We start from the raw sequence: 57,671 nt of genomic DNA on the forward strand, positions 1-57,671 counted from the left end.
AGCACAAAGTGCTGAACGTTGCCTGGGAAAGTAGGACGTCGCCGGTTTTAAAAAACAGAGAGTGAAAACACTCTCTGTTTTTTAGTATGTAAGAAATATTGATTACAATATTGTGGAATAGTAAAAAAGAAAATTAAATACTGGTGAATGACCAAATACCATACTGTTAATATGTGCAAATTAAAATTTCATTTTTATTATTTGCACATTTTTAATATAATTTTTTATAATCGTTATTTATTAATAATAAGAGGGTAGTGGGAAATAAAATAATAAACTAAAAAAGCTAAGAAAGTGTATTTTAATCTTGTTAAAAAATTAGTAAAAATTGGAATAGTAAATAATTAGTAAAAAACTTTTTTATTATTTCTTCAAGTGATATAGTAGAGGCTTAGAGCAGTTGTAGAAATTTATGTACTAATTCGGAGGAAATATGAGATGAAAGATATGTTTAAGAATATGAAAGTAGGTTCTAAATTAAGATTTATTATTGGCTTGATGTTAGTAATGATGGTGGTAGCTTTAACGATAAGTATCGGTTATTTAGTACAATTACAAAATTCTATTAAGTATGTTGATGAGGAGATGGTTCCTTTAATAACGGAATCGGATAATATTCGAAGAAATGTAGTTATTATTGAAAAAAATTTGTATCAGATGACATTGGTAGATGATAAAACTTTAATAGAAAATTTAAAGCAAGATAATGATAAAAGACAATCAGCAATTTTAACTTCACTTGATGTTTTAGAGAAAAATATAGCTAAAGAGAATTTACAGGGCTTTACTGATGGAATGAAAAGATTAGAGATATTTCAGGGAAAAATAGAAGGGGGTGATATAGGGGATAACTGGGAAACTGCACAGAATACATTGGTAACTCAATATACTCCCTTATGTAAAGAAACTCGAGACAATTTAGAGGACCAAGTGAATCTGGTTATAGAAGATGCGCATAAGCGTGTAGCTGATGACCGTAAAAATTCAAAATTAGCCATATATGCAGTGCTAGGCTTAATCTTTCTAGTAATAGTGTTTAGTTTTGCTGCAACTAAAAAATTAATTAAAAGCATTCTAAATCCATTATTTGAAATTGAAAAAGCAGCAAAAGATATGTCTAATGGAAAATTAGGAACGGTAATTGAATATCAGTCACAAGATGAATTGGGACAACTAGCGGATAGTTTGCGTATTTCCATGCAGACGTTGTCTTCTTATGTGGATGATATAGACAAGATAATGGATAAACTATCTGGTGGAGATTTCGATGTTCATATATCTCAAGCTTTTATCGGGGATTTTGAACACATCGAGAAATCTATCATGAGTTTTGTTGGTCGGATGTCTGATACTATTATGCAAATTAATGAATCAGCAGTTCAAGTTTCATGTGGCTCTGAACAGGTATCTAATGGAGCGCAGGCTTTATCTCAAGGGACTACAGAGCAAGCAAGTGCAGTAGAAGAATTGTCAGCAACAATTATGGAAATTTCAGAACAGATAAAAGAGAATACACACCATGCGGTATCTGCAAATGATAAGGCAGATGTAATGGGATCACAAACTAAACAGAGTAATGAAAAAATGAGCGACATGCTAGATGCTATGAATCAAATAAATAAAAAATCTTCTGAAATCAGCAAAATTATTAAAACTATTGATGACATAGCGTTTCAGACAAATATTTTAGCACTTAATGCAGCTGTTGAGGCAGCTCGTGCGGGAGCAGCGGGAAAAGGCTTTGCAGTCGTGGCTGATGAGGTACGCAACCTGGCAAGCAAAAGTGCCGAAGCTGCCCAAAATACTACAACTTTAATTGAGGATTCCATTCATTCGGTAGAATTAGGCAGTGCACTTGCTGGTGAAACAGCTAATTCACTAGCATCCGTTGTGGAGGGAACTGTAGAAATTACATCAGCTATCAATGAAATAGCGAAAGCATCTGAAGATCAGTCCTTAAAAATACAACAGATTTTAATAGGAATTGAGCAAATCTCAGGAGTTGTTCAAGCAAATGCAGCAACTACTGAAGAAAGTGCTGCAACATCTGAGGAGTTATCTGGGCAGGCACAAATCCTAAAGGATTTAATTTCTAGTTTCCATATAGGCCATAGAACAAACGAAAATTAAAGCAAACAAAAAATAGTAAGTTAAACCGATTAGAATTTAAAAATAGCATCCTTCAAAAGCAGGGTGCTATTTTTATTATGACTAATAGAGTTATTTCGCAGGGATAAAATCCATACCAGAGGTTATTGAGATATTACCGTTTTTATCAATAAAGGCAGCTTCAATTCCATCTATACTTTCAATGAGAGCAGTACCTTTTTTTACACCTAACATAAGGCAGGTAGTACTTAATGCATCGCAATCCACTGACTTGCCAAAATCTGCAACAAGAGTAACTGCCTCTACGTCTGTTTCTGCAGGATACCCTGTTTTTACATCAAGTATATGATGATACAAAACACCATTTTCTTTAAACATTCTTTCGTAAATACCGGAGGTTACAACAGTTTTATTCTTTACCTGAACAGAACCTACAATTTGCCTTCTGCCGGAGAAAGGCTTTTCAACACCTATATTCCATGCTGAACCATCTTTCTTCGTTCCTATAGCAACAATATTGCCTCCTAGATTGACAATAGCACTTTTGACACCTTTATCTACTAAATAATCACTTACACGGTCTGCAATATAACCTTTAGCAATGCCGCCTAAATCAAGTTCTGCATTTGGATCTTCAATCCATACCTTTCCACCAATCTCCTGATTTTGATTTGCACCGCTTACGGATTCTTGCTCTAAATGTATTTTGGTATAGTCAATTGTCTTAGTGGCTTCTAGTATTTCTTGTTCAGACGGAACCTTTGGATTGTCGCTATTAAAATTCCAAAGATTGGAGAGCCTGCCAACCGTTATATCAAATCGGCCTTCTGATAATTGTCCGTAATAGATTCCTTTTTGCACTAAGTCCGCAGTAGATCCAGAGACTAGAACAGGCTTGCCATTACTATGATTGACTTTATATACATCGCTTCCCTCTATTGTTTTGCTTAATTTGCTTTCGTAGGCTTTACATAGAGAGAATGTTTCATCAATCAGTTTCTGCGCATCAGTTTGTTTTATGTCGTCGTAAATGGTTATTGTACAGGTTGTGTTCAGCAGATTATACACGGTATCAGATACAGGCTCCTTTTCCTTTGCGGCACAGGAGGTTTGTGTTATAATAATTGCAGTACAAAGCAGTAAAGCTGTTAGTATTTTTGATATTTTCATAGTTAGTTCGCTCCAATTCTTGCAGGTATATGCGTTAGCGCAGTAAGCATCTGCAAATATTATAAAGATAAGGAATACCTAATGATAAAAAAAGCTGACATTATTTTAGCCATAATATTAATAATTTTTGGTGGAGTTGTCTCCCATATGGCCGCATTTGGAAATACCCAGGGAGATATTGCTCTGATAACTGTAGATGGTAAAGAATTTGGAAGATATTCTTTAGATGAAAACAGAACTATTATAGTAAAACAAAATGACCATATTAATAAGATTACCATAAAAGACGGTACTGTTTCAATGAATTTTTCAGATTGCTCTAATCAAATCTGTGTGCATACTGGCGCAATATCAAGAACTTCGCAAAGTATAGTATGCCTTCCCAACAAAATTATGGTGCAAATCATAGGAAAGGGGGAAGTTGAATATGACGCAATTTCAAACTAGCAGAGATAAAACAAAACGTCTTGCCATTAGTGCCGTATTGGCATCACTGGGACTAATTTTCTCTTATATAGAAGCCATTATACCTTTTTCTGTGGGAATACCTGGTGTGAAGCTGGGAATAGCTAACTTAGTAGTAATTATAGCACTTTATTTTTTTGGAGTTTCCTATGCCTTTTCTATAAACGTAATACGGATACTTGTAGCAGGGTTACTTTTTAATGGGGCTTTTGGTGCGTTGTACTCGCTGGCAGGGGCATGTGTGAGCTTAATGGTTATGATTGTTTTGAAGAAAACAAAATGGTTTAGTGTAGTAGGGGTAAGTATGGCAGGAGGTGTCGCTCATAATATAGGACAGCTTTTAATGGCCGCTGCAATTATATCCAATATCAAGATTTTGTTATATTTTCCGGTGTTGTTATTTTCCGGAATGATTACTGGGATAATCATTGGGATACTAGCTCATATCATCTTAAAAAAGTTAACGATACACTTGTAATAATTTAAGTAACAAGTAAACTATAAAAGGCTCCATCCGCCAAAGATGGAGCCTTTTAGGTTTAAATAATAGGTTTAAAATTCCTTTTTTCTATATATGGACATTGATAAACCCATGGAAAGTAAAAATATAAAAGCACTAACTGCTAAGATTACTAAAAATGATAAGTTACTGCTGAAGAAAGCATCAATTTTATCACCTAGTGAAAACCCATTATCATCAATGGTCATAGAAGCATTTCCATTTCCAACACTCATAACAGTAAATCCACCAAGAAAACCTATAATCATAACAATACCAATCATTATGAAACGGCCTTTCTCCACTCCAAATTTGAATATAGGCGGCAGAGAAATAGAAATCATCAGGGAACCAATTAGCATAGTCACAGCGACAGAAAATAAGCTTTCTACAAAAGGCATATTACCTATTAGTGCATTTACCAGTAATGAAAATATACCGCCAACAACCATTAAAATAAGTGCCATAACGTATTTACCTATAACTAATGTGTTTCTGGAGATAGGCATGGTCAGTGCATATTTTGCAAAACCTGCTCGATCATCAAAGGACAATGCAGTTATTGGAAGCATTGCACAGAAAATCATAATAACGCCTGTTAGAAAACTACTATTTTCAGTCATGATTGAGATGACAAAATATACACTAAAAAACAAAAGCATTGGAAGTATTTGTTTTTTTAAACTCAAAAAATCTTTTAATATTAAACCCCTCATTTTATTTCCCCCTAACACTATAAAGTAAAATTTCTTCAAGGTTTGCAGGATCGATTATAAAATTACCTTGAATTTTTTGTCTTTTCACAAGGGCACTTACACCAAAACTATTACGCTTATATCCATAAATAGCCTCAGGGTTTATTTGAGAAAGCTCTTCCTGAGTGCACTTTAATATTCCAAAGTCAGATAAGATGTCATCTTTAACATCACTTAAAAGAATGCTGCCATTGTTAATAAAGGTAATATAATCGCACACTTTTTCCAAATCACTGGTGATGTGTGAAGAAATAAGTATCGAGTTTTCTTCGTCTTGAATGAAGTCCATAAAAACATCTAAGATTTCATCACGGACTACAGGGTCAAGACCAGACGTAGGCTCATCAAGAATTAGGAGTTTTGCATGATGAGACAAAGCCACCGCGATAGAAAGCTTCATCTTCATTCCTTTAGAATACTCTTTTACCGACTTTTTTTCAGGAAGATTAAAGTACTCTACATAATGATTAAAGGTAGATGTATCCCAGCTGCTGTATATATCTTTCATTATTTTACCAATTTGTAGTAAGTTTAGATTCTCTGGGAAACAGCAATCATCTAGAACTACACCAATCTCTTCTTTTACTGAATTAGGGAGTTTTTGGCTATTGTAGCCTAAAACTGCTATTTCACTAGGCTTCACATTTCTGCCAGGATCAGTACACTTGTCGGAATTTTGAAGACCTAAAATTAATTTGATTAAAGTAGTTTTTCCTGCGCCATTTTCTCCAATTAGGCCCATAATGCTTCCCTTTGGAAGTTTGAGGCTAATGTTATCTAATGTAAAATCTTTATATCTTTTAGTAATATTTGTAACATTTATTGCATATTCCATATATTTTATTCCCCCTTTTGAAGACTTTCCAGCATGGTTATAATGTCAGACAGTTGGATTCCTGACACATATGCAAGATCAAGAATTTCTTGAAGTTTTATCTTTATTTCATGTAGGTGCTGCTCTTTAAGCTGCTGTTCATTTTGTGCTTTTACAAAGCTGCCTTTTCCCGTATAGGATTCAATGAGACCTTCCTTTTCTAGTTCTTCATAGGCGCGCTTTGTTGTTATGACGCTTATTTTTAGCTCTTTAGCCAGAAGCCGCATAGATGGTAATGCATCACCAGCAGCAAGCTCTTTTGTTAAAATTTGATTTTTTATCTGGGTGACAATTTGTTCATAGATTGCCTGGCCACTCGAATTACTTATCACTATGTTCATAAGATACCCCGTAGTTTAATCATATATGATTGATTTACAATATTGTATATACACATTATATACAATATCGCACGAGTGTCAATAGAAAATTATATAAAAAGTAAATAATAAATCCCTGTGAGGCTATCTGCAATTTAACTAATGATTGATTGAACTAATCTTTTCATTTAGGATGTTGTACAAAACGACAAAAAACTTAATAAAAGTTATTGACAAGAAACAAAAATGATGATAATATCACATTATAAATTAAAAAAGTAAACCGTAGACGAGGGAGTAAAGCTGTTAAACGATTTCAAAGCGATTCTGGGGTGGTGAAAGCCAGATAAATGACAGTCACAGCAAATGGGCCTCTGAGGGCAACGTGAAAAGTATTCTGTTATAAATTTTTGACGAAACTTAGTAGCGAAGACGTGAAGCCGGCGTTATGGGCTGAGAGTGTGATGGCACTCGTAGAGAGGATGTGTTTACAAAACGCATCAAACAAGGTGGTACCGCAAGTTAACGCTTGTCCTTGTATATTTGATATACAAGGATGGGTGTTTTTTTTTTACCCACTGAACTTCATCACACAAATTAATACTAATTGTAAAGTCTAAAGACAGAAAGGTGAAGAAAATGAAAAAGAGAGCATTAACAGTATTATTAGTTATAGTATTGACAGTAGCAGCCGTGTTTACGGGCTGCGGTGATAAGAGTACCTCAGGAGAAGGAGATCAGGCCAAAAAGGATTTGCCGACTATAGGAATTGTTCAGATTGTAGAGCATCCGTCACTAGATACGATTCGTGAGAACATTACTGCACAGCTTGAAGAAGAAGGGTTTGTAGACGGAAAAACGGTTACAATAGACTATAAGAATGCACAGGGAGACACAAATAATTTAAAAACTATTTGTCAGTCGTTTACAGCTAACAACGTGGATTTAATTATTGCTATAGCCACACCATCTGCACAGGCAGCATTAGGAGAAACAACAGATATTCCAATTGTTTTTTCAGCTGTAACAGATCCTATAGCAGCTGAACTTGTTGACAGTCTGGAAAAGCCAGGTGGAAATATCACAGGTACTTCTGATGCGGTTTCAGCAACAAAAATTTTAGATTTAGCACTTCAGATAACACCAGATATTAAAAAGATTGGTGCAATTTATAGTACTGGTGAAATAAACTCTGTTTCTGTTATCAAAGAACTTAAGGAATATGCAAAAACAAAAGGAATTGAGGTTGTTGAAGCAACTATTATGAACAGTAGCGAAATTCAGCAGGCAGCCCAGTCCTTAGTTGGTAAAGTTGATGCAGTATTCTCTCCGATAGACAATACCGTGGCTTCATCAATGCCGACTATTGTAGATGTATTAAATAAAGCGAAACTGCCTTACTATGTAGCAGCTGATTCAATGGTAGCAGATGGAGGGTTAGCAACAGATGGTGTAAACTATGAGGCATTGGGAAAGGCAACAGGTACTATGGCCGCAGATGTACTAAAGGGTGCAGACACAGCGACTATGCCAGTACAGATTATGTCAGATACGCAAGTTTATATAAATAAGAAAACAGCAAAAGAAATTGGTATTAAAATCCCTACTAATATAGTAAAAAAAGCTACAGACCTGTCAGAAAAGCAAAAGTAGACATTTATAGGGCGGGACTTTTAATCAGGTATATTTGGAGGACATTATGTTATTGACATTTCCAGCATTTATGGGTTCTTTAGAACAAGGAATGATATATGCAGTATTATCTCTGGGGGTTTTTCTCTCCTTTAGAACACTAAACACCCCCGATTTGACAGTAGATGGCAGCGTTGTAACTGGTGCCGCTGCCTCTGCTGTAGTTTGTAGTATTGGAGGCAATCCTTTTTTAGGATTGCTTTTAGCCTTTATATGTGGATGCGGAGCAGGTGCTGTGACAGCATTATTAAACACTAAGCTAAAAATACAGCCTTTATTAGCCGGTATTCTTGTTATGCTAGGGCTTTATTCTATTAATCTTAGAATTATGGGTAGTAAGCCCAATATATCGCTGATTAGAAGTAATACAATATATAAAATGGCAGAAGATATATTTCAAGAAGAATACGCTGGGTTATTTGTTGGTTTAATTATTTTAGTTATAGTAATTGCAATATTTTATTTTTTCTTAAAGACACGCCTTGGATTTGCCCTTCGTGCTACTGGTGATAATGAAGAGATGGTAAGGGCGTATGCAATTAATAGTGACGGAATGAAAGTTATGGGGTTAGCTTTTTCCAACGGTTTTGTTGCATTGGCAGGTGGAATGCTGGCACAATATCTGTCCTTTGCTGATGTTACAATGGGAACTGGTATGGTGGTTATTGGTCTTGCCTCAGTAATAATAGGCGAAGCAATTTTTGGTACAAAATCACTGTTAAGAAGGTTGGCAGCTGTTTCTTTAGGCGCTATGGTATACCGTTTAATAATTGCACAGGCACTGGCATTTGGCCTTCCAACCAGTGATTTAAAGATAGTATCTGCCATGATAGTTGTAGGTGCATTAGCTATCGGTACTTTTAGCGGAAATTTTCCGTTTAAGCTGGTAGTGGGAAAGAAGGAGGCTGAGTAGTATGTTAAAAGTTCAAAATATGCAAAAGACCTTCGGAAAAGGCACTATTAACGAAAAAGTTGCAATAAATAATTTAAGCCTGCATTTGGAGCCGGGAGATTTTGTTACGGTAATAGGAAGTAATGGCGCGGGTAAATCAACCCTTATGAATTGTATATCTGGTGTGTTCCCTATTGATTCTGGGAAAGTAATTCTGGATGGTAAGGATATAACGGGGCAGCCAGAATTTAAGCGATCAAGAATGATAGGAAGAGTATTTCAAGATCCGCTAAAGGGTACTGCTTTTGATATGACTATTGAAGAAAACCTTTCTATAGCATATAACAAAAACCATTTTCATGGTCTTCAGGCAGGCATAAATAAAAAGCAAAGAGAAATATTTAGAGAAAAATTAGCCTTACTTGATATGGGGCTGGAAGACAGGATGAAGCAGAAGGCAAGACTTTTGTCAGGAGGTCAAAGGCAGGCCTTGACTTTGTTTATGGCGGTCATGTCAAATCCGAAGTTATTGCTTTTAGATGAACACACTGCTGCATTGGATCCTAGTGCAGCGGCTAAGGTATTGGAGCTGACTAATTATTTTTCCAAGGAAGAGAAACTTTGTACTATGATGATTACACACAACATGAAAGCTGCGTTAGAGCATGGGAATAGAACCATTCTTATGAAAGACGGCCGGATTGTTATGGATGTAAGCGGGGAAGAACGCAGGGAAATGACCGTGGAAAAATTGATTGCTCAGTTTGAAATCGATAATGACAGAATGCTGCTGTAAATACCTTAACTGTAGAACATTATTTATAATCCTTCATAGTATATTATGTACCGAATGAATAAGAAGGGGAGATTTTAATGTCAGTTATTCAGCATAAATGTATTAATTCAGATTACCTTGGCTGCCCTAAAGAGCAGACCCACGTTCATGAAACTCTTGGCAGTGTAGAAATTGCAGAACCTAATTCCGACCCTCATAATCACCGTTTTGCAACAGTTACAGGCCAATCGATTCCCGTTTGTGGAAATAATCACATTCATGATCTAAAATTCCGTACTGATTTTTATGAGGAACACTTTCATGAATTTTGTGGAACAACGGGCCCTGCCATTTTTGTAGGCTGTGGCAGACACGTTCATTTTATAGAGTCAGTGACTACTATAGATGAGGGGCATAAACATGCATTTAGAGTAGCAACACTTATAAATAATCCGATTGGAAACTAACCTGATATAGGAACTAATAGGGAAATTTTTTCTCTATCCATTTATAGCGCTTTTAGTAAAAACTAAAAGCGCTAATTTTTTTCATTATTATTTTATTAATGTAAATACTTCCTCCAACGACTTTTTCGCAGGGCTCTTCTGATTTTCCTGAGGAATACCTATAGCAAACATATTTACAAAGTAGTAGCCCTCTTTTTCAAACCCAGCGTATTCTTTAAGCAGCTTCTCTATTTGTGAAGCTGCATAGTTCGCACTTGTAAGCCAGCAGGTACCATATCCTAATTCAATTGCCTTTAGAGTAAGGTTTTCACAGGCTGCACCAACACTTTGCATACCAGGGTTTCTGTATCCCATTAGATCAAGTAAAATCTCCTGCTCTGCACCAATAAGCTTGTATTCATTGTATCCAGATGGCACATATACTGTAGCCATAGTAATAATTATGGCAGGTGCTGTATCTCTCCAAAAAACTGTGAAGTTTTTGCAGAACTTTCTAAAACGATCTGCCTTCTCTTTATCAACTTTGTCCATTTCCAAACAAATAGATTCATTCTTTTCAGAAATAGCATCAGCAATTTTTTGAATAAGGTTCCTATCTTTAATTGCAACAAAGTGCCAGTTCTGAGTGTTCTTCCCAGAAGGAGCAGTTGCTGCAGCTTTGATAATATCTTGTAAATCTGCGTCGGGAATTCCACCTTCTTGATAACGCCTAATACTTTGTCTTTTCTCAATAATAGTTTGTAATTCCATAACTTCCTCCCATAAACAGATGTCTCAACTTGTATACATGCAGTTTAACACTAGTTGGTAAACAATTCAATAGTATTGGAGTATGGCCATTAACCGTGTCATTTTCTTAGATTTCTGTAAGGTGCTTCCAATAACGTACAGGCATAAAGTTTTTCTGACACTTAGGATTCGTACGTTCTTTGATGGCAATGGTCTCAAAATATTTTTTCCAGAGCGCACGATATTCCTTTTCATTTTTAGATAAGCGGGGCAGATTTGATTCCGTGAAATCGGTAATGAACCATTCCCCGCCTTGGGATACGAGAGCTTTGTCACGTTTCTTATCATGAATAATAAAAGGTTCATTTTTATACCTGTCCGTAAAATGTTCTGCAAGAAACTCCAGAACATCATGATCTGGCTCTAAAACGGCATAAAGAACTTCGCCTTCCAAAACAGAAAAACGAAGTAAACCAAATAGCCTGTGAACCTCAAAAGTAACCTTTTTTTCGGCTTTTTCTACAGGAGAAACATAAGGGTTGCCGTGAAGAAGACTTATTTTGGAACCTATTTTAAAGCCTAGTCGTATATAATTTAATAGCAGCATTTCACGGTTATCCACGGTAGAAAGAAATACTCTATATATTCGTTGCAAATCGTAGGGGGATATTTTTTTCCCAATCGCGTCATATACTTTGGTAGCTTTTTCAGCCTCCGATTGAACCTCAATAAATGAATTCAATATACTGGGCTGGTAGTTGTCAGACGTAAAAATACCCGCAGCCTTTTCTTCATAATAATGAAAATAAATACAAGTTAAAAAACCTTCAAAACTTCCATCATATAAGTAATCCACCATTTGACTCTAGTCTCCTTTTAGACGGCACAATATTTTGTGGGGAATCCAGACGGAATGAACCCGGAGAAAACATTGAAATCTGAGTTTCATCGTTAATCGGCAATAAACTACTTTTTATCCCATCAGCCTCTAAGACTTTCCCTTTTATATATTCTGGAATTAAATCTTTTGCGCCATAATATTTGCCGGAGCAGGTTAAAAAGAATCTGGCCCGTTTTAAAACTACGCCCATTTTTTTCAAATCATCATACTTTACAGCTGACACTTTTCTTTGCCGAATTATACGCAGAGCAGAAGTAGTGCCTACGCCTGGTATTCGCAGGAGTTCCTCCATAGAAGCTTTATTTACTTCGATAGGGAAAAGATTTATATTTCTTAAAGCCCAAGTTATCTTAGGATCTAAATCCAAATCAAGATTTGGCTCTGCATCTGTAAACATTTCATCAGCAGTAAAACCATAAAACCGTAAAAGCCAGTCTGCCTGATAAAGACGGTGTTCCCGTGCCAGGGGCGGAGCTGTAAAAACTGAGGGAAGGAGCGGTGAATCACTTATGGGAACATACGCACTAAAATATACCCGTTTCATTTTAAAAGAGCGATACAAACCTTCAGAAGTTTTAACAATCTGCTTGTCCGTTTCCGTTCCTGCACCAATAATCATTTGTGTGGTTTGTCCCGCAGGGGCAAACTTTTCTTTGTATTTGTAACGTGGTTCTTTAATTAGTGCACCACCACTGGCATTTGTCATCTGCCATAAGCTTCCATCTGCAATACCTGTATTAGTCCCTTCAGTCTGCAAAAAATCTTTGCCTTCAGGCTGTAGATAGTTTACAGGATTGTTCAAATTCTGTCCCTTAAACATTGTTCCAGGACCCCTTAGGGATTTCTGCTCAATTAAGGTATTTGTTATTTGTTTCATAGGTGTAAAAATCGCTTTTGCTTTCTTTTGCGGAGCAAGTCGTTGCAAACTATCTTCCGTGGGAAGCTCAATATTTACACTTAGCCGGTCAGCAACCATGCCTATGGCATGGGTTAGTTCCTGTGATACACCAGGAATAATTTTTGCGTGGATATAGCCCGCAAAGCCATGTTCATATCTTAGTATGGAGAGACACCGCAATATTCTTTCTGCAGTATAATCAGGAGATACTTCTACTGCAGAGCTTAAAAATAATCCTTCTATATAGTTACGTCTATAAAATTCCATCGTTAATTCTGCAAGTTCTTCGGGCTCAAAACTAGCTCTTTCTACATCCACACTTCGACGGTTTACGCAATACTGACAATCGTAAACGCATTTATTTGTGAAAAGAACTTTAAGTAAAGATATACATCTGCCATCGGCGGACCAGGAATGACAGATTCCTGCACATGAAGCATTTCCCATACGCCCAACATTTTTTCGTTCAACACCGCTTGTAGAACAGGAAACGTCATACTTTGCACTGTCAGCTAAAACTTTAAGTTTACCCATCAAGGAACTATCCATAGGCTTCCTCCTGATTTTTTTAAAATAGTAGTTCTTAAATTGAAGAACCTTTGTTCTATTATACCACAAGAAGAACTTTTGTTCAATTCATAAATTCTGGCAAATTTGCAAAAGATATAAGATGATTATTCGTAAGTGAGTGTTGAATATGGAGGGAGTAATGAGAAAGGGCAAAACCGCATTAGTTTTAGGTGGAGGAGGCTCCAGAGGCGCCTATGAAATAGGAGTCTGGCAGGCATTAAATGAACTGGGGGTAGAAATAAATATTGTTACCGGTACATCTATAGGTGCAGTCAATGGTGCACTGGTAGCACAGAATGATTTTGAAACAGCTAAAAAAAACTGGAAGGAACTTGAAGAAGGTACCATAACTGAGCTGACAGAAAAAAATCAATTACGTAACATTTTAGAGAAAAACCTCAGTGAAGAAGCAATTCGTTCCAGTTTAACTGAATACGGCATAGTTACTGTGGAGTTTCCAAGCTTTAAATCCCACTGTATGTTTATAGAAGAAATCCCAAAGGGTGAACTAATTGATTATATTTTAGCAAGTTCAGCATGTTTTCCGATGATAAATCCTTATGAAATTAATGATAAAAAATTTATAGACGGGGCTTATTTTGATAATATACCTGTTGAAATGGCATTAAAAAAGGGAGCCAAAAACGTTATAGTGGTAGACCTGGATTCAATAGGAATAGAAAGAAAAGACGCCTATACAGAAGCCCAATTCCTGAAGGTTATTTCCTGTAGATGGTCTTTGGGTAGCTGCGCTGCATTTGACCCAAAGAATACAAAAAGATTAATTCGATTAGGATATTTGGATACAATGAAAGGGTTCAATGTTTTTTCAGGCCAAAAGTATACGTTTATTAAAGGAGAATTTACAAAGCGGGGGCTTGCAGAAGCAGATGCGGCAGCAGCAATTTTTGAACTGGATCCAACCGTGATTTATAGCAAAGAAATACTTGATAAAAAGTTAATGGAGGCTTTCAAAGAAGAGAAAAGGAAAACTTGGCTGGAAGGGCTTAAATCAAAATTAAAGAAAGTAGTTACAAATAAACCGGCGACATTACTGGAAGAAGAAATTTTAGCCAAAAGGTATATAGAAAAGAATGGGTTAATGTGGTAAACTACGTGTATACTAGTAATGTAAAATGGAAAGATATATTTAAGGACTATAAAAGTAGATAAAAGGAATGGTGACAATCTATGAGAAAAACAAAAATAATTTGCACGCTTGGACCTTCAACAATGGAAGACGATATTTTAAGACAACTTATGCTTGAGGGTATGAACGCAGCAAGGTTAAACTTCTCACACGGGGATCACGAACAGCATGCTAAAACGTTGAACAGAATAAGAAAAATGAGGGACGAATTAGGGCTTCCTGTGGCTACAATTTTAGATACAAAGGGACCGGAGATTCGTGTTCGTAAATTTGAAAATGACAAGATTGTTTTAGAGCAAGGACAGAAATTCACTCTGACCACTAGAGAGATTACAGGAAATCAGGATATAGCAAGCATTACATATCTTGATTTGCCAAAGGATATTCATGCAGGTATGAAGATTCTCATAGATGATGGGCTTATTGAACTTAACGTACTTGAAACTGGAGAAACAGATATAGTATGTGAGGTTGAGAATGGAGGAACGGTATCCAATAATAAAGGCGTAAATGTGCCAAATTCTAACCTTTCAATGCCTTTCATAAGCTCCAAAGATTATGAGGACATATTATTTGGAATCGAGCAAAATGTTGATTTTATTGCAGCTTCTTTTGTCAGAACACCAGAGGATGTTCTGGCTATTAAGGAAATTTTAAAGAAGAGGGACTGTAGTACCATCAAACTTATTGCAAAAATAGAAAACATGCAGGGCGTAGAAAATATAGATGAGATTATTGAAGTTTCTGATGGTGTAATGGTTGCAAGAGGCGATATGGGTGTGGAAATTCCGTTAGAGGATGTTCCTGTATTGCAGAAAAAGATTATTAAAAAGTGTATATCAGCAGGAAAAGTTGTTATAACTGCAACTCAAATGCTGGATTCCATGATGAAAAATCCAAGACCCACAAGAGCAGAAGCTACAGATGTTGCAAATGCCATATATGATGGGACAAGCGCAATTATGCTTTCAGGTGAAACAGCAGCAGGTTCCTATCCAGTGGAATCTTTGCAGACTATGGTCAAGATTGCAGAACGCGCTGAAGAGGATATTAATTATAGAAGCCGATTTGCTCAGAGCAGAGAGTTTATTAAACCGGATGTTACAACAGCTATTTCACATGCGACTTGTACCACTTCTATGGACTTAGATGCTGCTGCAATTATTACCGTAACAGCTTCAGGCAGAACTGCACATATGATTTCAAAATATAAACCAGACTGTCCGATTATTGGCTGTACAAGCAATGCCAGTGTCTGGAGACAGTTAAATCTTGCATGGGGAGTTGTACCGCTTATCATTCCAGAGTATCAGAATACTCGGGATTTGTTTAATTCAGCTGTGGCAGCAGCTAATAAAGAAGGTTACGTTAAGGATGGTGAAATCGTGGTCTTGACTGCTGGGGTTCCAATTGGAATCACAGGGACCACCAACATTCTAAAGGTTCAGATTGCAGGAGAGTATCACTATTAAAAGGGATATCAGGTAGCGTTTAACTAAAATGCACCTTGTATCGATGATAGTTTAAAAAAGTGTTACTACACAGTTAAAAGCTGATTTCTATTTGTATAGAAGTCAGCTTTTTTAAGATAGTAAAAAATGTCTAAATTTGTCTAAAAATGAGCAAAAATCACATTTTATACAGCGGAGACAACATTTCATACAGAAGGTGTTGATTAAGAGTAGGGAAAATGATATAAACGGAGGGAGTAAGGGGAAATAAACGTCAAAATAAATGTTTATTTAAAATGTTTATTTAAAAGGAGGAAAAGATTATGAGAAGAAAAATCTTAATGATGATGGCCGCATTTGCCATAATGATTTGTTTAGTAGGGGGTGATAGTATCACAGCACATGCTGGTTCTATTAATGAAACTGAACCAAATAATACTAAGTTAGAGGCACAATTAATTAAAGCAAACAATCAAAAACCAAGTGACCTTCCATCAGAAATATTTTCAGAACAAGTTATCAAGGGAACTACAAGTAATGAAGACCAGGATTGGTTTAAGGTATTTTTGACTGCAGGGATAAATTATATGTCTTGCAATGGTGATCCGTATAATTTTAGCATTGAAAATGAAAGTGGCAGTTATTATTTGCAAAACAAATATTGGCATTCTAAGCAAGGTATAACTCCATATAAGTTAACGGTACCTGAATCAGGGTATTATTATGTTAAAATTACAGGTATGACATCTTCCACAAGTAGTTATCTTTTTGCTATAGGCGGACCTACATACGATTTAGGTAAAATAGAAGTTTCTTCTCAAGAGGGCAGTATTACTATGAGGAGCGGTAGAACGCAAACTGCAAACTTTAATATTACTAACAATAATAATCTGCCAGAGAGAGCAATAGTTTATTTTATACGGATGGATGGATTAAAAACCACATCAGCTAAAAATGTCAGCGTATCAAATAGTCAAGGTAATTCAATTTCATTACAGCAATACGTGTGGCAGAAAAATGGGCTTGCAACTTTAAATATGGAAGCTAGAGATAACTGGAGAGCTACTTTTACCTATCATAAAGATACAACTTTTACACCTACTCTAGTACTAAGGTATGTTTATCCAGTAATTGAATAATCTAATGAAACAGAAAGAAGGACACAAATGAACATAAACACGTTAAATCTTTCTTCAAAATCGGCAAATTACAAGAGAGCGATGCATCAAAAAGCTGCATCAGATCTTTTAGGTGTACAGACAAAGGCTAAAGAATCTAGGGTAGATACGTTTACTCGTTCCAAAAGAGAAAATAGCGTAGATTCGTTGGCAGAATCTAAAACTAAAAGGTTAGGCCAAATGGTAGGAAATGACATACTGGATGTATTCAATTTCGGAGAAGTAATACCTTGTACCAATGATGTTTATACCTATAAGGGAGTAAGCTTTACAGAGAAACAAATACCCAAAGTAGACAGCAGCCGATGTAAAGAAATAAAAGCAGAAAATAATGTAGTAACCTTTCAAAAGAATTCTTATTATAAATATACAACAAAGGATGGAATTGCTCATTGCATGGCTACATGTGGAAGCAAATTAAATACTCCTTGGTCAGATGCAATATCTGGAAATGCTGATAATGTAAGCTATATGACAGGACGTTTTTGGCATTTGTTGACGGGAAAAGCATCTGTTTATATTTCGTTGGATTTTTCAGAAGAAGAACAGAAACAGTATTTAGATGATGCGGGAATAAAAAAAGGCTTTTTCACGGTTAATATGGGAGATCGAAGGGGAGAGCATTATTACTCAAATGCAGACGTAGCGATTCAACCTAAATGGCATTATGATGAAAGATATAAAGCCATGACTACAGGAGGATTGCTTATTGATAATCAGCCGGGGGATGTGTTTGTTGTAGACGGAAAAGAATATACCCTAAGTGAAAATCGTACTTTAGATGTCCCATATGGAGCGGATATTTTTGATATTGAATATCCACATATGCGTGAACTAAAAAATAACCAATAAAATATTCAATTATAAAAACAACAATGGTTAGATTTCTTCCCTTGAAAAAATATGATAAAATCTAAAAAAAGAAGGATAGCATATGGACATAAATACGTTAAATGTTTCTTCAAAATCGGTAATAAGAAAATTAGGCAGAAAGAAGGATGAACCATGAAAATAAACACATTAGATCTTCCCTTCAAATCAGTGTACTACAAGAGAGCTATGAGTCAAAAGGCTGCTTCTGCTCTAATAAAAACGCATACAAAGTCAAAAGAATCACGAGTAGATACATTTATTCGTTCCAGTAGAACAAATGGGGAAGACTCTTTATCTAGATCAAATACTAAAATGTTAAACGGAATGGTAGGGAATGACATACTAGATGCACTCAATTTTGGTGACGCGATACCATGTACGAATGATATTTATACCTATAAAGGAGTAAGTTTTACAGAAGAACAAATACCGAAGGTGGATAGCAGTCAATGTGAGGAAATTAAAGCGAAGAATAATGTAGTAACTTTTGAAAAGAATTCTTATTACAAATATACCACCAAAGATGGGAAATCTCATTGTATGGTATCTGGTGAAAATTCTGTAAATACTCCAACGTCGGATGCAATATCTGGCAATACTGATAACGTAAGCCACATGACCAGTTGGTTTTGGGATGTCCTATCAGGAAAAGAGTCAGCTTATATTTCATTACATCATTCAGAGGAAAAACAAAGAGAATACTTAGATGCTGCTGGAGTCAAAAAGGGATTTTTTACTGTAAGCGTTGGAGATAGTAAAGCAGACCACTATTATTCTGGAGGTGATACCACTATTCATCCGAGATGGGAATACGAAGAACAGTATGCTGCAATAACTTCAATGGGAGGTCTTTTTAGTGAGGAAAAGCCTGGAGACGTTTTTGAACTTGATGGGAAAAAATATGTATTGAGTGATAAACATACTCTAGATATTCCATATGGAGCAGATATTTTTAATATCAAATATCCACGTATGCTGAAAAACAAAGCTGATTCAGAAATAAATGCAAAATAACCAAACCCCAAACCGGTCATAAGAAAATTGCACAGAAAGAAGGATGAACCATGAAAATAAACACATTAGATCTTCCCTTCAAATCAGTGTACTACAAGAGAACTATGAGTCAAAAAGCTGCTTCTGCGCTAATAAAAACACATACAAAGGCAAAAGAGTCACGAGTAGATACATTTATTCGTTCCAGTAGAGTAAATAGTGGAGAATCTTTGTCTAAATCAAATACTAAAATGTTAAACGGAATGGTAGGGGATGACATACTAGATGCATTTAATTTTGGTGACGCAATACCATGTACGAATGATATTTATACCTATAAGGGAGTAAGCTTTACAGAAGCACAAATACCAAAAGTAGATAGCAGTCAATGCAAGGAAATTAAAGCGAAGAATAATGTAGTAACTTTTGAAAAAAATTCTTATTATAAATATACGACCAAAGATGGAAAATCTCATTGTATGGCTACTTTTGGAAGTCATTTAAATACCCCTTGGTCAGATGTAATATCTGGGAACGCTGATGATGTAAGCTATATGACAGGACGATTTTGGAATTTATTAACTGGAAAAGCATCTGTTTATACTTCTTTGGACTTTTCGGAAGAAGAGCAGAAACAATATTTAGATAACGCTGGAATTGATAAAGGTTTTTTTACGGTTAATATGGGGGACAGAAAAGCAGACCACTATTATTCTGGGGGTTATACCACTATTCATCCGAGATGGGAATACGAAGAACAGTATGCTGCCATAACTTCAATGGGAGGTCTTTTTAGTGAAGAAAAGCCTGGAGACGTTTTTGAACTTGATGGGAAAAAATATGTTTTGAGTGATAAACATACGCTAGATATTCCATATGGAGCAGATATTTTTAATATCAAATACCCACGTATGCTGTAAAACAATGCAGATTCAGAAATAAACTCATAAATTAATAAAAAATTAAACTAGCAACTTGAAGGTTAAAACATTCGGGTTGCTAGTTCTTTAATGAAAGTCAAAGATGCGTTTTAGGTTAGTAAAACAGAAGTTAGTCTTGCATTCCAGGAGATTTTAATTTTTTTTAGTAAAAGTGAAACATTTTCTACTACTTTTAGGTCTTATATACTGTATGATTGACTAAATGGGAGTATAGAAGATATGATGTTATAGGGAGAATAAAAAGGGGGGAATATGAAAAATTTAATAGAAAAAGTAAAAATAGTTAATTGGGTAATTTCAGGTATATTTATATTTATGGCTTTTTTCCAAGAGAAAAAAGATATGCTTTTATTTGGATTATGTTTTCTCCTTATAAATCAAATAATAAATAATTATAGAACAGAAAAGCACAAAAAACTATTTTATGTGTTTTCTGTAATTTCAATTAGTATTATTGTTTTGGGGATAATAACCTTTATAAAAAATTATATAATTAAATAAAAAAATGCTTGGACTCCAAGCATTTTTTTATTTAATTATTTGTAGCAAGAAATGGAAATCTTTTTTGGTCTCCATCCCTCAATAGTGAAAGTCTGTCCAGCTTGATGTTTTTCTATTTTTACATACTCCATAGTCATTGTTCCTTTTATACCACTATATCCCATGTAACTTCCTATCGCTCCAACTCCAGCGGCAGCCCATGATGCCCAACCTATACCAGGAATAAATTTAGAACCTACTGCAGCTATAGCCTTTTTTTCAAGGTTACCTTCTAACCATTTTGTTACCAATGCCTTAACTGTATCAGTAGACCAAGTAGTAACTCCTATAGTAATAAAAGATACTTTAAAGTCAACAGGATAAGTGTCTCCTACCTTTGCCATAATATTTTACCTCTTTCTTTCTTAAATAATTGAAATAATTATTTGTACTTTAATCGATTGAAAATACATAAATAAAAACGGAATTTAAGAGGTAAGTGTAAACTCAAAATCAAAAATTTTCTTAGTTGGTCTTGCATTCAACTTCAGCTGCTAATTTTGATGTTTTTGAAACGACATGAATTAAACTATGGTCTTATATACTGTGTATCTTTTTCTTAACAGCTTAGATTTAGGTTCCACTAGGATAAAAAAGTAGAGAAAGTTTTAAAATTAATATTTTTATAATAACATTAGGAGATTAATAGGAAATGAGGAATAAAAAATGAGAAAAAATAAACTTACTAAGAGATTAATGGCTTGTGTTGTTTGTGGAACTGTGGCATTAAATTTCAGTCCTGTTTTTGCAACAAATAGCTATTGGTCAGCACAACCAATAAGTGACTTTCTATCAAATAAGATAGATTCGCCAACTGTTTTAAAAGATGAGAAATACACAACATATATAACTAGAGAGGAATTTTCTCAATTAATTGTTGGACTTTATGCAATGTCTAACAACCTTGATAAAGCAAGTATCCCAATAGAAGAAAATCCTTTCACAGACACTACAAATATAGATGTGCAGAGAGCCTATTCTTTGGGAATTATTCAGGGAATAGATAAAAACAAATTTGAACCTCAAAATAATATAACAAGGGAACAGATAGCAACTATTATAGCTAGATTTTTAAATATTAAAGGAATAAATACAAATTCAACAAACAATTTAATTAGTTTCAACGATAAAAACCATATTAGTAATTGGGCGTTTAAATCATTAGCTTATTGTGTAGAAAATCAAATAATACAGGGGTCTGAAAATCAATTACGTCCTAAAGAGCCAACAACCGTAGAACAAGTGATTACTATGCTTGACAGGATAGCAATCAAAAATAACTGGATAACTAAGTCTAAGGATATATACATATATGGATTTTTTCTTCCCAACGATACAAAATTTAAATATAGGTCGGGCAGTCTTAATACATTTTATCTCTATATTGATTGGAATAGCATTAATGACACCCAAAAAATACAAGCGGATTTATACTATATGTTAAATAGGAAATTTAAAAATGATGCAGAAATAGTAAATAGTATTATCAATTATACCATGAAGACAAAAGAATTTATCAATTGGCAACATGGATGCTTTGATATAGAGAATCACTCAATCAATGTAACTGGAGAGAACGGTAGCACCGAAATCTATTTTCAGGATAATACAGATTTAGGAGATATACCTTCAATTCCTATTCCAAAATCGTGACCTCATTTATTTGATTAGACCAAAAAATCAAACTAAATAATGTCGAAAATTGACGAAAAACAAGAAAGCTATTTTGTTGGATTAATGAAGAATAGGGAATATACTAAAAGTATATGACTTAAATATGAGAAATTTGGGGGATATCAAGTGGACTATATTTTTAGACATGCTATAGATAGAAATTTAGATTAATTAATGCCGATTATAGCAATTATGGGAAGTACATAATGTGGCATGTACGTGTAATGGAGAGAATATTCCATTGACAGTTAACTACTTATAAAAAGCAAACACACTTAAAGGTGGATTAACGCCATTTGAAGTATTCTGTATAAAAGCATATCAATCCTTATGATAAAGAAATATAGAGAGAAGAAAAAATTGAAAAAGCAAATCTGTTTTTTATTATTAATTTGTATAGCGGTTTTAATGGGATGTTCTAAGGAAGAAACCTTTGAGGATTTCTTCCCTAAAACTATGGAGAAAATGCACAAAGGGGAAAAGGATTTTTCTTATTCAATTATTTATAAGGAAATGAATGTTGTACATAAAAATGATGCCATTGCAATATTTATAGAGAACAATTCACATGAAGAAAAAATCTTTATTGGGTATTTTGAAAAGGAAAACAATAAATGGAATTGGAAAAGAACAAGGGGAGCAGAGTGGGATTCACGGCTTAACTGGTCTTCGATGAATCAAGTTCCGTATATCTATTCAGGAGCAATTAATGATAATGCAATTTCTGAAGTATATGCAGGTGATGAACTAGCAAAAATAATTGAGGTTGACAGCAATAAAAGGTTTTGGTATGCCATTAGTGATGCCAAAGATGTACAGGTGAAGGTAGTAAAAAACGATGGTACGCAAGAAGTAATAGAACAAATTGATAAAGCATCGATTAAAGCGGAGTATTAGGAATATATGAGCTTCTCATTAGGCTAAAAACACGATATCTTTGCCGCAAATGTGAGTTGCGCATTATATTTTTAGAACTTGTTGAGCAAACTTTTTCAGAATATCAAATTGGAACTCTTTTCACCAGAAATGAAATAGTCCAGTTAATTCACGTTAAGTACGGAATTAATAAAGCAAGTATTATTCCTAGTGGATATTGCTATAATATTACAAATTTAGGAAAACAAGCGGATAAAGAAATGAATAGATTTTATAATTTTGAGTATGTTTCAAGAGGAAAATATAAATACCTTGGAAAAAACTATCCTTATTCAGGAAATGTTTATCATAAACCAAAATGGACAGGTAAAGCAGAAATTGTTGGTGAGTGGAAAAATGGTACATACTTCTTAAAAGAATAACGAGATTAAATATGATGAAAATGAATAACATGAAGAGCTTTTCTCTATTTGAGATTTACAATATACATACAATCTCAAGCAGTTAAAATCGTTTTAATTTCCCATTAGGATAACAACCGAATTTTGGACAAGTAGGCATTATAGCAAATTTGCTAAATAATTGAAAATATAATTTTTTGAAACTAAAATAATTGGAAGGAGGCTCAGGTTATGGAACACCAAGAATTAATGCATTATTGGTATTATTTTTGTTCTCTTTGTTCTCAATTAAATCATACTAAACAGTATGTAGATCATAATACAGTTGATAAAAATGGCAAAAGAGAATTGGCTAATGGAGATACGTTTTCTAACGAATTTCTAAAGATTTTGTTATCATCAGCCTCAGAATTTGAAACAGTAGGCAAATTATTGTGCAAAGAAATTGATCCTAATTTTAATGAAAAGAATAACATAATATCAATATCAGAGATGATTCTTAATCAATATCCAAATATTATCCAGACAACAGTCACTACGGATTTTCAAGATTTGATGCCTTTATCAAAATGGGCAGTTTCAGTTGATTCCAGCGGCCAGAAAAAGATTGTAGGCTTGGATTGGTGGCGTACATATACAAATATTAAACATAAACGATATGCTTATTTTAAGGAAGCAACCTTAAAACATTGTATTAACGCACTTGCTTCCTTACTGGTTATTGAATTGTATCTGGTTATGCATGTTAATAAATCTGTTAGCGATTTATCTACACACGTGTGCGATTATTTTGATTTTAGATATGGTCACGAACAACTTTGGGTGAAGTGTCCACAAAGTCTTCCTGATTTCTAGATTTCCCATTATGTTTATACTGGCAATTAACCATAAAACTATTTTTAAAAATGGTCAAACATTTACAAGCTATGTAGTAGCCAATGATAGTATGGGATTTACCCACAAGCAATTAGCGGAGTATCTCATATAGCAGGGAGGATAAACAAAGAGAACCTTATTTTGAGCAAAAATATATCTTTCCAAAAAATGAAAATTTTGTTAGAATTTTAATATAAAATATATAAAGATTATTTATATTATACGTCAAGGAGAAATTGATAATGGCATTACAGCAAATATATGATTACTTTCATAAATACGATAAAGAAACATATCAAGTAGTTGCTTGCATGGGCAACGAACCTTCTGAGGAGGATATAGTAACTTTTGAAAGATCTGTTGGGATGAACCTGCCACAAGAGTTTAGAGAATTTACTATGTCACCATTAGGGGGACTTTACATGAACGTGAAAGAAGAAGTGTGGCCACAGGCCAAGCAATATGACGTAGGACCTTTCTGGTCTTTTTGCAGAGGAATTATTGTTTATGGTATTGCAAAAGATATACCAGATTTTCTGGATATTCGTGTAAAAACCAAGCAGCTACATGAATTGGGATATAAATCATATGTGCCTTTCTTGTCCATTGTCGGGAATGGTGATGAAATATTCTGCTTCGATAAAAATCAAAATATTGTTTTACTGGACTATTACCAAACAGGAGAAACAGATTCTGTTGAAGGTGTTTTTTCTGATTGTCTGATGAAGCAAATTGAAGAATTAGAAGAGCGTAAAGATAGGAAAGTGCGTGGAGAAGATAAATAGTACTACATACCTCTCATTAAGTTTAATAAAGCAGTATTGTTTAATTGAATGCATGGGAAGTTTTGTATAAACAAAAGAATCATTTAGAGAGGGGGATTATACGAATTAGAAAGTGTGTGCTTAAAAGAAAATTTGAAAGCCTGAATAACACGTATAATTTAGGGCTGGCTAAAAATATTCTTATTAATTAATCATCTATGGAGGAAACAATGAAAATGAAAAACGGCAAATATCTACTTGCTCTTATCTTAATACTACTTTTTAATGTTAATTATTGCTTTGCAGAAACACAAATATATGATTTTTATAAGCAAGTAAATCTCGTAGTAGGAGAAAATATAGCTACAGTAAACCAGAAAGTGGTAACAATGGATCAAGCAGCTTATCTCAATGGTGGAAGGACAATGGTACCATTTCGCTTTTTAGGCGAGTCTTTGGGTGCAAAGGTTTCTTGGGATGCTAGCACTAAACAAGCTAAATTAAGCCTTTCAGGAGTTGATGTAACAGTAACTGTAGGTTCTTTAAATGGACTGGTTGATGGGAAAATAGTAAAGATGGACGTTCCTGCCGTAAACAAGGGCGGGCGGTTGTTTATTCCTTTACGATTTGTCAGCGAAAACTTAGGAGCCATTGTTAACTACTATGATGAAACAAATGAAATCTCCATACGTTATTCAGATACCTCTAATTGGAAAACCTATGAAGCATCAAATAACATGACTTATAAATATCCAGCAACTTGGTCTATAGGGCCAACTAAGGATGACCAATATACCATAAGTGTTAAATCACCTAATGGTTCAGAGCTCATTACTAGTTATGATGATAGAAAACCAAAAGATCTAATTTCAGAATTTAAAGATCTGTTTTCTGTGGATGGTTGGAAGCTGGAAACTACCTTGCTAGACGACGAAAGTAATATTGATAATGGCTATGAACTTGTATTTTCAATGCAAGAAAAAAATGGAAGTTATTCTTATATTCATGTTTTTGTTGATGTATTAGGAACGGGTAGTAATATTGGAATATGTAAAACTACAGAAGAAACCGACGAGATGGATTGTTTGATTTTTTATCAAATTATGGCTAGTTAAATAGTTATCTGAAGAATATGATAGATACTTGAGTATTTGGAGTGATTTAATAGTGAACTACTCTTTGAATAGTTCACTATTTTTAGATAGCAATAGAAAGGAGTACCCCTGTGGCATATTATGATGAACAATTAAAACTTCTCCATAAGCAAGTTGCACAAAAAAAGCGGACGGAGTCCCAGTTAAAAGAATTGTACGTTCAGCGTCAGGAACTGAGCACTAAAGTTGATGAGTTAAGAAAGAGTATGTGGGACGAGAAGGAAGATGTTGACCGTTTGGAGGGTCACACCTTATCAGCGTTCTTCTATGGCGTCATCGGCAAGATGGATGAAAAACTGGATAAAGAGCGAAAAGAAGCTTACGTAGCCAAAGTCAAATATGACGTTGCCATCCGGGAACTTTCCGCAGTGGATAAGGAAATCCAGTGCAGCGAGGCAGAAATGAACCAGCTGCTTGGATGTGAACAGCAATATGAAAGGACATTGAAGGCAAAGGCAGAGATGATCAAATCTATTGACTCTCAAGAGGCTGTGGAGATATTTGGGGCAGAGGAACACATCTCCTACATGGAAAATCAAAAGAAAGAAATCCGCGAGGCCCTTGATGCCGGTCAAACGGGGCTTGCTATTACCAACAGCATTCTTTCCAGTCTTGACAGTGCAGAAGGCTGGGGTACCTGGGATTTACTCGGCGGCGGACTGATTTCGGATTTGGCAAAGCATAGTCAGCTGGACGAAGCTCAGAAACAGGTTGAGCAGCTACAGGCTGAGTTACGACGTTTTAAAACAGAGCTGACTGATGTGACAATTTATGCAGATATTCAAGTGAATATCGATGGCTTTCTGGGATTTGCAGATTATTTCTTTGACGGCCTGTTTGCTGATTACGCGGTGTTGGATAAAATTAACCAGTCTCAAAATCGGGTGAAGAATATCAAGAGCCAGATTGAACATGTTATAAAACATCTGAATTCTATGCTCAGTTGTATTGATAAAGAGTTGGAGTGTGAGAAACTAAAGCTGAATGATTTAATCGTATTGCATAGATGATAATTGGGAGTATTATGGAAAGGTTAATAAATTTTAAGTTATCTAGTGTTCTTAGTTTTATATATTTGATATTGATTATTTTATTTTCATTTAATAAATACAATGGTTTAATCATTTCGATATTATCAATTTTCTTATTTCCATATTTATTAATTAATTTTAAACATTTAGTGAATGAAAAATATGAAATGTGTATTACAAATTTATTGATAATAATTTTGATTACAGCTCAATTAGCTGATAATTTTATATTTATAATTCAGCTTTTTATTCCCAGCTTAATTACATATACAATGGCGACGATAAAATCTCTATTGGTTATTATAAAGGGTGTTATGTTTCTAATAATTGGCCTTAAGATAATTAAGAAAAAAACAAATATAAAATTAAAACTACTTAAGATAAATTTCATCTTACTTGGTATTTTTTATATAATATTAGGGAGCATTACTCAACTCTCTGTACTTTCATTTTTAGCGCAACTAGGAATAGCACCAAGTGTTTTATTCATAGTATATATTTTTTCATATTTGTTATATATCGTGCTATTATTCTTATTTGTTGCTGCGTTTAGAAATACTAGTCTAAATGGTCTAAATACTTAACTAGGAGATTTATTATTATGGGACGAATTGAATTACGTATAGAAATGCTAATTTTAAAAACCATCCTATCAATAGCGATTGTGATAATGCTATATTATCTAATTTTTGGAATTTCATTTCATATTAATAAATTGCTATTATTCGTAGCTATAATGATAGTATATAGTGTTGTTGGCTATTTTATTATACCCAGGCCAGATTATTCAAATGTTGGTTGGTTAGGAGGACTAATAAATAATCCATTTAGAATCTCTGACAATATAAATAGAATGCTGGTTTTTATTTTGATAATATTAATGCCTGGTAGGATGATTTCTACTACTGTTTTATCGTGGATAGATTTATTCAAAAAAGAGTGATCATTCTCTTGGGTTGAAAAGTGATTGAAGTTTAAATTGAATTTAGAATGATTATAAAGAGGGGTAAAATGATTAAATTGAAAATAACACATATAAAATTTACATCATACATGAAGTTATATTGCATTATGTCAATTTGCTTTGGAATGGTGATTGGATTAATCGGATTTATTATAGGTATTTTAGGTGGACCAGTCTCTGTAAGTATTGGTGAAAGTATTTATACAGGATTTGTAGGGGGGCTTTTGGGATTAATTGTCTTTCCTTTATTTATTGGTATTTTTGGTAATATTATAGGGTTGGTGACCTTTTTACCGTTTCGCTTGTTTATGAAAATAAAAAAAGGAGTTTTCCTTTGTGTTGAATATGAGGATGGCGATATTATAAACAACGATAATAGTATGAAACTAGATGGAAGTGAAGCGAACAATGGGATATAAAGAGTTATAGGAGTACTGTCATGCGAAAATTTGTTTCTGTTATTTTAATCACTACGATTCTTTTTTCCATTTGCGCTTGCGCTAACGTGTCATCTGGTGACAATGAGATCGATAAACATTTTATTAAATCTGTCAATAATTTTTCTTATGATACAGCCCAAGTTCTTTTAAAGGATAAGACAGATAATTTTAATTATTCTCCGGTATCTCTGTATTATGCACTGGCGGTAGCGGGAAGGGGTGCAAGTGGTGAAACGCAACAACAGATTTTTCACTTGTTGAATGTATCATCAGAAAAGAAACTGTCAGCCCAGTGTGGAGAGTTATATAAGCTTCTTTATTCTGACAATAAAATCAGCAAATTAAAGATTGCGAATTCTTTATGGTTGAATGAAAATAAAAAGTTTAATGATTCCTTTGTTTCTAATGCAGAAAATCATTATCATTTGTCTACTTTTTCGGTAGACTTTTCTGATGAGGATACTGAAAAAGCAATGGCTAAGTGGATTTCAGAAAATACAAACGGTACATTAATCCCGAACTTAGAGATTAATCCAACACAGAATCTATCTATTATCAATACAATCTATTTTTGTGATGAATGGACCAATAACTTTAATAAAGAATCTACAAAAAAAGAAGCGTTTCACACAGAAAAAGGGGATGTAAAGGCTGATTTTATGCATAAGACTGACACAATGGATTTTGTCATAGGCGAAAATTATATGCGTTCCTCCCTTGATTTAAAAGGGGATGGGCAAATGGTTTTTATTTTACCAGATGAAGGCGTGACTGTGTCCGATTTGCTTTCTTCTAGACATTCTATGAAGGCATTGTTTGAGGAGGGGAAAGAACATTTTGGTAGTGTAAAATGGGAAATCCCTAAATATAATTTTTATACTCAATGCAGCCTAAAGGATGTATTAAATACCATGGGCATGACAAATGCCTTTGAAGCAAAGGCGGATTTCTCCGGTATCACGCAGGAAAAGACGTCAATATCAGAAGTGTTGCAGCAGACCCAAATTGCTATAGATGAAAACGGAGTAGAAGCTTCGGCATTTACAAAGATAGATATGTATAGTGCAGCACACCCAGAGGAAAGCGCTGAAATGATCTTAAATAGACCTTTTATTTATGGTATTGCTTCCTCTAATGGTACGTTGATATTCGTAGGTGTGTGCAATAACCCATCCGTATAATTTTATTTATTAATTAAAGAAAGGTATTCACATGAAAAGAAAAATAGTAATGATTTTAGGCGTTATATTTATTTTGAGCTGTTGTTTGCTTATAGGGTGTAGTAGAGAAGTTAAAGATAAGTCAGTAACAGTAAATTTTCAGTCGAAAGATTATGTAGGCTCATATACAGGAACATATGAGAATGGAGCACCAAATGGGCAGGGTGAGTTTAAATATAAAAAAGGTGAGAAGTATGTAAACTATAAAGGTAGTTTTAAAGATGGACATTTTTCGGATAAGGGACAACTCGATACAAGCATATTATTAGTTAAGTTTAAAGAAAGTGACGCAGACGGAAACTATAAAGGGGATGTGGTTAATGGCATACCAAATGGAAATGGAACGTTTTTTGCGACAAATAGTGATAACGAAACATATACATATGAAGGAAAATGGAAAAACGGAATTTTTAATGGAAATGGAACTTTAAAGTGGGATGACGATGACTATATGATAGAAATGGGAAATTTTAAAGATGGCACATTTGTGCCAAGTTTTAAAGATATAATTGTATCTTATGGAACTAATGGCAATTTACCATATACGATATCAGATAAAGCAAATACTTTCCTGAAAAATCATTCAGAGTTATTTCCTGCTGAAAGTTACGAAAAAATAGTACCATTTATTAATAATTCTATACAGTATAAGCATTTAAGTAAATCTGCAGAGCAATATGGAGACCAAATTGTAGCTATAGCTGGAAAGGTGCAAGATATATATGAAAATGTGCAAGATGATGATGATGACCAATACACTTTTACGGCCATTTTAGTGAGTGATGATGCACATAATTATTATTACATTTTTTATCCTGGTAAATGCGACGTTTATGAAGGTGATTCTGTAACAATATATGGCATACCTGTTGGCTCAAGTAGCTACGACAATATGGGTGGAGGAACAACTGTAGTTGAGGTTATGGCTGGATGTTATATAAAATAATGGGGGGCAATTATGAGAACTTATCCATGTTATATTAACATAAAAGAATCAGAGGGATATGTATTCACGACAGGTATGGAGTTTAAGACCTTTATTTCGGCTATTCCCAATGAAGTGGAAGGATTTCTTATGCTGAAAGGATCTCCCATAAGTGCAAAATTTGACAGACATACGAGCTTTGAATATATTTCTAAAGATAGTAGTAAAGCTTTTATGGAAGAAGATGTTTATAATTATGGGGACTTTTGCTGGATAGACTTTACAGAAGAAAAGAATCTTAAGAAACTTACAGATGAAAACATTGCGGAACTATTATTTGCAGCGCATTTAAAACGTCCGCTTCGTAGCGCCTTTTTTGATGTACTCGGTAATAAGTATCTCTACCTTTGCCATGACGATGATTATTGGGTGAAGGTATATCTGAAAAATGTTATGGAATATAAGTGTGTAATAGAACAAAAAATCAGGGAGATTTTCATAGGTAGGAAAAAGAGCCTTTCACCAATCCCACCAGATATCTTGAATGAATTATACCAGTATTTCATAGGAGGTGCAGTTTTTGATTTTGAAAATTGTACGGTATCTTCTATTCACACGGGAGTGCGAATTTTCCCGACTAGAGATATTGGTTTTTGTGCAGATGATATTCATAGGGAATTGGACCATCAAAGAAACATTGCAGGGATAGGAAAATATTTAGAATACAACCCTAAAACTAAAAAGTGGTCACTGCTATAAAGAAATCGTGATTTGATGGCTAATTGAAATTGAGGTAATAACGGTTATGGGATTGATATTTAAAAAAGCAACAATTGCAGATATAGAGCTTTTAACTAAAACCAGAATAGAAGTTTTAAGGGCTGCAAATAAATTAGAAGAAATAGTTGATATGTCAATTGTGGAACAGCAATCGTACGAATATTATAAAAGCGCATTAAATGATGGCAGTCATATTGCATATTTGATTTTTGATAAAGAAAAGTTTGCAGGTGCTGGAGGAATTAGTTTTTTTAGAGTGATGCCAACCTATCATAATCCTACTGGAAACAAGGCCTATGTTATGAATATGTATACGGCTCCTGAGTATCGGAGAATGGGGGTAGCATATAAAACCTTGGATTTGCTTGTTACAGCTTCAAAAGAAAAAGGAATCTCACACATAACACTGGAGGCCACAGATATGGGGAGGTCTCTATATGAAAAATATGGATTTACAAAAATGAATGGTGAAATGGAACTTCCAGAAAGGTTTTGACGGTTATGCTTACAGGGATGTATGAACTATCCTTATACAGTTTATCTAGAAAGGTAGTGCCATTATATGATGGGTGTTTTAGAAGTTAATGCTTTAGTTACGGATTAATTTATATAACAGGAGTGAAATTACTTTGAATAGAAGATTTATTAATAGTGTGTTCCTAAATAAAAATATAGATACAAATTCTTATCTTTCTCATTTGCCGATTGTGCAATATCTAAGAGAGGATAAAACTATTTGCTTTGAAAAGGATGTGACATTTTTCGTAGGGGAAAACGGAACTGGAAAATCAACATTGTTGGAAGCAATAGCAGTTGCTTATGGGTTCAATGCTGAAGGAGGAACTAAAAATTTTAGTTTCTCTACGAATAGTACCCATTCTGAACTATGCGATTACTTGACCATATCTAAGTCAAAATACGCAAAAGATGGTTTTTTCCTTCGTGCAGAGAGTTTTTATAATGTAGCAACCAATATTGATGAATTGGATAAAGAATCGTCGTTATTACAAAGTTATGGCGGTATATCATTACATAAACAATCACATGGGGAAAGTTTTCTTTCATTAGTACATAATCGATTTGGAGGAAATGGAGTATATATTCTTGACGAACCTGAGGCAGCACTTTCACCGTCAAGGCTATTAACTTTAATTGCAGAAATAGACCGTTTAGTTAAGAATAATTCCCAATTTATTATTGCAACTCATTCGCCTATACTTATGGCATTTCCAAACGCACAGATTTATCAACTAACAGAAGATGGGATTGAGACCGTTTCATATAAGCAGACAGAACATTATCAGTTAACAAAAAGATTTTTAGAAAATCCAGAACAAATATTACAATATCTATTAGAAGACTGATGAATAACACAGGAGGGCAAATGAACGAATTAAAATATCAACCGCTTAATGAATCTTATGCAAATGATTTATTATCTATTTGGTCAGATGAGGACGTTATTCGGTTTACTAATATAAAAGAACCTTGTACATTACAAGAAATTAAGGAAAGAATCCAGATATTAAAACCCTTTGATGTTTTTGTTGTGAGCAATAGGGAAGGAGTAATTGGAATTATCGGTTGTCCCTGCATTGATAAAACAAAGTCTCAATACGGTGTGTTTTATCAGTTCAGAAAGTCAAGCTGGGGGAAGGGATATGCAACCATGGCAACAGAGTGGCTATTGAATTTTATGAGGGAGAAATATGTGGATGTAACTTTCTACGCAGATGTAGTTGTAGATAATGCTGCCAGTGAAAAAATTCTTAGACACTTTGAATTTGATTGCATTTCTGAAGAAGATGAATTTGAGCGCAATGGAATCAAAATGAAAATACGCAACTATAGATTACTGCAATGTTAATATGTATTGCTTGTGGCAATGATTAGGACTGAGCTACAATGATGCCAACAAGGAGGCATTGATATAATGTTTAATGAAAATTTAAAGACACTCAGAAAAACAAGAGGGCTTTCACAAGAGGAGGTTGCGATTCGACTTAATGTAGTTCGCCAGACAATTTCCAAATGGGAAAAAGGGTTTTCTGTACCTGATGCGGATATGCTGATTAGAATTGCAGAAACTTTTGAAGTATCAGTGAGTGAGCTTTTGGGTTCAAGGCTGGACAATGAAACCGATATTAACATTGTTGAGGAACAGCTATCAAGAATAAACGAGCAACTTGCAATTAAGAACCATCGTACACATCATATTTGGAAAACTATTGCTATTGTTGTCACCGCTATTGTAGCTGTAAATATTATCTTAGTCATACTTAGTGTGGTATCCTATAATAGTATCCTAGCTGATAAAACCGCCGGGGTAGTGACTGAATCATCGGTTCTTGTGCAAGAACAATAGAGTATGTTGTAATGGTTTTATAAAAAAGGGGATTTTACAATAGGGGGTAAACTATGGAAATAAGTGATAGAATAGAATCAGAAACGGAGGAATTCTCAACATGTCCTTATCCGTGGAGACGGTTTTTTGCAAGAATGTTAGACTTGAGTTTATACGGCTTAATTTGGCATGCTTTCACGGCTTTAGTACTTAACTGGAATATACAAAATAATTTCTTTATGAGCTTAGTTAATTCCTTTGTTATGGTTGGAATAATGCTGTTAGTTGAACCATTACTTCTTTCTAAATTTGGAGCTACATTAGGTAAATTCGTGTTTGGACTAATTGTTAGAGATTTAGATGGCAGAAGGCTTACATATAAACAAGGCTGGGTTAGAACATTTGGGGTATTTAGGAAAGGCATGGGATATAACATACCTTTATATGATCTTCTAATAATGGCAAATTGTTACGATGAATGCAAAACACAAAAATGGCTGACATGGGAAAAAAACAGTTTATGTACAATAAAAGATAAAAAGTTTAAACGTATTTTAGTCGGTATTGTCATATTTATTTTGATTTGTGGAATGAATGCTCTTGTTATTTTCCAGGCAGACATGCCATTGCATAAAGGTGATATTACGCCAGAGGAATATTATGAAAATTGTAATGATATTATGTCACAATCAAATGAAGACTATGGCAGGCACTTGAATGAAAAGGGAAAATGGATTCAAAATGCTAAAAAATCAGATGACTTTTTAGCTGAGGTACCACTCCCAAATTATCAATTGACTGTTAAAGATGGAATTGTTACTGGTGTTCGCATAGAACTTGAAACTGATAATGATGTTCGCACCTTTGGATTTTTAAAGCAGAAGGAAGTATCAGTAAAATCATTTTTTGCAGCACAGAAAAAGATGGATTACTTTCAATTGAAGAAAAGTGGTGTTTTAAATAACATAAGCAATAGGTTTGAAAACTATACATTTACACAAGATGGGTTTAAGTTTACCAACCAGGTTGAGTTAAAAGGATACGAAATAAAAGATGACTGGATAGAACATACAGGGCATGACTATTATATTCATATGGTATTTACAGTAGAAAAGTTTTAGTCTTGTATGGTAAGTTTTAAATTAGAAAGGATGGAATTATAATGGTTATTGATGGAAATCCAAAAGAAAAAGAATCTATGAAAGCTTTTCATCAGGGAAATAGAGTGGAAGGTCAGAAATTGCAGGAAGAATTTGTGGCAGAGTTTCGGGAGGAATATAAAGAAAAAGACCATTGCTCGTGTAAAAAAGCTTGCCAATATCATGGGAATTGCAAAGAATGTGTGGCAATCCACAGGGCACATCAGGAGCATCTGCCAAATTGTATGAGGAAAATGGTAAATCAAAAGATTAAGATGCTTTCTGAACTTACCGAGCATACCGTAGCAAATGAAATCGAGCCTCCAAAGGAAGTTTTGAGAAGAGAATAAAAATATAAAAAGTTTACATTTGATGCACCAACAGCAGGAGATTACAGTTTCTATTTACATTGTGCATCTTCTGATTCAATTATAATATAAGGTGTAGTTATAAGATAACTTAAAATAGGGTTATTCTAAACTGAAAATGACCAACAGAGGGAATAATCATTAGTCGGATAATATACATATGAGGTGGTGAATGTGATGAGCGATATCCAAGAACTGGTTCACGGATTAAGAGATAAAAATGCTAAAAATGCATGTCAATGTTTGAAACAGCTTGGGTCTGAAAGTGAAAACACTGATGCTGTTTACGCTTATTTTGATTATTTTGCAGAAATGCTGGATGATATCAATTCATATATTAGGACAAGGGGGATTCTTTTAATTGCTGCCAATGCTAAATGGGATAAAGACTATAAAATAGATGAAGTCATCGATGTTTATTTAAAGCATATCATTGACGATAAGCCGATTACATCCAGACAGTGTATTAAGGCTTTGCCAGTTATAGCTACATACAAGCCAGATTTGATAAATGTTATTTGTGAGGCTTTACGCAAAGCCAATCCACACATTTATAAAAGCAGTATGCAGCCATTGGTTTCCAAAGATATTCAAGAGGCATTAAAAACTATAGAAAAACTTTAGGTATAGGAGGTAATGTAAATGGGAAACTCATATTTCTCATACAAATTCTGGAAGGAAGGACAATGCAACCCCATTATTTGATTGGGGTAAGTATTATGAGAAGGAAAGGAAAATTTATATGCCCCTTTCAATACAGGTGCACCACTCATTTGTTGATGGAATTCATGTTGGTAGGCTGGTGGATAAGCTGCAGGGATATTTAAATGAGCTATAAAAGGAGAACATAAAATGAAAGTTCATCAGATAAGGATAGATTTTAATGTTACAGAGCAAATTAAACGCTATGTTCTTGTATATTTGTTAGAAGGCCGCCATTGCTATCTGATTGATTCAGGGGTATATGGCAGTGAGGGTATTATTGAAGCGTATTTAGAATCTATTGGAAGAAATACTTCGGAAATAAAAGGAGTTTTTCTGACACATGCTCATCCAGACCATATAGGTACAGCAGCATATTTTAGAGATAAAACGGGTTGTAAGATATATGCAAGTAAGGGTGAAAAGCAATGGATTGAAGACATAAACTTACAGTATGAGCAGCGACCAATTTCCAATTTTTATAACCTTGCTGGAAAATCCACAACAGTAGATGTTATTGTTAAGGATGGAGACGTTCTTGATATCGATGAGGAATTGTCTATTAAGGTAATTGGCACAGCCGGACATTCTATAGATGAAGTATCTTATATGTTTGACCATGTGATTTTTGTCGGGGACAGCATCCCAGTGAAAGGCGATATCCCAATATACGTGGATAAGCAGTTGAGCATTGATAGTTTAGAGAAATTAAGAGATATAGAAAATGCTGAATGTTACTATCCGGCTTGGGACAGAACATATTTGCGTGAAGAAGCTATGGAGAAAATTCAGATGGGGTTAGACATTATCCAGATGCTTGAACAATCAACAAATAAAGTGCTTAAGAAAAATCCAAAATTTAGTTTACTAAATATTGTTCAGTTAGTATGTGAAGATTTAAATATGCCACAATTAATGATGAATCCGTTGTTTGCAAAAACAATACAAAGTCATTTTTAAAATAAATGCTACACTGCGTTGCATTTATGATATGGAGTGTTTCTTGCGTGAAAACTAATGCTTAGATATAGTCAAAGCACATCGAACAATTCGGTGTTTTTTACGGTTAGTATGGGGGACAGAAAAGCAGACCACTATTATTCTGGAGGGGCTACCACTATTCATCCAAGATGGGAATACGAAGAACAATATGCGGCAGATATTTTTAATATCAAATATCCACGTATGCTAAAAAACAAGGCTGATTCACAAATAAACGTAAATAATTAAAAATCAAACTAGCAACTTGAAGGTTAAAATATTCGGGTTGCTAGTTCTTTAATGAAAGTTAAAGATTGGTTTTGGATTACTAGAAGTTAGTCTTGCATCGAGGAGATTTTAATTTTCTTAGTAAAAGTGAAACATTTTCTACTATGTCTAGGTCTTATATACTGTATGATTGAATAAATGGGAGTATAAACGTTATTATGTTATAGGGAGAATAAAAGGGAAAAAAGAGAGGTTGAAAAATGAAAGATTTAATATTATCCGAAAAAGGAAAAAAAGTATTAATTATACTATTAATATTTTCTGTAATATATACTAGCTTTGAATTATATTCAATAAAGAAATTTATATATACAGACTATATCATATATTTTTCTGACACATTACTTTCTTTGAATAAAGAACTTGTTGAAAATAAAGATATGACATCTAATGAGTTTGAAGATATACGTTGTAAATATAGAAACATAGAAATGAAAAATAGTTTTTATTTTGACTATTCAACAAAAGATTATAAATTTAGAAAGCTATATCAAAGAGAATTCTTATATTTAGTGCTTTTGGAAAATAATGATGAATATACAGAAGAACAAATTGATGCAACAAGAAAATTAGTTAGCCAAATAACAAAAGAAACAATGCAGAATAAACATGTTGTAAAAATAAGAGATGGTCAAAACACTGTAAAAATTAATAGGGATATATATTTATTATTTCAAGACATTGATTCAACAATATACGAAACAAGAAAAAAAAATCAACTGTGAAAACAGTTGATTTTTTTCTTGTTGATTACTTTTACGCTCTCGGTTTTCTAGTTACTCTATCTAACTTATAAATATAACCTCTCTCGTCACCATGCCAAGTCCCCACAACGTATTGGGTAACTGTTACAGCACTACACTCACCAGTACTTAATGATTGAAGAACCCCTGTATAAAAATCTTCTACTTCTTCTAACTCAGAACTAGACTCTATCGATACAGCGGCGGAAGCAATACCTACTGGTACACTTGCAAGACCAGCAAGAGTCAAAAGGTAGTTATAACCTGTTTGAGAAAAGCTATTCTGCCTGTTGTTTACTTCAGTGATTAAAGCGGATACCTTTTTCATATCGGCTCTTGAACCTGTAAACTTTACTGTGTATGTTTTTGTTTTATCTGGATAGTTTGGTAATCCCATAATTTTTTTCCTCTTTCTTTCTTTAAAATTAATAAATTAAAATATTTTGTTTGTACTTTAATCGATTGAAAATACATAAATAAAAACGGAATTTAAGAGGTAAGTGTAAACCAAAAATAAAATGTTGAAATTTTTGAAATGAAATAAACTTCCATAAAACCTAGAAGGGAGTTTGTTCATTGTTGTTTTTCATTAAATTATGTGACATTATGGAAGAACAAATGTTTGAATCGCCGAGAAGGGAAAAAAATCAAATGAGATTTTCTTTTATTAAAAGCCTTTTTCATGTAGTAGAGGATATTGGATTTAATGATAATGAAATAGAGGCGGCAGAAAAGAAGTGGGGGATATTGCCTGGAGTCCTTAAGGACTACTATAAGCAACTAGGGAAGCATGACAGAATTAACAAGTCACAGAATTACCTTCGTGAACCAAAATCACTATATGAGTCAGGTAATTATGTCATATTTTATATAGAAAACCAGGGGGCTGCAGAGTGGGGCATAAAAATAGAAGATTTATGTAAAGAAGATCCTCCGGTTTATTGTAGACTGGCAGCGGATAAATATGCATTAGAGACAGATAACCTGATGGAATTCTTTAACGCAATGACCTTGTTTCAGGCTGCCAGTTGGGGCATGACTTACTCCTGCGAAGAGATATATATGATATCCGAGGAACAGGCTGTAAAAATCCGAGGAAAGTATAAAAAACTCCCTTTTGAATTACACCAATGGTGTGAGATGAGTTTTTATGCCAATAACGAAGATGAAGTCATTATGCTTATGATAAATGATGACTATGATCTATTGTATGGTTCAGAGGACGAGGAACATTTTAAGCTGATTGAAGAATTTATAGAGACCATTGAGAAAGACAAATATTAAGTCGTGGATTATTTATATAATATAAAGCCCAGAGATTGGATTATGGACGAAGAAGAAAAGTAAATGGAGGATTTATGGCAATAGCAAATATTAAAGAAATATTCCCTTGTGAAGTAGAAAAAGTATGGAATCTTGTTACTTCACTTGACAATTATGCGTGGAGAAGCGATTTAAGCAAGATAGAAAAACTTATTCCAGAGAAAAAGTTTGTAGAGTATACAAAGGATGGATATGCTACTACTTTTACAATTACAGAAGTTGAACCTATGAAGAGGTATGCGTTTGATATTGAAAATGAAAATATGCAAGGACATTGGGTTGGTTTGTTTTCATATGATAATCAAAAAACAAGGGTTGATTTTACGGAGGATATAACGGTTAAGAAAGTATTGATGAAACCTTTTGTGGGCATATACTTAAGAAAGCAACAAGCAACTTATATGGAAGATTTAAAAAGTGCATTAGGTTATTTAAAGTAAAATAAATTTAGAAGGCGAGGACGTAGGTTAGTTATGATTTACAGTTTCGTCTTTTTTCATATAATAGGAACATTTTTTATTCTTTACAAAAAAGTAATGCAAAACAAAGTGATTTTGTTTATTATAGATAGGTAGTATTTAAAAAATCGAAAAAAGTTATTCTAATCAATAGGTTAACGAAAAGCAAACTACAATTGGGCTATGTTAAAAGCAGATAAATTAATGGAGGAAAAAATAAATGCCTAAAGAAAAAATTATCAATCAAAAAAGTTGGGTTAACCAGTTTTTTAAACTGGACGAATATGGAACTAACGTTAAAACCGAAATCATCGCTGGTATTACTACTTTTGTGGCTTCTGTATATATTCTGGCAGTAGTACCAGGCATGCTTAGTGATGCCGGAATGCCTCACATCAGTGCACTTGCCGCGGTAATTATCAGTACGGCACTTTCAACTATATTGATGGGATTATATGCGAACTTCCCCGTTGTTGTGGCTCCGGGACTGGGATTAAGTGCCTTTTTTGCATACACCATTTGTGGGTCTATGGGTTTAAACTGGCAGACTGCGTTAGGTGCGGTATTTATTTCAGGCATTGTATTTATTATTTTAACCGTAACGAAAGTAAGACAATTAATCATTGACAGTGTCCCAGAATGTTTGAAAATATCCATAGGCGTGGGAATCGGTCTTTTCATTGCCTTTATCGGATTTAAAAACGCTGGAGTGATTGTAGCAGACCCCTCCAACTTCGTGGGATTAGGTGATTTAACAAGTCCGGGAGTTGCTTTATTTTTTATTGGTTTGATTCTAACAAGTTTGTTTTTTGCAAAAGAAATAAAAGGCGGCCTATTGATTGGCATATTACTGACCACAATTATAGGCATGTTTATGGGAATTACAAAGATTCCTACCGGACTAGGGGATCTTTTTTCTATCGTACCTCCTATTCCAGAAGATACCTTTGGAAAGCTCAATATTAGAGAAGCTTTTGAATATGGTATTTTCGCAGTAATTTTTACTATTACTATTGTAGATTTATTTGACAATATCGGAACTCTGATTGGCGTATCTAGAAAGGCTAAACTGATAGGAGAAGACGGTAAAATTAAAAATCTGGATAAGGCTTTAATCTGTGACTCTATTGCAACTACAGTTGGATCTGTGCTAGGAACTTCAACTGTAACTACTTATATTGAGAGTGCAACGGGAGTATCTGAAGGAGGAAGAACAGGACTTACTGCGGTAACCACAGGAGTACTTTACTTGATTACTTTATTTTTTGCGCCGCTTTTCTTATTAATACCTACACAAGCTACTGCTCCTGTTTTAGTTATTGTTGGTATATTAATGCTAAGTGACGTTAAAATGATTAACTTCTCCGATTTTACAGAAGCGCTTCCTTCTTTTTTAACGATTCTGTTAATGCCGTTGACTTTTAGCATCGCACAGGGCATCGCTTTTGGGTTTATAAGCTATGCAGTTATAAAACTTTTCACTGGTAAATGGAAAGAAGTACACCCAGTGATGTATGTTTTAGCAATTTGCTTCGTTGTACATTTTCTGGTTTAAACAGGTTAAGATTTAAAATAAACTAATAACAATGAAGTGAAAGAAGGCGTAGGAATGAACAGAAATATTTCCATTACAATGGCAACTGAGGCAGATGCAGAAGAACTCTTGAAGGTTTACGCTTCCTATGTTACCAATACGGCCATTACTTTTGAATATGAAATACCGTCTGTAGCTGAATTTTCCCAGAGGATTAGAAACATTTTGCAGAGGTATCCCTATATTGTTGCTGTAGAAGATAATCACATTGTTGGCTATGCATATGCCTCGGCATTTAAAGAACGTGCAGCATACAGTTGGGCAGTTGAAACTACTGTGTATCTGAAGCAGGATTCCAGAGGCAAGGGCTTAGGCAGAAAGTTATATGTTGCTTTGGAGGATATCCTTAAGCGTCAGAACATTATCAACTTAAATGCCTGCATTGCATATACAGCTGATGAAGATGCATATCTCGACAATACAAGTTCTGTCTTTCATGAACATTTAGGATATACAAAAGTAGCTCATTTCACCAAATGCGGTTATAAATTCAGCACTTGGTACGATATGATCTGGATGGAAAAGATAATTGGAGAGCATTCTGGCAAGCCTGAACCCTTTATTCCAATAACAAAAATTCAAGCAATAAGTAAAAATATTTTGGATGGGGATAAATAAAATGAGAAAATTTTTATTAGTCAGCGTTCTTCTAATATTAGTGCTGGGGATTAGTGGCTGTAGTATGCAGGAAAAGAGCACAAATAGCATAGAAAATAACCTAAAAGAAATAAACAAGGGGATTGAGCAGTTTTCTGATTTAAAAAATGGCACATTAGAAGTAGAAAGCTCAATGAAATCTGTAAATAATGCTGTAGAAGCAATGGAATCCACAAAAAATACATCTACCCTGACTTTTATTTTAAAGCCGAAGGGATATGACTTTATTGAGGAAACCAAAGTTTTGTATGAAAATACTGGGCAGACTCAATATTCTGCCACAAAGCAGGTACATGGTAAGCTTTTTTTAGGTGTGCCAGTTGAACAATTAACAAAAGACAAGGCGAAGTCCTATGAGTGGCACGATTTAAGCGAGGGAAATAAAAAGCAGTACAAACCAAATGGTGCTTTAAATATGATGGCGGTACCAGCAAAGTGGCTAAGTAATGAAAAATATATTAAAGTAATCACCAAGGAAAAGGATGGTCTACTTACAAAATACACGGTGACAACAAATGATGCATTTGTAAAGTATGCTAAAGAAAATTATCACAGTAAAGACGAAAGCTATACTGTAGTGGAGCACCGCGAAACTTATTGGATTGATAAGGACGGACTTTTAACAAAGCATCAAATGTATGATGAAATTGAGTGGACAATTGACGGAATAGCAGATGACTACATTTCATATATAACAGTAGAATTGACAGGTAGAAATGATAAAGACCTCAAGGAAATTGGTGATAAATAAAAGGGGGTATGACCAATATGATTTTATATCAGTCATTGGAGAAAATAAACCATGAAACACTGCAAAAAGCATTTTTAGAGGCATTTTCGGATTATCAGGTTAAAATCGACTTGCCATTTTGGAAGTTTGAGCAAATGCTTCAAAGAAAAGGGTTTAATCCTAAGATGTCCATAGGAGCCTTTGAGAATGACCGTTTAGTAGGATTTGTCTTAAATGGGTTTAGAATGTGGAATGGAAAAGAAACGGTATATGACATTGGAACTGGTATCATAGGGGAATACAGAAGACAAGGACTAACAAGTGATATGCTTTTACATATTAAAAAGCTGCTTAAAGGCAAACGAGTGGAACAGTATTTACTTGAAGTGCTTAAAGAAAATCAAGCAGCTATCCAGCTTTACCAAAAACAAGGCTTTACGGTGGAGCGAGAGTTTTCATGTTTTCAATTAGATAAAGCTGAATTTATGTCCACCACAACCTGTAAAGTTGAAAAAACAGCTCAGCTTGATTTGGATCAACTCAAAGAATTCTGGGACTTTAAACCTTCATGGCAGAATTTGATTGAATCAATCTGTGCCATTCCGGAAGCCTTTAGCTATTTAGTAGCAAGAGTGGATGAAACAATTGCAGGGTATGGTGTTATAGACAAAAGAACAGGAGACATTCCTCAAATTGCAGTAAATAGAGACTATAGGGGTAGGGGCATAGCAGGAAGTATCCTAACCAAGCTGCTTGAAAACACAGCATCCGAGAACATCAGTGTTATCAATGTGGAGGCCGAATCTAAATCAGTTGAAAAATTCTTAAAAAAGGCTGGATTTGAGTTTGAAGTTGGCCAGTATGAGATGCTTTTGAAATTATAAAATAAAAATTATTTAATTTTCTTGTGATATAATGTGGGTATTACATTACATATAGGGAAAGGGTGTAGATTATGAGTGAAATGATTAAGAGTTATGATGGAATGCCTTTGTTCTTTAATAAAGAGGTTTCAGATAAGGATAAGGCTGTTGTAGTTATTGTACATGGCTTATGTGAACATCAGGGCAGATATGATTATTTAGCTGATACTTTTCATAAAAATGGCATAGGTACATATCGGTTTGACCACAGAGGACACGGAAGATCAGAGGGCGAAAAGTCACATTACGATGATTTTAATGAAATTTTGGATGATACCAATGTAATTGTTGATATGGCTATTGCAGAAAATCCGGACAAGCCTATATTTCTCTTGGGACACAGTATGGGGGGATATGCGGTATCTCTTTATGGAATCAAGTATTCAAATAAAAAATTGAACGGCATTATAACAAGTGGTGCATTAACCAAGGATAATGGGGGACTAATTAAAGGGGTTCCCAAGGGAATGGATTCACATACACAGCTTCCAAATGAACTGGGTACAGGAGTTTGTTCTGTTCAGGAGGTTGTTGAATGGTATGGAAAGGACCCCTATAACAATAAGGTGTTTACTGCAGGGCTTTGCTATGCTCTTTGCCAAGGTCTTGATTGGATTTCAGGCAAGGAGAAGGAATTTAATTATCCTGTGTTAATGATGCATGGCGAGAAAGACGGAATTGTTGCTGTGCAGGATACTTATGATTTCTTCGCCACAGTTTCTTCAGAAGATAAGCAAATGAAGATTTACGGAAATCTGTTCCACGAAATATTTAATGAGTATTGCCGAGATGAGGTGATAGGCGATACAGTTAACTGGGTTTTGAATAGAATATAGGTGGACTACTAGTATGACTGTGTATTTAGACAAATTTAAATTTCCAAGTGATATAGATGAGGAAAATTTTTTATCATTTGATGAAAGGCTAAAAGCAACTTGTTATTCCACCGTTTACCCCTTTATGATATTTTCTCACAAAGAACTGGAAGAATTACAGTTTGAACCCATTACATTTTTATATGGAGGGAATGGTTCTGGAAAAACAACCATTCTAAATGTTATAGCGGAGAAATTGAAAATTCAAAGAGGAACCTATTTTAATAAAAGTAACTTCTTTGATGATTATGTAGAACGTTGTGAGCAAAGGGTAATAAACAGTTCTTTTTCAACTTTGAGAAATAGCAGAATCATTACAAGCGATGATGTATTTGATTATATGCTTGATATAAGATGTGTAAATGAAAAAATTGATACAAGAAGAGAAGATATGTTTGAAGAATATATTGATACCAAATATGCTACTTTTCAGATGAAATCACTTGATGACTATGAGAAATTAAAGAGAAATAATGATGTAAAGAGACTGACATACTCTAAATATGTAAAAAGTAACTTGATGCGAAATGTGAAAGAGCAATCAAATGGGGAAAGTGCATTCTGGTTTTTTACTGAAAATATAAAAGAGAATGCATTATATCTGTTGGATGAGCCCGAAAATAGTCTTGCTGTAGGATTACAATTAAAGCTCCTAAAGTTTATAGAGGATTCTGCCAGGTTTTTTAATTGTCAGTTCATCATTGCAACGCATTCTCCTTTTTTACTATCCATAAAGGAATCAAAAATCTATGATTTAGACTCAATGCCCATAGCAGTTAGAAAATGGACGGAGCTTGAAAATGTGAGGAACTATTTTAACTTCTTCAAGGAGCATGAAGGGGAATTTTAAAACACTAAACTAATTGATTAATATTTTCTGCTTGAATGTATAGAATATTTGCTTGAATCTTTTCGTTCTGTCGGCAGCACATCTTACTGAAAAACTGCACATTAAAAAAAAAGCATCCCCGTTTGGAGATGCTTTTGGATGTATTATGTGCATATAAATGATATTAATTGGGTTCATAACGATGTGTTAAGATTCTTCTTGAGATTGCACTGATGCGCGATTTTTCTCATTGATACGCAAAACAATGTTATCCATCTCAACCTGCAAATCGATTTTATCGTTTTGAAATTCGGGAATGTCAGCGACTGTTAAAACACTACCCACCTGCATGCCATCAAGGTCAATGGTTACGGTGTCGATCATATCAGCAGGAAGAGATGCATAAGGGATTTCAAGCATAATCCTTTCCAGTATCCCCGCTATTTTATCTACGTTCTTCAACACGATATGAATAACACTGTTGACTTTTTGATCGGCTTTCAGTGCTTGAAAGCTGATGTGAACGATTTCTTGACTCAAAGTGTTTTGAACTTTTTCTTTAATCTGTACCGGGATGACTTGGTCATCAAGGGACAACCGAAGCTTGCTGCCTTCCCGCTTAAGGCGTACCAGCTTGCGCGCAATGGCTTCATCAATTTGGATAGAAATTGAATCTTGAAGCGTCCCGCCAAAAATGTTGCCCGGTACAAACCCCAAACGCCTTAAATGTTTGGTCTTTGTTGCAGTATCACGTTTTTGTACTGTAATGATATCCATGTTTTTCCCTCCTAAATGTATTAAATATTTTATATTTCAATCTACTATCACATGGTGTAGATTGAACGCCATAACTTCCCTATACAGCTAGTATGGCGGTATAGGTGATAATATAAAAAGAAGGACCTTTGAGACAACACCATACGGTGGATATCTAAAGCCCTTCTTATACAGACGGTTCTTTTTTATTTAATAATGATTTCGTTTTCATTTCCATGAGGAATATGCATCCGCAAAATACAATGTGTTTCTGAAGTACCATACAACAAGCAAAGCCTTTGCTACGGTCTAGCCCGAATACGGGAGCACACTATATTTTACAATCTATCTAATACATAAGTATTATAACATAGCCAAACAGCAAAAGCAAATCTGATTAGGAATGTGATTGGAAAGACAACCATGCTAAATGTTATAGCGTAGGAAATCGTACTTTAGATGTTTCATAAAAAAACAAAACCTTCAAAGCTAGCAACATAGTAAAAAATTATTATGTTGCTAGTATAAAGTCTTTAAAACAGAATTGCATGTAGGTCAGTAAATTTTTTTAATAAAACTTAGAGCCTAATTTTCTTGCTTTTTCTTGTATTTCTATTGGTATTTCTAATTTTGATGCTGCGCCATCAAGCACTATACTTCCTGCAATATCATATGCTCCAGCTTTCAATATAGTTTCAATAGCCCGCAGTGTTCCTTTGCTTTGATTTAGAAGGTTGCTTATAGGCGCAGGTGAGTTGCATGCAGTTACCATAGCTGCTTTTTTTCCTTTATGAAGAGGGATTGGCATCTCCAATCCGCTTGCTGCAATTTCTTCAAAACCTGTAACACAGCGATCTATAAGGGCTTTCAGCGAACCGGATATGTTTCCGAAATAAGTTGGGCTGCCAATAATTAAAGCATCTGACGAGCGAATCAGTTTTGAAACGCGATGACCGTCATCTTCAGGAAGGACACATTCATTATTCGGTCTGCATTTAAAACAGCTCAAGCAAGGACTAACATTTAAATCATAAACATTTATCCACTTAATAGTATGCTTAGGGTCAATTCCCTTTTCGATACATTTCATAATTTGGACCGTATATCCATTTTTTCTGGGTGAACCATTAAGAAATAGTATATTCATACATATATTCTCCTCTCAAGAATTGTTTAGATAGCTATATTTTAGCATTTAGATTATACTGGTACCAGTAGTGTAATTATACTAGTATAAATTCTATCATGTTAGGAGAGTGAGTGTGAATATAGCGAAACAACGATATTTAGAATTAGCAGATTTTTTGAAAACAAGACGAGCTAAGATTTTACCTTCTCAAGTCGGACTTCCCCAGGGAACACGCCGTAGAACACCAGGGTTAAGGCGTGAAGAGGTTGCACAACTGGCAGGTATAGGAGTAACATGGTACACATGGCTTGAACAAGGACGACCCATTCAAGTATCAACACAGATATTGGAGAGTTTGTCCCAGGTACTTTTACTTGACAGGAATGAACGTAATCATCTATTTACATTAGCTAGACAGCCACACCCAGTTGAATTGCCGTCATATCAGGGCGTTATTAACCCAAGTATTCAAAATGTGCTGGATAGTTTAACATTAAGTCCATCATTTATTATGGATCAAAGATGGAATGTGATTGGGTGGAATAAAGCAGCAGGTTTTGTATTTGGAGATTATAGCAAAATGAATGTGCGTGAGAGGAACATTGTATGGATGATGTTTACAAATTCCGCATACAAAAAATTATTTGTTGACTGGGAGGCTCATGCAAAGGGGATGCTGGCCAGATTTCGTATATCATGCGGTCAGTACATAGAAGATCCATGGTTTCTTGAATTCATTTCTGATTTAAAAGTGCAAAGCAAGGAATTTTATTTGTGGTGGTCTCGGCATGAAGTACAAAGCATCGGAGAAATAAATAAAAAGATTAATCACCCGATTGTTGGTTCAATTGAATTTGAATTTTGCAGTTTCGATATTTCCGATAAGCCTAATCTTAAAATGATTATAAATACGCCTTTGGCTGATACAGATACTATTCAAAAGATGAAATTATTGTTTAATATATAGGAAAGCCTCTTTTCAGAAAGCTTGAATTAGCAGAAGTGAATGATAGTTTATTATTTGAACAGGTTACAGATAAGGGTATTGAAGAGCTGAATATAAAATAGCAACAATTAGTAACCCTATATCAATGAGAAATTAGAAAACCAACGGGACGTTAAGGAGGAAATGTTCGTGAAAGAATATCTTTTAGATACAAGCAAAAGCATGCTTCGCTATCAGGATTTTCCTGGGGCAGATATGCCAATTATATTTATTCATGGGCTTGGATGTGCAGGCTCCTTTGATTATCCTGAAGTTGCGACACAAGAAGCACTAAAAAACCATCGTTGCATTCTAATTGATCTTCTGGGGGCAGGTTACAGCGATAAGCCAGAGGATTTTGGTTATTCTGTTAAAGAACATGCTGAATACTTAATGGATTTTATTGACTATTTAAGAATTAATTCCTTTATATTATTTGGACACAGTTTAGGAGGAGCAGTTGCCCTTTCTTTGGCGGATATGTGTAAAGACAGAGTACATCAGATTATCTTGAGTGAGCCCAATTTGGATAAAAGTGCTGAAGGGTCAACAAGTAAATATATTTCTGGTTTTGATAAAGAGAAATTTATTTGTCAGGGATTTAATAAATTAGTAAGAAAAAGCCAGGAAAAAGGAAATGTGATGTGGGCTGCATCATTATCAATTTGGTCTCCTAAAGCAGCATATTGTATTTCAAAATCAGCGGCAGAAGGACAAGAACCCTCTTGGAGAAAAATATTATATTCACTTGAATGTCCCAAAACATTAATTTTTGGAGAGAATTCATTACCTGATCCGGATATACATATTCTCGCAGGACACGGTGTTAAGATTGATATTGTAAAACAGGTGGGACATTCTATGGCTTGGGAAAATCCGAAGGGGTTAGCTGAGGCAATAAAGAGAAATATAGTATAGATTGATTATTAGAAAGCTCTATTGCAATTGCTCGTAACAAAGCCGATAACCTCAAAATTTAGTTGCTATATTGTCTGAGTGGTTCAAACTAGATTTCAAGGAAAAGCAAAAATAAGATTCAAAAATCCCAATAACCACATTTTAGACGCTATTGGGATTTTTACATAAATTGGTGATAAATACTAAACTAATTCATCAATATTTCCTGATTGAATGTATTGAATATTTGCTTGGATCCTTTCATAGGGCCAATCCCACCATTTAATGTTTAATAATTTTGATATGATATCATCACTAAACCTTTTCTTTATGACTTTTGCAGGGATGCCTCCAACAATAGTATAAGGCGGAACATCTTTAGCAACGACCGCTCTGGTTCCAATAATTGCACCATCGCCAATCTTCACACCTGACATAATAATCGCATCATAACCTATCCACACATCATTTCCAATGACAATATCTCCCTTATTGTCCCAAGCTTCTGTTATATGGCTGACGTCTAAATCCCATTCCTCAAAAAATATGGGAAAGGTATAAGTAGACAGTGATCTCATTGTATGATTCCCACTAGTCATGAGAAATTTGGCTTTACATGCAATAGAGCAAAATCTTCCGATGATTAAGCGGTCATTGTTTATAGGATACTGATATAAGACATTGTTTTTTTCAAAATCTCTTGGATCATGATAAAAGTCATTATATATGGTATAATCTCCAACTTTTATAGAATCTCTTGTAATGGCATTTTTTAGATAAATAGTTTGAGTGTCATTACTTCTTGGATATAGTTTATTTGAATCTGGAATAATCATATTTAACTCTCTCCTTCTTATTTTGTTATTTTCTGATTATCCCACTATTACAATGCATCTTCTCATAGAATCACTCCTCAAAATATCTTTAGTTATAGCCTAGCATCTATCTACTATTTCGTTAGATTCCGCACACTTCTCCAAGTACTCTGCCGATAGAATCGTAGATAACCAGGTTAGCTTTATGGTCATACTGTGTTTCTGATTTATTAATGAGAACTAGGTTTTTCCCGTGGAAGTAGTTGATAAGACCTGCGGCAGGATAAACCACCAGAGATGTACCTCCTACAATCAAAGTATCGGCTTTTGAGATGGCATCAACTGCACCCTGAACTACATCATCGTTTAAACATTCTTCATAAAGCACCACGTCAGGTTTAACGATGCCTCCACATTTTTTACATACAGGAACAAGAGTCTTTAAACCTTCCTTATCTTTACAGTTTTCAGGCTGCATGACATATTCTAATTCATAAAATTCATTACATCTCATGCAGTTGTTTCTAAGTACAGAGCCGTGAAGCTCATATACTATCTTACTGCCGGCCAGCTGATGCAGTCCATCTATGTTCTGAGTAACTATAGCTTTTAGTTTACCTTCACCTTCCAGTTTAGCAAGTGCAAGATGAGCTTTGTTCGGTTTGGCATCTGTATAAATCAAATTATTCTTATAATAATCATAGAAAGTTTCTAAATGATTATTGAAAAAACTGTGAGAAAGCATGGTCTCAGGTGATTGACCGTATTTCTGTACCGCATTGTAAAGACCACTTTCAGACCGGAAGTCGGGTATATTACTTTCAGTGGAAACCCCTGCGCCTCCAAAGAAAACTATATTTTCACTGTCATTTATAATTTCCATTAACTGTTCTATTTCTTTATTCATGAAATCATCTCCTATAATGACCTTCCATTAATATTTGTGAAACAAATTGATGGAAGGTTAGATACTAAAAAATCCAAAATAAAATTTGCAGACTTTTATCGTAGTACATATTAACTCTATTATGACATAAAGACAGAAAAAGTAAAATATATTATTGAATGTATCTGATTTATGTTAGCTAAGTATTTAAAGGATGTGTTTTTATGAATTATCAACAACAGAATTTAGTTTTTTCAGGGGGAGGGATATTAGGCATTGCTTACATAGGTATGTTAGACTATCTGTACAAAATTAAACTTATACCTGACATTCAGCGGGTAGCGGGGTCTTCAGCCGGGGCAATTGCAGCCTGTATTACATCATTCAACCTTCCTTTTAAGGAAACCAAAGCAATGGCAGATTCTCTTGATTATAGTAAAGTTCCATCAACTAGTGACCCTCATGAACCAAAAAATTTCACTAAGTCTGAAGAAACGCAATTAAATAAAGTATTTGGAAATATAGAATGTGTATACAGGCTTATCAAAAGGTATGGCTGGTACTCCTCTATTTACTTTTATGATTGGATCAGGCATCAAATAGCCAATCAGTTTGATGCCACAAAAAAGACTCCACCATATACTTTTACAGATTTTATGAATCCAGACATACATAAAGATGGCCGTAGGTTTAAAGAGCTTTATATTATAGGGACAGATATGTCCAATAAAACATCTAGCGTTTTTTCTGCGGTAGATACCCCTCATATGGAAGTAGCAGAAGCTGTTCGAATTTCTATGTCAGTTCCTCTATTTTTTGAAGCGGTTAAGAGTTTTGAAACCAAAGACGATTTAATAGATATGCCTAGGATTTACTCAGATGGAGGAATTATGTATAATTACCCGATCACTCTTTTTGATAAGGATTGCCCTTCAGATGAAACATTAGGAGGATTATTTAATAGTAATGTCCCACCTGCACAGATTAAACACTTAGTTGATTTTATTGTAAATCTAATTTCTTGTACCGCATCTATTCAGACACAGATTTCTTATAATACTCCCGCAAACATGAAACGGAGTATACAAATTTTTACTGGAAACATTTCTTCTTTAGACTTTAATGTAAAAACTGGAGACGAAACCTATACTTTTTTATATGAACAAGGGTATAAAGCGGCAGAAAAATATTTTAATGCGCTATTTAGTTCATAGATAAACTTCCTAAAAACTGGAGCAAGACCACGCAAAAAATGTGTGGTCTTGTTTCAGTTTATTAAAAGTACAACAAATTATGGAGTTCGGCTGACTTTACCTAGATTTAACATTCCTTTACAAAGCTTTTACTCTTATCCGCTTTTTAATTTAACATTGTGAATATACTATGTGAATGTAGACAAAATAAGGATGTAATTAATGCCATAGAAATGGCGCGAGGTAAAGGAGAAAAATGAAATGAAAAAAGGATTAAAGAAGTTTTTAGCACTTGCAGCAGTAACAGCCCTTATAGTAACAAGTTTAACGGCCTGCGGCGACAAGGGTAATTCTGATGAACCAGATAAAGTGCTAGCAGATAATGATATTTCAGTTGTATCAAGAGAAGATGGTTCTGGGACAAGAGGTGCATTTATAGAGTTGTTTGGAATCGAAGAAAAGAATGATGCAGGAGAAAAAATAGATCATACAACAGAGGAAGCAAGCATTACAAATAGCACCTCCGTAATGATGACCAATGTAGCGGGAGATACGTATGCCATTGGTTATATCTCACTAGGTTCATTAAATGATACAGTGAAAGCAGTTAAAATTGATGGAGTAGCCCCTAGCGTAGAAGCAATTAAAGATGGAACGTATAAAATTGCAAGACCATTTAACATTGCAACGAAAGCTGGGCTGAGTGGTGTGGCACAGGATTTTGTTAATTATATCATGAGTGCTGAAGGGCAGGCAGTAGTTGAAGATAATGGATACATTTCAACTGGTCAGCCAGCTGCTTTTGCCGGAACTATGCCAAAAGGAAAAATCGTAGTTGCAGGTTCTTCGTCAGTAACTCCTGTTATGGAAAAATTAAAGGAGGCGTACTTAGCAGTTAACCCAAATGCATCCATTGAAATTCAGCAGAGTGACTCAACAACTGGTATGACGTCAGCAATAGATGGTATTTGTGACATTGGTATGGCGTCAAGAGAGTTGAAGGACACTGAAATTAAGGGTGGATTGAAAGCAACTGTAATTGCCATGGACGGTATTGCGGTCATAGTAAATAAAGACTTTATAGTAGACGATTTAACAACAGAACAAGTAAAATCAATCTTTACAGGTGAAGTAACAAATTGGTCAGAGGTTATAAAATAGTATGAAGAATTTTAAAGAAATCTTTATGAAATGCATATTTCTTGCAGCTGCTTGCACTTCGGTGCTGGCAGTTGCACTGATATGCATCTTTCTGTTCGCAAATGGTATACCAGCGATGAAAGAAATAGGAGTATTTGATTTCCTTATGGGACAGAAGTGGAAACCGTCCAATGATATTTACGGTATTCTCCCTATGATCTTAGGAAGCATATATGTGACAGCAGGAGCCATCATCATAGGCGTACCGATTGGTTTGCTTACAGCGGTATTTATGGCAAAGTTTTGCCCAAAAGCAATATATAAGCCGCTCAAAGCTTCAACAGAACTGCTGGCTGGGATTCCCTCCATCGTATATGGTTTCTTTGGATTAGTCGTATTAGTCCCTTTTATAAGAGCAAACTTTGATGGCAATGGGAGCAGCATTTTTACTGCATCTATTCTACTTGGAATAATGATTCTTCCAACGATTATTGGAGTAAGTGAGTCGGCTATCCGTACAGTACCAGAACATTACTATGAAGGGGCCTTAGCATTGGGTGCCACTCATGAAAGAAGTATTTTCTATGTAGTGCTCCCGGCGGCAAAATCAGGTGTTATTGCTGGAGTCGTACTAGGAATTGGACGTGCTATTGGTGAAACCATGGCCGTAATGATGGTCGCAGGAAATCAGGCAAGAATGCCGGCAGGGCTGTTTAAAGGGGTACGAACTATGACAACAAACATAGTCATAGAGATGGGATATGCAGCAGAGCTCCATCGAGAAGCACTGATTGCCACCGCAGTAGTTTTGTTTGTTTTTATACTTATTATAAATTTATCTGTATCCCTTTTGAACAGGAGGAATCTAAATGGAGGCAATTAGGCAGAACATAAACCCAATCAATAAGGTGGGGATAAAAGAAAAAATAAAGGCCTATTTAAGAAATCCTGTTTCATTGGGATTATTCTTACTAGTTGTGACAGCAGCAATTATAACCTTTGTGGTACTAATTTTCTTAATTGGATATATTCTTATAAAGGGGATACCCAATTTAACACCAAGTTTGTTTGCTTTCAAATATAACACAGAAAATGTATCACTGATGCCAGCGCTTATCAATACGATTATAATGACTTTTATCTCCTTATTGATAGCAGCACCCTTAGGCATCTTCTCTGCAATTTACTTAGTAGAGTATGCCAAGAGGGGAAATAAATTTGTAAATCTGATTAGAATTACAGCAGAAACGTTAGCAGGGATACCTTCCATAGTATATGGATTATTTGGGATGCTATTCTTTGTAACTGCCCTCCATTGGAGCTATTCTATTATGGCGGGAGCATTTACTCTTGCCATAATGATATTGCCTTTAATCATGCGTACTACTGAAGAGGCGCTTAAGGCTGTGCCTGATACCTTTAGGGAAGGCAGCTTTGGGTTGGGAGCAGGTAAACTTCGTACAGTATTTGTAATCGTTCTACCTACAGCAGTGCCTGGAATTCTGGCAGGAGTAATACTTGGAATTGGTCGTATAGTGGGGGAAACAGCAGCGTTAATTTATACAGCAGGAACTGCTCCAGATATTCCGGAAAATTTAATGAGTTCGGGAAGAACTCTAGCCGTGCATATGTATTCCTTATCAAGTGAAGGTTTGTATATGGATCAGGCATATGCTACAGCTGTAGTGTTGTTAATAATAGTGGTAGTGATCAATACGCTTTCAGGATTTATTGCAAAAAGAATTGCTGCGCGTTAAGAGGTAGAGAAAAGGATAAATTATGGATAAAATAAAAGTTAATAATTTAGAATTATATTATGGAGATTTTAAAGCGCTAAAGAACGTAAATCTGGCATTACCCGAGAAGGAAATAACAGCATTTATAGGACCAAGTGGCTGCGGAAAGTCAACATTACTTAAATCCCTGAATCGTATGAACGACTTAGTGGAGGGCTGTAAGATAACAGGAGAGGTGCTTCTTGATAATCGGGACATATATGGAAGCATGGATATAAACTTGCTTAGAAAACGGGTTGGAATGGTATTTCAAAAACCAAATCCATTTCCAATGAGTATATATGATAACATAGCTTTCGGACCTAGAACCCATGGAATAAAGTCCAAGAGCAAGCTGGATGACATAGTAGAAAAATCCTTGAGAGATGCAGCTATTTGGGATGAGGTTAAAGATAGGCTGAAGAAGAGTGCATTGGGAATGTCAGGAGGCCAGCAGCAGAGGCTTTGTATAGCAAGAGCGCTTGCAGTTGAGCCAGAGGTGCTTTTAATGGATGAGCCTACTTCAGCTCTGGATCCTATATCTACCTCAAAAATTGAAGACTTGGCCATGGAACTGAAAAGGAAATATACGATTATAATGGTTACTCATAACATGCAGCAGGCAGCACGTATTTCTGATAAAACCGCGTTTTTCCTCTTAGGTGAAATAATTGAATTTGGAGATACAGAAGAGTTATTCTCAGTTCCGAAGGATAAGAGGACAGAGGATTATATAACCGGAAGATTTGGATGATTTCTTTTATTAAAGAGTGGAATATGATAAAATACAAGGAGGAGCAATGGTGCGAAATAGATTTGATACGCAGCTGAGTTTATTAAATACGGAAATTATTGAAATGGGAGCTTTGTGTGAAGAAACCATTAGTGATGCGGTTAAGGCGCTTATTGAAAATGATAAGGAACTGGCAAAGAAGACAATTGAGGCGGAAAAACAAATTGATCAGAAAGAAAAAGATATAGAAGCTTTATGCTTAAAGCTTTTGTTACAACAGCAGCCTGTTGCAAGAGATTTAAGACTTATTTCAGCAGCTTTAAAAATGATTACGGATATGGAAAGAATAGGGGATCAGGCGTCAGATATTGCAGATATCGTTTTAATTGCAGATTTATCTCTTCCAAGAGATTTTAAAGACATTAAACTAATGGCAGAAGCTACTATTAAAATGGTAACAGAAAGTGTAGAAGCTTTTGTGCAGAGAGACTTAGTTCTTGCCAAAGAAGTAATTGCTTATGATGATGTAGTCGATAACCTTTTTGATGTGATAAAGAATGAAGTGATAGATATTATTGCACATATGCCTAAGCAGTCAAAAGAAGAACAAAATAAAATGGGAATTGATGTAATAGACATTTTAATGATAGCAAAATATTTTGAACGTATAGGAGACCACGCTACAAACATAGCAGAGTGGGTAGAGTTTTCCATTACAGGAACACATATAGATAACGAGGAGTAGTGTATGATATTTTGTGTTGAAGATGACAGCAGTATAAGGGAATTAGTTGTGTATACTTTAAGAAATACAGGATTTGAGGCGGAAGGATTCACAGAAGGTACGGAAATGTTTTTAGCGTTGTCTAATCCAATGCCTGAATTGATACTACTGGACATAATGCTTCCTGGTATGGATGGTATTGAGATATTAAAAAGACTAAAAGGTAATAAAGCAACAAAGGATATTCCAGTTATAATGCTTACAGCTAAAGGTACAGAGTATGATAAGGTCATAGGACTTGACAATGGCGCAGATGACTATGTGACGAAGCCCTTTGGAATGATGGAGTTAATATCCAGGGTTAAAGCTGTTTTAAGGAGAGTACAGCCAAAGGAGTATAGTGGACAGTTGTCCTGTGGGGATGTTATTCTTAATGTAGAAAAACATTTGGTTACTGCAGCAGGTGTGCAGATCCTATTGACGCTTAAGGAGTTTGAAGTACTACGTTTTTTAATGGAAAATAGGGGCTTAGTTTTGTCAAGAGATATTCTTTTGGAACGCATCTGGGGTTATGATTTTGATGGTGAGACCCGTACAGTTGATGTTCATGTAAGAACATTAAGACAAAAGCTGGGAGACAGTGGGCAGATTATAGAAACCATTCGAGGAGTCGGGTATTTAGTTAAGGAAAATTAAAAGGAGTATGTAGAATGAAAACAAAAATATATAAAAACTTTTTTTTCCTTTCAGCAATTGCTATCATCATAACAACAATGATGATTTCTTTTGTTATGTACAAAGGCTTTTATAAAGATATGCAGGTTGGGGTAGAGCAGGATGCAAAATACATTGCTGCAGCAGTGAACTTAAATAGTGAAACCTATTTGCAAGAAATTAAAAACATGAAAGGTGACCGTATAACTCTTATTGATTCTAAAGGAGTGGTCCTATTTGATAATAGACAAAAACCTGAACATATGGAAAATCATTTAGACCGGCCGGAAGTTGCAGAAGCCAGTAAAAGTGGTACGGGGGAAAGTGTCAGAATGTCTGACACAATAGGACAGCAGACTTTTTATTGTGCAATAAGGCTTAACAATGGGGATATCATTCGAGTAGCCAATACAACTTCCAATGTATATACAATGGAAGCTGAAAATATTCCCTATGTGATTATTGTCTGTGCTGTCATGTTGACAATCATTTTAATTTTAGCTAAGCGACAAACTTCCTCAATTGTTGCCCCTATTAACAATTTGGATTTAGACGATCCTTTATCCAATGAAGTTTATGCTGAATTTTCACCATTGCTTAGAAAATTGGAACAACAAAATAAG

The 57,671-nt window shown here is 34.8% G+C and carries 68 protein-coding genes (1 of these 68 running past the window's edge); 55 read left to right on the plus strand and 13 right to left on the minus strand.

Annotated features, from left to right (window positions below; genetic code table 11):
- The first annotated feature begins 438 nt into the window (after positions 1-438).
- Positions 439-2,130 carry a methyl-accepting chemotaxis protein gene (locus tag RTW14_RS11700; RefSeq protein WP_312651467.1) on the plus strand — a complete coding sequence of 564 codons (1,692 nt, stop codon included), beginning with the start codon at positions 439-441 and terminating at the stop codon, positions 2,128-2,130.
- A 90-nt stretch (positions 2,131-2,220) separates the two neighbouring features.
- Here the strand turns inward: RTW14_RS11700 and RTW14_RS11705 are convergent, their stop codons facing one another.
- Positions 2,221-3,279, minus strand: coding sequence for an FAD:protein FMN transferase (locus tag RTW14_RS11705; protein WP_312651470.1), 1,059 nt, complete (start codon positions 3,277-3,279; stop codon positions 2,221-2,223).
- Between the two features lie 81 nt (positions 3,280-3,360).
- Between RTW14_RS11705 and RTW14_RS11710 the strand changes: the two genes are divergently transcribed.
- A complete protein-coding gene (locus RTW14_RS11710; RefSeq protein WP_312651475.1) occupies positions 3,361-3,726 on the plus strand; it encodes a NusG domain II-containing protein in 366 nt (121 codons plus the stop codon).
- Complete coding sequence (locus tag RTW14_RS11715; protein ID WP_312651477.1) at positions 3,707-4,222, plus strand: Gx transporter family protein; 516 nt, start codon at positions 3,707-3,709, stop codon at positions 4,220-4,222. Before RTW14_RS11710 ends, RTW14_RS11715 begins: the two co-directional genes overlap by 20 nt.
- Positions 4,223-4,296: 74 nt before the next feature.
- On the opposite strand, the gene RTW14_RS11720 is transcribed toward RTW14_RS11715, so the two are convergent.
- From RTW14_RS11720 to RTW14_RS11730, 3 genes are read right to left on the minus strand one after another with little or no spacing between them, the layout of a single operon-like run.
- Positions 4,297-4,959 carry an ABC-2 transporter permease gene (locus tag RTW14_RS11720; RefSeq protein ID WP_312651479.1) on the minus strand — a complete coding sequence of 221 codons (663 nt, stop codon included), beginning with the start codon at positions 4,957-4,959 and terminating at the stop codon, positions 4,297-4,299.
- A gap of 1 nt (position 4,960) precedes the next feature.
- A complete protein-coding gene (locus RTW14_RS11725; protein WP_312651481.1) occupies positions 4,961-5,833 on the minus strand; it encodes an ABC transporter ATP-binding protein in 873 nt (290 codons plus the stop codon).
- Between the two features lie 5 nt (positions 5,834-5,838).
- The gene (locus tag RTW14_RS11730; protein ID WP_312651484.1) at positions 5,839-6,213 is read right to left on the minus strand and encodes a GntR family transcriptional regulator; all 375 of its coding nucleotides are present in this window, start codon (positions 6,211-6,213) and stop codon (positions 5,839-5,841) included.
- 618 nt (positions 6,214-6,831) lie between these two features.
- On the opposite strand from RTW14_RS11730, the gene RTW14_RS11735 reads away from it, so the two are divergent.
- The 4 genes from RTW14_RS11735 (at position 6,832) to RTW14_RS11750 (ending at position 10,018) form a co-directional block, all read left to right on the plus strand.
- On the plus strand, positions 6,832-7,845 hold the full coding sequence (locus RTW14_RS11735; RefSeq protein ID WP_312651488.1) for an ABC transporter substrate-binding protein: 1,014 nt from the start codon (positions 6,832-6,834) through the stop codon (positions 7,843-7,845).
- A 46-nt stretch (positions 7,846-7,891) separates the two neighbouring features.
- Positions 7,892-8,797, plus strand: a complete 906-nt coding sequence (locus RTW14_RS11740; RefSeq protein WP_312651491.1) for an ABC transporter permease — start codon at positions 7,892-7,894, stop codon at positions 8,795-8,797.
- 1 nt (position 8,798) lies between these two features.
- Complete coding sequence (locus RTW14_RS11745; protein WP_312651493.1) at positions 8,799-9,572, plus strand: ABC transporter ATP-binding protein; 774 nt, start codon at positions 8,799-8,801, stop codon at positions 9,570-9,572.
- 77 nt (positions 9,573-9,649) lie between these two features.
- Positions 9,650-10,018, plus strand: a complete 369-nt coding sequence (locus RTW14_RS11750) for a YmaF family protein (protein ID WP_312651496.1) — start codon at positions 9,650-9,652, stop codon at positions 10,016-10,018.
- An 87-nt stretch (positions 10,019-10,105) separates the two neighbouring features.
- Here the strand turns inward: RTW14_RS11750 and RTW14_RS11755 are convergent, their stop codons facing one another.
- The 3 genes from RTW14_RS11755 to RTW14_RS11765 all read right to left on the minus strand — a co-directional run bounded on the left by RTW14_RS11755 (position 10,106) and on the right by RTW14_RS11765 (position 13,095).
- A complete protein-coding gene (locus RTW14_RS11755) occupies positions 10,106-10,768 on the minus strand; it encodes a nitroreductase family protein (protein WP_312651499.1) in 663 nt (220 codons plus the stop codon).
- A 106-nt stretch (positions 10,769-10,874) separates the two neighbouring features.
- Positions 10,875-11,606: a TIGR03915 family putative DNA repair protein gene (locus RTW14_RS11760; RefSeq protein WP_312651502.1), complete on the minus strand. Its 732-nt coding sequence runs from the start codon at positions 11,604-11,606 to the stop codon at positions 10,875-10,877.
- Complete coding sequence (locus tag RTW14_RS11765) at positions 11,587-13,095, minus strand: putative DNA modification/repair radical SAM protein (protein ID WP_312651505.1); 1,509 nt, start codon at positions 13,093-13,095, stop codon at positions 11,587-11,589. The genes RTW14_RS11760 and RTW14_RS11765 overlap by 20 nt, the downstream gene beginning before the upstream one ends.
- A gap of 160 nt (positions 13,096-13,255) precedes the next feature.
- Here RTW14_RS11765 and RTW14_RS11770 point away from each other — a divergent pair, with 160 nt between their 5' ends.
- From RTW14_RS11770 to RTW14_RS11800, 7 genes are all read left to right on the plus strand, one after another.
- Positions 13,256-14,227, plus strand: coding sequence for a patatin-like phospholipase family protein (locus RTW14_RS11770; RefSeq protein ID WP_312651508.1), 972 nt, complete (start codon positions 13,256-13,258; stop codon positions 14,225-14,227).
- 80 nt (positions 14,228-14,307) lie between these two features.
- Complete coding sequence (pyk, locus tag RTW14_RS11775) at positions 14,308-15,738, plus strand: pyruvate kinase (RefSeq protein ID WP_331654441.1); 1,431 nt, start codon at positions 14,308-14,310, stop codon at positions 15,736-15,738.
- A 302-nt stretch (positions 15,739-16,040) separates the two neighbouring features.
- Positions 16,041-16,856: a hypothetical protein gene (locus tag RTW14_RS11780; protein WP_312651511.1), complete on the plus strand. Its 816-nt coding sequence runs from the start codon at positions 16,041-16,043 to the stop codon at positions 16,854-16,856.
- 27 nt (positions 16,857-16,883) lie between these two features.
- Positions 16,884-17,747 (plus strand): hypothetical protein, encoded by an 864-nt coding sequence (locus RTW14_RS11785; protein ID WP_312651514.1) that lies wholly within the window; start codon positions 16,884-16,886, stop codon positions 17,745-17,747.
- A gap of 153 nt (positions 17,748-17,900) precedes the next feature.
- On the plus strand, positions 17,901-18,782 hold the full coding sequence (locus tag RTW14_RS11790; protein ID WP_312651517.1) for a hypothetical protein: 882 nt from the start codon (positions 17,901-17,903) through the stop codon (positions 18,780-18,782).
- A 50-nt stretch (positions 18,783-18,832) separates the two neighbouring features.
- On the plus strand, positions 18,833-19,681 hold the full coding sequence (locus RTW14_RS11795) for a hypothetical protein (RefSeq protein WP_312651520.1): 849 nt from the start codon (positions 18,833-18,835) through the stop codon (positions 19,679-19,681).
- Between the two features lie 273 nt (positions 19,682-19,954).
- The gene (locus tag RTW14_RS11800; RefSeq protein WP_312651523.1) at positions 19,955-20,203 is read left to right on the plus strand and encodes a hypothetical protein; all 249 of its coding nucleotides are present in this window, start codon (positions 19,955-19,957) and stop codon (positions 20,201-20,203) included.
- Between the two features lie 35 nt (positions 20,204-20,238).
- Here the strand turns inward: RTW14_RS11800 and RTW14_RS11805 are convergent, their stop codons facing one another.
- Complete coding sequence (locus RTW14_RS11805; protein ID WP_312651526.1) at positions 20,239-20,586, minus strand: hypothetical protein; 348 nt, start codon at positions 20,584-20,586, stop codon at positions 20,239-20,241.
- Positions 20,587-20,908: 322 nt separating this feature from the next.
- Here RTW14_RS11805 and RTW14_RS11810 point away from each other — a divergent pair, with 322 nt between their 5' ends.
- The 23 genes from RTW14_RS11810 to RTW14_RS11920 all read left to right on the plus strand — a co-directional run bounded on the left by RTW14_RS11810 (position 20,909) and on the right by RTW14_RS11920 (position 37,894).
- Positions 20,909-21,895, plus strand: a complete 987-nt coding sequence (locus RTW14_RS11810; protein WP_312651529.1) for an S-layer homology domain-containing protein — start codon at positions 20,909-20,911, stop codon at positions 21,893-21,895.
- Between the two features lie 381 nt (positions 21,896-22,276).
- Positions 22,277-22,813, plus strand: coding sequence for a hypothetical protein (locus RTW14_RS11815; protein ID WP_312651533.1), 537 nt, complete (start codon positions 22,277-22,279; stop codon positions 22,811-22,813).
- Positions 22,814-22,869: 56 nt separating this feature from the next.
- Positions 22,870-23,214 (plus strand): DUF7225 domain-containing protein, encoded by a 345-nt coding sequence (locus RTW14_RS11820; RefSeq protein WP_312651536.1) that lies wholly within the window; start codon positions 22,870-22,872, stop codon positions 23,212-23,214.
- A gap of 210 nt (positions 23,215-23,424) precedes the next feature.
- Positions 23,425-24,048 carry a hypothetical protein gene (locus tag RTW14_RS11825; RefSeq protein ID WP_312651539.1) on the plus strand — a complete coding sequence of 208 codons (624 nt, stop codon included), beginning with the start codon at positions 23,425-23,427 and terminating at the stop codon, positions 24,046-24,048.
- A gap of 263 nt (positions 24,049-24,311) precedes the next feature.
- Positions 24,312-24,854, plus strand: a complete 543-nt coding sequence (locus RTW14_RS11830; RefSeq protein WP_312651542.1) for an SMI1/KNR4 family protein — start codon at positions 24,312-24,314, stop codon at positions 24,852-24,854.
- A gap of 209 nt (positions 24,855-25,063) precedes the next feature.
- Entirely contained in the window at positions 25,064-25,948 is an 885-nt protein-coding gene (locus tag RTW14_RS11835) for a copper amine oxidase N-terminal domain-containing protein (RefSeq protein WP_312651545.1), read from the plus strand.
- A 110-nt stretch (positions 25,949-26,058) separates the two neighbouring features.
- Positions 26,059-26,997, plus strand: a complete 939-nt coding sequence (locus RTW14_RS11840) for a hypothetical protein (RefSeq protein WP_312651548.1) — start codon at positions 26,059-26,061, stop codon at positions 26,995-26,997.
- A gap of 622 nt (positions 26,998-27,619) precedes the next feature.
- Positions 27,620-27,961: a hypothetical protein gene (locus tag RTW14_RS11845; RefSeq protein WP_312651551.1), complete on the plus strand. Its 342-nt coding sequence runs from the start codon at positions 27,620-27,622 to the stop codon at positions 27,959-27,961.
- 68 nt (positions 27,962-28,029) lie between these two features.
- A complete protein-coding gene (locus tag RTW14_RS11850) occupies positions 28,030-28,401 on the plus strand; it encodes a hypothetical protein (protein WP_312651553.1) in 372 nt (123 codons plus the stop codon).
- Between the two features lie 20 nt (positions 28,402-28,421).
- Positions 28,422-29,603: a serpin family protein gene (locus RTW14_RS11855; protein ID WP_312651561.1), complete on the plus strand. Its 1,182-nt coding sequence runs from the start codon at positions 28,422-28,424 to the stop codon at positions 29,601-29,603.
- Positions 29,604-29,634: 31 nt separating this feature from the next.
- On the plus strand, positions 29,635-30,588 hold the full coding sequence (locus RTW14_RS11860; RefSeq protein WP_312651567.1) for a hypothetical protein: 954 nt from the start codon (positions 29,635-29,637) through the stop codon (positions 30,586-30,588).
- Between the two features lie 12 nt (positions 30,589-30,600).
- Positions 30,601-31,326: a hypothetical protein gene (locus tag RTW14_RS11865; protein WP_312651573.1), complete on the plus strand. Its 726-nt coding sequence runs from the start codon at positions 30,601-30,603 to the stop codon at positions 31,324-31,326.
- Between the two features lie 46 nt (positions 31,327-31,372).
- The gene (locus tag RTW14_RS11870) at positions 31,373-31,843 is read left to right on the plus strand and encodes a GNAT family N-acetyltransferase (RefSeq protein ID WP_312651579.1); all 471 of its coding nucleotides are present in this window, start codon (positions 31,373-31,375) and stop codon (positions 31,841-31,843) included.
- Between the two features lie 133 nt (positions 31,844-31,976).
- A complete protein-coding gene (locus RTW14_RS11875) occupies positions 31,977-32,711 on the plus strand; it encodes an AAA family ATPase (RefSeq protein WP_312651588.1) in 735 nt (244 codons plus the stop codon).
- Positions 32,712-32,731: 20 nt separating this feature from the next.
- Positions 32,732-33,214 carry a GNAT family N-acetyltransferase gene (locus RTW14_RS11880; protein WP_312651591.1) on the plus strand — a complete coding sequence of 161 codons (483 nt, stop codon included), beginning with the start codon at positions 32,732-32,734 and terminating at the stop codon, positions 33,212-33,214.
- 66 nt (positions 33,215-33,280) lie between these two features.
- A complete protein-coding gene (locus RTW14_RS11885) occupies positions 33,281-33,712 on the plus strand; it encodes a helix-turn-helix domain-containing protein (protein ID WP_312651594.1) in 432 nt (143 codons plus the stop codon).
- 53 nt (positions 33,713-33,765) lie between these two features.
- On the plus strand, positions 33,766-34,812 hold the full coding sequence (locus RTW14_RS11890; protein WP_312651601.1) for an RDD family protein: 1,047 nt from the start codon (positions 33,766-33,768) through the stop codon (positions 34,810-34,812).
- A 41-nt stretch (positions 34,813-34,853) separates the two neighbouring features.
- Positions 34,854-35,180 carry an LPS biosynthesis protein gene (locus RTW14_RS11895; protein WP_312651608.1) on the plus strand — a complete coding sequence of 109 codons (327 nt, stop codon included), beginning with the start codon at positions 34,854-34,856 and terminating at the stop codon, positions 35,178-35,180.
- A 195-nt stretch (positions 35,181-35,375) separates the two neighbouring features.
- On the plus strand, positions 35,376-35,822 hold the full coding sequence (locus RTW14_RS11900; protein ID WP_312651610.1) for a SufBD protein: 447 nt from the start codon (positions 35,376-35,378) through the stop codon (positions 35,820-35,822).
- Between the two features lie 31 nt (positions 35,823-35,853).
- Positions 35,854-36,036, plus strand: a complete 183-nt coding sequence (locus RTW14_RS11905) for a CatA-like O-acetyltransferase (protein WP_331654447.1) — start codon at positions 35,854-35,856, stop codon at positions 36,034-36,036.
- 14 nt (positions 36,037-36,050) lie between these two features.
- Positions 36,051-36,860, plus strand: a complete 810-nt coding sequence (locus RTW14_RS11910) for an MBL fold metallo-hydrolase (protein ID WP_312651613.1) — start codon at positions 36,051-36,053, stop codon at positions 36,858-36,860.
- 57 nt (positions 36,861-36,917) lie between these two features.
- A complete protein-coding gene (locus RTW14_RS11915; protein WP_312651616.1) occupies positions 36,918-37,130 on the plus strand; it encodes a hypothetical protein in 213 nt (70 codons plus the stop codon).
- 239 nt (positions 37,131-37,369) lie between these two features.
- Positions 37,370-37,894, plus strand: a complete 525-nt coding sequence (locus RTW14_RS11920) for a hypothetical protein (protein ID WP_312651619.1) — start codon at positions 37,370-37,372, stop codon at positions 37,892-37,894.
- A gap of 31 nt (positions 37,895-37,925) precedes the next feature.
- Here the strand turns inward: RTW14_RS11920 and RTW14_RS11925 are convergent, their stop codons facing one another.
- Positions 37,926-38,309: a hypothetical protein gene (locus tag RTW14_RS11925; protein WP_312651622.1), complete on the minus strand. Its 384-nt coding sequence runs from the start codon at positions 38,307-38,309 to the stop codon at positions 37,926-37,928.
- 182 nt (positions 38,310-38,491) lie between these two features.
- Between RTW14_RS11925 and RTW14_RS11930 the strand changes: the two genes are divergently transcribed.
- From RTW14_RS11930 to RTW14_RS11965, 8 genes are all read left to right on the plus strand, one after another.
- Positions 38,492-39,196 carry a hypothetical protein gene (locus RTW14_RS11930; protein ID WP_312651625.1) on the plus strand — a complete coding sequence of 235 codons (705 nt, stop codon included), beginning with the start codon at positions 38,492-38,494 and terminating at the stop codon, positions 39,194-39,196.
- A gap of 74 nt (positions 39,197-39,270) precedes the next feature.
- A complete protein-coding gene (locus tag RTW14_RS11935; protein WP_312651628.1) occupies positions 39,271-39,675 on the plus strand; it encodes an SRPBCC family protein in 405 nt (134 codons plus the stop codon).
- A 238-nt stretch (positions 39,676-39,913) separates the two neighbouring features.
- Complete coding sequence (locus RTW14_RS11940) at positions 39,914-41,248, plus strand: NCS2 family permease (protein WP_312651632.1); 1,335 nt, start codon at positions 39,914-39,916, stop codon at positions 41,246-41,248.
- A gap of 54 nt (positions 41,249-41,302) precedes the next feature.
- Positions 41,303-41,905, plus strand: a complete 603-nt coding sequence (locus RTW14_RS11945; RefSeq protein ID WP_312651635.1) for a GNAT family N-acetyltransferase — start codon at positions 41,303-41,305, stop codon at positions 41,903-41,905.
- Between the two features lies 1 nt (position 41,906).
- Positions 41,907-42,695: a hypothetical protein gene (locus tag RTW14_RS11950; RefSeq protein WP_312651640.1), complete on the plus strand. Its 789-nt coding sequence runs from the start codon at positions 41,907-41,909 to the stop codon at positions 42,693-42,695.
- A gap of 17 nt (positions 42,696-42,712) precedes the next feature.
- Complete coding sequence (locus RTW14_RS11955) at positions 42,713-43,558, plus strand: GNAT family N-acetyltransferase (RefSeq protein ID WP_312651643.1); 846 nt, start codon at positions 42,713-42,715, stop codon at positions 43,556-43,558.
- 71 nt (positions 43,559-43,629) lie between these two features.
- Positions 43,630-44,433, plus strand: coding sequence for an alpha/beta hydrolase (locus RTW14_RS11960; RefSeq protein WP_312651646.1), 804 nt, complete (start codon positions 43,630-43,632; stop codon positions 44,431-44,433).
- 13 nt (positions 44,434-44,446) lie between these two features.
- The gene (locus RTW14_RS11965) at positions 44,447-45,322 is read left to right on the plus strand and encodes an AAA family ATPase (protein WP_312651649.1); all 876 of its coding nucleotides are present in this window, start codon (positions 44,447-44,449) and stop codon (positions 45,320-45,322) included.
- Between the two features lie 186 nt (positions 45,323-45,508).
- Here the strand turns inward: RTW14_RS11965 and RTW14_RS11970 are convergent, their stop codons facing one another.
- On the minus strand, positions 45,509-46,078 hold the full coding sequence (locus RTW14_RS11970) for a 50S ribosomal protein L25/general stress protein Ctc (RefSeq protein WP_312651652.1): 570 nt from the start codon (positions 46,076-46,078) through the stop codon (positions 45,509-45,511).
- A gap of 547 nt (positions 46,079-46,625) precedes the next feature.
- Positions 46,626-47,204, minus strand: a complete 579-nt coding sequence (locus RTW14_RS11975) for a flavodoxin family protein (RefSeq protein WP_312651655.1) — start codon at positions 47,202-47,204, stop codon at positions 46,626-46,628.
- A 115-nt stretch (positions 47,205-47,319) separates the two neighbouring features.
- Here RTW14_RS11975 and RTW14_RS11980 point away from each other — a divergent pair, with 115 nt between their 5' ends.
- Positions 47,320-48,153: a helix-turn-helix transcriptional regulator gene (locus RTW14_RS11980; protein WP_312651657.1), complete on the plus strand. Its 834-nt coding sequence runs from the start codon at positions 47,320-47,322 to the stop codon at positions 48,151-48,153.
- Between the two features lie 168 nt (positions 48,154-48,321).
- Positions 48,322-49,089, plus strand: a complete 768-nt coding sequence (locus tag RTW14_RS11985; RefSeq protein WP_312651660.1) for an alpha/beta fold hydrolase — start codon at positions 48,322-48,324, stop codon at positions 49,087-49,089.
- Positions 49,090-49,271: 182 nt separating this feature from the next.
- On the opposite strand, the gene RTW14_RS11990 is transcribed toward RTW14_RS11985, so the two are convergent.
- Together RTW14_RS11990 and RTW14_RS11995 are read right to left on the minus strand one after the other, a co-directional pair.
- Positions 49,272-49,904: a CatB-related O-acetyltransferase gene (locus RTW14_RS11990; RefSeq protein ID WP_312651663.1), complete on the minus strand. Its 633-nt coding sequence runs from the start codon at positions 49,902-49,904 to the stop codon at positions 49,272-49,274.
- A 121-nt stretch (positions 49,905-50,025) separates the two neighbouring features.
- Positions 50,026-50,790, minus strand: coding sequence for an NAD-dependent protein deacylase (locus RTW14_RS11995; RefSeq protein WP_312651666.1), 765 nt, complete (start codon positions 50,788-50,790; stop codon positions 50,026-50,028).
- A gap of 203 nt (positions 50,791-50,993) precedes the next feature.
- Here RTW14_RS11995 and RTW14_RS12000 point away from each other — a divergent pair, with 203 nt between their 5' ends.
- The 8 genes from RTW14_RS12000 to RTW14_RS12035 all read left to right on the plus strand — a co-directional run.
- Positions 50,994-51,983 (plus strand): patatin-like phospholipase family protein, encoded by a 990-nt coding sequence (locus RTW14_RS12000; protein ID WP_312651669.1) that lies wholly within the window; start codon positions 50,994-50,996, stop codon positions 51,981-51,983.
- 240 nt (positions 51,984-52,223) lie between these two features.
- On the plus strand, positions 52,224-53,123 hold the full coding sequence (locus tag RTW14_RS12005; RefSeq protein ID WP_312651672.1) for a substrate-binding domain-containing protein: 900 nt from the start codon (positions 52,224-52,226) through the stop codon (positions 53,121-53,123).
- A gap of 1 nt (position 53,124) precedes the next feature.
- Entirely contained in the window at positions 53,125-53,985 is an 861-nt protein-coding gene (gene pstC / locus RTW14_RS12010) for a phosphate ABC transporter permease subunit PstC (RefSeq protein WP_312651675.1), read from the plus strand.
- Entirely contained in the window at positions 53,972-54,859 is an 888-nt protein-coding gene (gene pstA, locus RTW14_RS12015) for a phosphate ABC transporter permease PstA (RefSeq protein ID WP_312651678.1), read from the plus strand. Before pstC ends, pstA begins: the two co-directional genes overlap by 14 nt.
- A gap of 22 nt (positions 54,860-54,881) precedes the next feature.
- Positions 54,882-55,631, plus strand: coding sequence for a phosphate ABC transporter ATP-binding protein PstB (pstB, locus tag RTW14_RS12020; RefSeq protein WP_312651681.1), 750 nt, complete (start codon positions 54,882-54,884; stop codon positions 55,629-55,631).
- A gap of 49 nt (positions 55,632-55,680) precedes the next feature.
- Positions 55,681-56,355 carry a phosphate signaling complex protein PhoU gene (gene phoU, locus RTW14_RS12025; protein WP_312651684.1) on the plus strand — a complete coding sequence of 225 codons (675 nt, stop codon included), beginning with the start codon at positions 55,681-55,683 and terminating at the stop codon, positions 56,353-56,355.
- Positions 56,356-56,358: 3 nt separating this feature from the next.
- Positions 56,359-57,030 (plus strand): response regulator transcription factor, encoded by a 672-nt coding sequence (locus tag RTW14_RS12030; protein ID WP_312651687.1) that lies wholly within the window; start codon positions 56,359-56,361, stop codon positions 57,028-57,030.
- 14 nt (positions 57,031-57,044) lie between these two features.
- A protein-coding gene (locus RTW14_RS12035) for a sensor histidine kinase (protein ID WP_312651690.1) crosses the window boundary here: on the plus strand, positions 57,045-57,671 show its beginning. 1,026 nt of this gene lie beyond the right edge of the window; the window shows 627 of its 1,653 coding nt (coding positions 1-627); the start codon lies at positions 57,045-57,047; its stop codon lies beyond the right edge, outside the window.

The sequence above is a fragment of the Aminipila sp. genome (assembly GCF_032051575.1).
Taxonomy (GTDB): Bacteria; Bacillota; Clostridia; order Peptostreptococcales; family Anaerovoracaceae; genus Aminipila.

Excerpts from the sequence above, each read along its gene's own strand:
- RTW14_RS11950 (WP_312651640.1), top strand. The coding sequence starts at position 41,907 with ATGAGAAAATTTTTATTAGTCAGCGTTCTTCTAATATTAGTGCTGGGG.
- RTW14_RS11860 (WP_312651567.1), top strand. The coding sequence starts at position 29,635 with ATGAAAAGAAAAATAGTAATGATTTTAGGCGTTATATTTATTTTGAGC.
- RTW14_RS11765 (WP_312651505.1), bottom strand. The coding sequence starts at position 13,095 with ATGGATAGTTCCTTGATGGGTAAACTTAAAGTTTTAGCTGACAGTGCA.
- RTW14_RS11885 (WP_312651594.1), top strand. The coding sequence starts at position 33,281 with ATGTTTAATGAAAATTTAAAGACACTCAGAAAAACAAGAGGGCTTTCA.
- RTW14_RS11770 (WP_312651508.1), top strand. The coding sequence starts at position 13,256 with ATGAGAAAGGGCAAAACCGCATTAGTTTTAGGTGGAGGAGGCTCCAGA.
- RTW14_RS11975 (WP_312651655.1), bottom strand. The coding sequence starts at position 47,204 with ATGAATATACTATTTCTTAATGGTTCACCCAGAAAAAATGGATATACG.
- RTW14_RS12005 (WP_312651672.1), top strand. The coding sequence starts at position 52,224 with ATGAAAAAAGGATTAAAGAAGTTTTTAGCACTTGCAGCAGTAACAGCC.
- RTW14_RS11745 (WP_312651493.1), top strand. The coding sequence starts at position 8,799 with ATGTTAAAAGTTCAAAATATGCAAAAGACCTTCGGAAAAGGCACTATT.
- RTW14_RS11945 (WP_312651635.1), top strand. The coding sequence starts at position 41,303 with ATGAACAGAAATATTTCCATTACAATGGCAACTGAGGCAGATGCAGAA.
- pyk (WP_331654441.1), top strand. The coding sequence starts at position 14,308 with ATGAGAAAAACAAAAATAATTTGCACGCTTGGACCTTCAACAATGGAA.
- RTW14_RS11810 (WP_312651529.1), top strand. The coding sequence starts at position 20,909 with ATGAGAAAAAATAAACTTACTAAGAGATTAATGGCTTGTGTTGTTTGT.
- RTW14_RS11790 (WP_312651517.1), top strand. The coding sequence starts at position 17,901 with ATGAAAATAAACACATTAGATCTTCCCTTCAAATCAGTGTACTACAAG.
- RTW14_RS11750 (WP_312651496.1), top strand. The coding sequence starts at position 9,650 with ATGTCAGTTATTCAGCATAAATGTATTAATTCAGATTACCTTGGCTGC.
- RTW14_RS11735 (WP_312651488.1), top strand. The coding sequence starts at position 6,832 with ATGAAAAAGAGAGCATTAACAGTATTATTAGTTATAGTATTGACAGTA.
- RTW14_RS11915 (WP_312651616.1), top strand. The coding sequence starts at position 36,918 with ATGCTTAGATATAGTCAAAGCACATCGAACAATTCGGTGTTTTTTACG.
- RTW14_RS11760 (WP_312651502.1), bottom strand. The coding sequence starts at position 11,606 with ATGGTGGATTACTTATATGATGGAAGTTTTGAAGGTTTTTTAACTTGT.
- pstC (WP_312651675.1), top strand. The coding sequence starts at position 53,125 with ATGAAGAATTTTAAAGAAATCTTTATGAAATGCATATTTCTTGCAGCT.
- RTW14_RS11895 (WP_312651608.1), top strand. The coding sequence starts at position 34,854 with ATGGTTATTGATGGAAATCCAAAAGAAAAAGAATCTATGAAAGCTTTT.
- RTW14_RS12030 (WP_312651687.1), top strand. The coding sequence starts at position 56,359 with ATGATATTTTGTGTTGAAGATGACAGCAGTATAAGGGAATTAGTTGTG.
- pstB (WP_312651681.1), top strand. The coding sequence starts at position 54,882 with ATGGATAAAATAAAAGTTAATAATTTAGAATTATATTATGGAGATTTT.
- RTW14_RS11845 (WP_312651551.1), top strand. The coding sequence starts at position 27,620 with ATGGGACGAATTGAATTACGTATAGAAATGCTAATTTTAAAAACCATC.
- RTW14_RS11925 (WP_312651622.1), bottom strand. The coding sequence starts at position 38,309 with ATGGGATTACCAAACTATCCAGATAAAACAAAAACATACACAGTAAAG.
- RTW14_RS11715 (WP_312651477.1), top strand. The coding sequence starts at position 3,707 with ATGACGCAATTTCAAACTAGCAGAGATAAAACAAAACGTCTTGCCATT.
- RTW14_RS11910 (WP_312651613.1), top strand. The coding sequence starts at position 36,051 with ATGAAAGTTCATCAGATAAGGATAGATTTTAATGTTACAGAGCAAATT.
- RTW14_RS11825 (WP_312651539.1), top strand. The coding sequence starts at position 23,425 with ATGGAACACCAAGAATTAATGCATTATTGGTATTATTTTTGTTCTCTT.
- RTW14_RS11830 (WP_312651542.1), top strand. The coding sequence starts at position 24,312 with ATGGCATTACAGCAAATATATGATTACTTTCATAAATACGATAAAGAA.
- RTW14_RS11960 (WP_312651646.1), top strand. The coding sequence starts at position 43,630 with ATGAGTGAAATGATTAAGAGTTATGATGGAATGCCTTTGTTCTTTAAT.
- RTW14_RS11755 (WP_312651499.1), bottom strand. The coding sequence starts at position 10,768 with ATGGAATTACAAACTATTATTGAGAAAAGACAAAGTATTAGGCGTTAT.
- RTW14_RS11865 (WP_312651573.1), top strand. The coding sequence starts at position 30,601 with ATGAGAACTTATCCATGTTATATTAACATAAAAGAATCAGAGGGATAT.
- RTW14_RS11965 (WP_312651649.1), top strand. The coding sequence starts at position 44,447 with ATGACTGTGTATTTAGACAAATTTAAATTTCCAAGTGATATAGATGAG.
- RTW14_RS11970 (WP_312651652.1), bottom strand. The coding sequence starts at position 46,078 with ATGGATATCATTACAGTACAAAAACGTGATACTGCAACAAAGACCAAA.
- RTW14_RS11725 (WP_312651481.1), bottom strand. The coding sequence starts at position 5,833 with ATGGAATATGCAATAAATGTTACAAATATTACTAAAAGATATAAAGAT.
- RTW14_RS11800 (WP_312651523.1), top strand. The coding sequence starts at position 19,955 with ATGAAAAATTTAATAGAAAAAGTAAAAATAGTTAATTGGGTAATTTCA.
- RTW14_RS11740 (WP_312651491.1), top strand. The coding sequence starts at position 7,892 with ATGTTATTGACATTTCCAGCATTTATGGGTTCTTTAGAACAAGGAATG.
- RTW14_RS11780 (WP_312651511.1), top strand. The coding sequence starts at position 16,041 with ATGAGAAGAAAAATCTTAATGATGATGGCCGCATTTGCCATAATGATT.
- RTW14_RS11720 (WP_312651479.1), bottom strand. The coding sequence starts at position 4,959 with ATGAGGGGTTTAATATTAAAAGATTTTTTGAGTTTAAAAAAACAAATA.
- RTW14_RS11730 (WP_312651484.1), bottom strand. The coding sequence starts at position 6,213 with ATGAACATAGTGATAAGTAATTCGAGTGGCCAGGCAATCTATGAACAA.
- RTW14_RS11940 (WP_312651632.1), top strand. The coding sequence starts at position 39,914 with ATGCCTAAAGAAAAAATTATCAATCAAAAAAGTTGGGTTAACCAGTTT.
- RTW14_RS11805 (WP_312651526.1), bottom strand. The coding sequence starts at position 20,586 with ATGGCAAAGGTAGGAGACACTTATCCTGTTGACTTTAAAGTATCTTTT.
- pstA (WP_312651678.1), top strand. The coding sequence starts at position 53,972 with ATGGAGGCAATTAGGCAGAACATAAACCCAATCAATAAGGTGGGGATA.
- RTW14_RS11855 (WP_312651561.1), top strand. The coding sequence starts at position 28,422 with ATGCGAAAATTTGTTTCTGTTATTTTAATCACTACGATTCTTTTTTCC.
- RTW14_RS11935 (WP_312651628.1), top strand. The coding sequence starts at position 39,271 with ATGGCAATAGCAAATATTAAAGAAATATTCCCTTGTGAAGTAGAAAAA.
- RTW14_RS11870 (WP_312651579.1), top strand. The coding sequence starts at position 31,373 with ATGGGATTGATATTTAAAAAAGCAACAATTGCAGATATAGAGCTTTTA.
- RTW14_RS11835 (WP_312651545.1), top strand. The coding sequence starts at position 25,064 with ATGAAAATGAAAAACGGCAAATATCTACTTGCTCTTATCTTAATACTA.
- RTW14_RS11700 (WP_312651467.1), top strand. The coding sequence starts at position 439 with ATGAAAGATATGTTTAAGAATATGAAAGTAGGTTCTAAATTAAGATTT.
- RTW14_RS11995 (WP_312651666.1), bottom strand. The coding sequence starts at position 50,790 with ATGAATAAAGAAATAGAACAGTTAATGGAAATTATAAATGACAGTGAA.
- RTW14_RS12000 (WP_312651669.1), top strand. The coding sequence starts at position 50,994 with ATGAATTATCAACAACAGAATTTAGTTTTTTCAGGGGGAGGGATATTA.
- RTW14_RS11795 (WP_312651520.1), top strand. The coding sequence starts at position 18,833 with ATGAAAATAAACACATTAGATCTTCCCTTCAAATCAGTGTACTACAAG.
- RTW14_RS11955 (WP_312651643.1), top strand. The coding sequence starts at position 42,713 with ATGATTTTATATCAGTCATTGGAGAAAATAAACCATGAAACACTGCAA.
- RTW14_RS11890 (WP_312651601.1), top strand. The coding sequence starts at position 33,766 with ATGGAAATAAGTGATAGAATAGAATCAGAAACGGAGGAATTCTCAACA.
- RTW14_RS11710 (WP_312651475.1), top strand. The coding sequence starts at position 3,361 with ATGATAAAAAAAGCTGACATTATTTTAGCCATAATATTAATAATTTTT.
- RTW14_RS11785 (WP_312651514.1), top strand. The coding sequence starts at position 16,884 with ATGAACATAAACACGTTAAATCTTTCTTCAAAATCGGCAAATTACAAG.
- RTW14_RS11850 (WP_312651553.1), top strand. The coding sequence starts at position 28,030 with ATGATTAAATTGAAAATAACACATATAAAATTTACATCATACATGAAG.
- RTW14_RS11990 (WP_312651663.1), bottom strand. The coding sequence starts at position 49,904 with ATGATTATTCCAGATTCAAATAAACTATATCCAAGAAGTAATGACACT.
- RTW14_RS11880 (WP_312651591.1), top strand. The coding sequence starts at position 32,732 with ATGAACGAATTAAAATATCAACCGCTTAATGAATCTTATGCAAATGAT.
- RTW14_RS11705 (WP_312651470.1), bottom strand. The coding sequence starts at position 3,279 with ATGAAAATATCAAAAATACTAACAGCTTTACTGCTTTGTACTGCAATT.
- RTW14_RS11920 (WP_312651619.1), top strand. The coding sequence starts at position 37,370 with ATGAAAGATTTAATATTATCCGAAAAAGGAAAAAAAGTATTAATTATA.
- RTW14_RS11900 (WP_312651610.1), top strand. The coding sequence starts at position 35,376 with ATGAGCGATATCCAAGAACTGGTTCACGGATTAAGAGATAAAAATGCT.